Source organism: Streptomyces sp. NPDC127119 (assembly GCF_042677425.1).
Lineage (GTDB): Bacteria > Actinomycetota > Actinomycetes > Streptomycetales > Streptomycetaceae > Streptomyces.
In genome coordinates this window covers 1-43,505 of sequence record NZ_JBHXTO010000083.1, presented here as the reverse complement: position 1 = coordinate 43,505, position 43,505 = coordinate 1, and the positions used below count along the sequence as shown (strand labels likewise).

The window sequence follows — 43,505 nt, the reverse complement described above, 5'->3', positions numbered from 1 at the left end:
GGGGCGGGGGTGCCCGCCGGACGCTTGGCTGCGGGCCCGTCGTGGCTGACCGCGCCGTTCCCCGCGCCCCTAGGGGGTGGGGGTGCCGGCCGGAGACTCGACCGCGGGCCCGTCGTGGTTGGCCGCGCCGTTCCTCGCGCCCCTAGGGGGTGGGGGTGCGCCCCGGCTTTTGGGTTTGGGGGCGCGGGGAACGGCGCGGGCAACCCCCACCGGGGCCGCACCTGCCGCGGGCCTGCAGCCCCGCCCCTCAGGGGCGCGGGGAACTGCGCGGACGGTCCCCACCGGGCCGCACGTGAAGCCCGGTTCAGGAACGGGCCGTGCCCGTGCCCTTCTCCGCGTCCAGTGCGTACACGCACCGGTCCTTGCTGCACGCGTACACCACCCCGTCCTTGACGACCGGAGACCCCGTGATCTCCCCACCGGTCGCGAGCTTCCAGCGCAGCCGGCCGTCGTCGGCCTTCAGGGTGTACAGGAGGTGGTCCGTGGAGCCGAAGTGGATCCGGCCGTCGGCCACGGCCGGCGCCCCCACCAGGTCGCCGCCCGCCTGGAAGCGCCACTTGGGCGTCCCGGTGACCGCGTCCAGCGTGTAGAGCCCCTTGCCGCTGCCCACATGGACATGCCCCGCCGAGACGAGCACGGGGTCGATGGAGGACCGCGCCTCCGTCGCGATGCGCCAGCGGTCACGGCCGTCGGTGGCGTCGAGCGCGTACACCGTGCCGAGGTAGTCGGCGAGGTACACCCCGCCCCCCGTGACGGCCGGCCCCGGCGCGAACGTGGGCGCGCTCAGGAACACCGCCGGCGCCTCGAAGTGCCAGCGCACATGCCCGCCGGCGATGTCGATGGCGAGGACGCGCGTCCCGGCGGACACGTACACGTATCCGTCGTCGGCATGGGTGATGCGGACGGGCACACCCCCGCAGGAGGCCGCGTCGCCGATCGGGTACGACCAGCGCTCCTCCCCCGTACGGGCCTCAAGGGCGCGCAGCCGGGCGTCCTTCCAGACGTAGACCGTGCCGTCGTGCACGGCGGGACCGGCCTCCGGCGACTCGAAGTCGGTCTGGGCGCCGGTGATCTCCCAGAGCTTCTGCCCGTTGGCGGCCTCCCAGGCCTGTACGCCGCCGCCGCGGGTGCCGGTGACGACGGTGCCGCGGTCGGCCTTGAGGGAGTACACCCAGGCGTCGGTCGGCAGCCGCCACAGGTCGGTGCCCTCGCGGGCGTCCAGGGCGAAGAGCGTGGGCCCGTCGGAGGCGTGCACGCGGCCGTCGGCGACCGCCATCGACCAGGCGACGTCCCGCGTCTTGAAGCGGCGCCGGCCGGTGGCCACGTCCAGCGCGTGCACCTCGAAGGAGGTGACGTAGACCAGGTCTCCGGCGACGGCGGGCGTCCCCCACACGTCGTTCGACATACGGAAGCGCCACGGCCGCCAGGAGGTGCCGCCGTCGGGCCCGGCGGGCGCGGGGACGGCCGCGACGGGCTCGGCGCCGTTCACGCCGGGGCGCGAGCGGGACCAGGCGGCCGCGAGTCCGGCCTCCGGAGGGGGCGCCTTGACCGCCGCCGCTCGGGCGTCGGCGACGCGCGGGCCGGGCCCGATCGGCACCTGCGCACCGGCGAGACGTACGGGCCCGGCGTCGGGCGCGCCACCCGGTCGGCCGACGCCCGCACCGACGGGCATGCGCGGCGGTCCGGACGACGGCATGGGCGGGATCGGCGGGTCGTGGGGCGGCGGGGGCGGCACCACGGCCACTCCGCGTCCGCCGCTGCGGCCGGACGGGGGTTTCGGGGCGGACCGGCCGCCGCGCCGCGTCTCGATCAGGCTCACGGCCCGCTCGGGCAGCCACGCGGACGCGGTACCGCTGTCGTCGGAGCCGGAGCCGAAGAGGTGGGGTGCCAGCTGGGCCTGGAGGTCGGCCGGGTTGGGGCGGGCCGTCGCGTCCATCTGCATGCAGGACTCGATCAGCGGGCGCAGCTCGTCGGGGAGGCCTTCGAGGTCAGGGCCCTCCCTGAGCAGCATGAAGACGGTTTCGACGGGGTTCGCGCCGTGGAAGGGCGCGTGGCCGGTGGCGGCGAAGACGAGCATCGAGCCGAGGGAGAAGACGTCGCTCGCGCCGGTCACGCTGCGGGAGTCCTTCGCCTGCTCGGGTGACATGTACGCGGGCGTACCGACGGCGACGTTCGTCATCGTCAAACGCGTGTTCGAAACGCCGGAGGCGATACCGAAGTCGATGACGCGCGGCCCGTCCTCGACGACGAGGACGTTCGACGGCTTCAGGTCGCGGTGGACGAGACCGGCGCCGTGGATGGACTGCAGCGCCTCGGCGACGCCCGCGGCGAGCCAGCGGACCGCCTGGGCCGGCATGGGCCCGCACTCGGTCACTATCTCTTCGAGGGAGGGCGCGGGCACGTACGCGGTGGCGAGCCAGGGCACGGCCGCGCGCGCGTCGGCGTCGACGACGGCCGCCGTGTAGAAGCCGGAGACCGCACGGGCCGCCTCGACCTCCCGCGAGAAGCGGACGCGGAACAGCTGGTCCTCGGCGAGCTCGGTCCTGACCGTCTTGATCGCCACGCGCCGGCCCGAGGCCGAGCGCGCGAGATAGACCAGCCCCATGCCGCCGGCGCCCAGCCGTCCCAGCACCTCGAACGGCCCGATCCGCCGCGGATCGTGCTGTGTCAGCTGATCCACCACTTGCCTGCCACCTCCCCGTACGCGGCCGCGCTTCCAGCCACCGCTCCAGCCGCAGCTTCAGCCACTGCGCAGCGTCTCACCACCGAGCCGCTCCGGCGGCACGCACCCCGATTCTTCCTGTCCTGCGCTCCGGTTGCGAACCCGGGACCCATTCGGGATGTCTCCCACCATTCCCGGGCAAAAGACCCGCCTCCGCCTTGCTTTTCAACGCGGGCCGGGGCTTTTCGGTGCCTTTCAGAGCTTCCCGCACGGGTTTCAGCCGTGGAGCATCGCCCATTTCAGCGGCGCAGAAACCTGAAATTCCGCGCTGGAGCACGACTCGTACCCCATCGTGGACGCCTCGTCACCCGTCCCGGCGCTGCAGCAACGCGAACGACGCCCCCTGATTGTCACTGACGACGGCCACCCTCCCGTACGAGGTGTCGAACGGCGGTGCCTGCACCCGGCCGCCGAGCCTCGCCACCGCGCCCACGGCGGCCTCGCAGTCCTGGACCGCGAAATGCACGAGGAAATGGGGCGGCATCTCGGCGGGATAGACGTCGGAGATGTGGGCGCGGCCGAATTCCCGGGTGACGCCCGGCCCGAAGAGGGCCTCGCGGAAGAGACCGGGGTAGAAGGCGTCGGCGGTGGCGGTGTCCCGTGAGTACAGCTCGACCCAGCTGAAGGTGCCCGTCCCGCGGCTGCTGCCGAATCCGGGGTGCGTACCGGCCTCCCAGAGCCCGAAGACCGCGCCCTCGGGGTCGGCGGCGAGCGCCCCGACCCCGTACGGGCCCACCGGCACGGGGGTCGTGATGATCTGGCCGCCTCCCTTGCGGATGCGGTCGGCCATGTCCTGGGCGTCCGGGGTGGCGAAGTAGACGGCCCAGACGGTGGGCATCCGCCCGTCCCGCTTCGGCACGAGGGCGGCGACGGGCTCCCCGCGGAGCCGCGCCCGCACGGCCCCGGAGTACGGACTGTCGGCCCACCGAGCGGCCACGCCCTCGGCCCCGGCCCCGGTCCCGCCCCCGGCCCTGGCCCCGGCTCCGGCTCCGGCTCCCGCCCCAGTCCCGGTCCCAGCTCCTGCCCCGGAGGGGGCGGCGCCCTCCGGGGGACCGCCGGCCGCCGAAGGACCGGAAGACTCCGAAGAACCGGCAGTCTCCGACGGACCGACGGGCACCGTGGGGCCTGTGGGCCCCGCGGAGCCAGCGGGACCCGCGAGGCCCGCGGAATCGGCGGGGCCTGCGAGACCCGCAGGGCCAGCCGGGCCCACGGGGCCCGCAGAGCCAGCGGGACCTGCGAGACCCGCGGAGTCGGCCGGGCCTGCGGGGCCCGCGGGGCCGGCCGGGCCATCCGGGCCTGTGAGGCCCGCGGGGCCTGCGGGGCCTGCGAGGTCCGCGGGGCCAGCCGGGCCTGCGAGGTCCGCGAGGTCCGCAGGGTCCGCGGAGTCGAAGGTCCAGCCGAAGAGTCCGCCGTAGAAACGCTTGCCCGCCTCGACGTCCGGCAGCTGGGCGTCGATCCAGCAGGGGACGCCCTCGGCGAACGCGGCAGAGTCAGATCCAGCCATGCGGCCAAGCTAACGGCGTTCCACTCATCCCGCAGAGCGGGCGCCTCCACCGCCCCGCAGGTCCGTGCACCCCATTTGCAGTCGGCCGAATCGCGCTCCGATCACCCCTCGGTAAGCTGACGTCATGACAGGACAAGTGCGTACCGTCGACGGCCGTGTGGCCGGTCGGCGCGGGCAGGCGACGCGGCAGAAGCTGCTCGACTGCCTCAGCGAGATGCTCAGCTCCTCGCCCTACCGCGACGTCAAAGTCATCGACGTCGCACGGAAAGCGGGCACTTCACCGGCGACCTTCTACCAATACTTTCCGGACGTCGAAGGCGCCGTCCTGGAGATCGCCGAGCAAATGGCGGCCGAGGGAGCCGGGTTGACCGAGCTCCTCGAAGGACGCTCCTGGGTCGGCAAGGCGGGCTGGCAGACCGCGCAGGAACTCGTGGACGGATTCCTTGAGTTCTGGCGCAAAAACGATGCCATCCTGCGGGTCGTCGACCTGGGTGCCGCCGAGGGCGACAAACGCTTCTACAAGATCCGTATGAAGATCCTCAACTCCGTGAATAACTCCCTCACGGACACGGTCAAGGAGCTCCAGGCCAAGGGCAAGGTCGACAAGGACGTCAACCCCGCGGCCATGGCGGGCTCCCTCGTGGCGATGCTCGCGGCGGTGGCCTCGCACCAGAAGGGCTTCCAGACGTGGGGCGTCAAGCAGGCTGAGCTGAAGCCGAACCTGGCCCAGCTGGTGCATCTGGGTGTGACGGGCAAGAAGCCGACCAAGTAGGCCGACCAGGCATTCCACCCGCTTCCAGCTCGCCGCTTCCAGGCACACGTCCTGTCACACAGGCGGCAGTTCACCCCGGCGGATTCCCCCGGTGGACTGCCGCCTGTCGCGCACCCGGGCCCGGGTCCAGGCCCAGGTCAGGGCACGCACCGGTCACCTCCGTACGATCCGGAACAGCCGGATCTCCCGATCCACCCGCGCCTGGTACGTCGCGTACGGCGGCCAGAACTCCAGCAGCGCCCGCCACACCGCGTCCCGTTCCGCACCGGCCAGCAGGCGGGCGGTCACCGGAACGTCCCGGCCCTTCCAGTTGATCTCCGCGTCCGGGTGGGCGAGCAGATTGGCGGTCCAGGCGGGATGGTCCGTACGCCCGAAGTTGGACCCGATGAGAATCCAGCTCCCGACCGCGCCTTCGACGGCACCTTCGACAGCACCCTCGTCCGCGCCCTTTCCGGTACGCCCCTCCGGCATGCAGGCGAGCGGCGTACGCCTGGGCAGCCCGCTCCTCGCACCCCGCGCCGTGAGGATGACACCGGGCAGCATCTGCGCGCTGAGCAGCACCTTTCCGCGCGTGAGCCGGTGCACCGCACGGTCCAGCGCCGGCACGACGTGCGGTGCGACCTTCGCGAAACCGCGGGTCGAGGACACCTTCTGCACCAGCCGCACCCCGGCGGGCCGCCGGGACGAAGACGTGGCCATCAGACCGCCACCTCCCCGCCGCCGAAGAGCCGCGCCTCCTGCGCCGCGTACGCGCGCAGCCGGTGCACCGGCCCGAAGAGCAACTCGTCGCCGGCCGCCCGCTTGAAGTACAGGTGCGCCTCGTGCTCCCAGGTGAACCCGATCCCGCCGTGCAGCTGAACGGCCTCGGCGGCGCAGACGCGCAGCGCCTCCAGAGCCTGCGCGAGCGCCAGCCCGCCGACCCGTTCCTGGCCCTCGACGGTCGCCCAGGCCGCGTAGTAGGCGGCGGACCGCGCGCCCTGGACCTGGACGTACAGATCGGCCAGCCGGTGCTTCACCGCCTGGAACGACCCGATCGCCCGCCCGAACTGCTCACGCTGCTTGACGTACTCGACGGTCCGTTCCAGTACGCGGTCGGCGCCGCCGACGGCCTCCGCGGCGAGGACGGCGGCGGCCGAGTCCCCCACGCGCGCGAGGACACCGCCGACGTCCGCATCCTCCCCGTCCCCCAGCAACTCGGCCTCGACATGCCGCAACTGGATGCGGCTCTGCGAACGGGTCTCGTCGAGGGAGGTCTGCCGTACGCGGGTCGCCCCCTCCCGTACAAGCTCCCGCACCAGGAAGAAGAGGGTGCGCGAGCGGGCGAAGCCGCCGGTGTGCGCGGCGACGACCAGCAGATCCGCGCTGTGCCCGTCGAGCACCTGGTCGGCCTCCCCGTACAGCCGCCACCCGTCGTCGGTCCGCCGCGCCTGTACGCCGCCGGCCCGTCCGCCGCCCGCCCAGTCGCCGCGGTTGCCGCCGGTCAGGCCGAGGGCGGTGGTCAGCGCCGCCCCCGGTACGACGAGGGCCGCGGTGAGTTCGCCGGAGGCGATCCGGGGCAGCAGCGCGGCGCGCTGGCCCGCGCTGCCGAGGCCGAGCACGAGGGGCGCGCCGAGCACGGCGGTGGCGAGGAGGGGTGACGGGGCGAGAGCGCGCCCCATCTCCTCTGCCGCCAGGGCGAGTTCGGTCGTCGTGCATCCCACTCCCCCGTACGCCTCGGGGAGTGCGAGGCCGGGCAGGCCGAGTTGCTGGGCGAGGGTCTCCCAGAGGCCGGGGTCGTAGCCGTCGGCGGTCCGTACGGCGGCCCTGACCTCCTCCGGGCCACAGCGTTTGAGGAGCAGCTCACGGAGCGTGCGGCGGATCTCGTCCTGTTCCGCGGTGAAGGTGGCGTCCATCGGCGGGCTCCTCCCCGGGCCGGGTGTCCGGCGTCCGGTTCCCTGATCTGACGGGCCGTCATGTTAGAGCGGCGGCAGGCAGATGCCCAGGGTCACGACACCACCGCACCTCCCCCGGACCACGTATCTGATGTACCGTCAGATTCCATGACCCCGTCCGGGAACCGCAAGGTGGCAGTCGTCGGTGTGGCCCTCTCCGACTGCGGGCGCGTAGACGAAGCGACGCCGTACGCGCTGCACGCCCAGGCCGCGCGCAGGGCCCTGGCCGACTCCGGCCTCGACCGGTCGGTGATCGACGGCCTGGCCTCGGCGGGCCTCGGCACACTGGCGCCGGTCGAGGTGGCGGAGTACCTGGGCCTGCGCCCGACCTGGGTGGACTCCACCTCCGTCGGCGGATCGACGTGGGAGGTCATGGCGGCGCACGCGGCCGACGCGATCGCCGCGGGGCACGCCAACGCGGTCCTGCTGGTGTACGGGTCCACCGCCCGCGCGGACATCAGGGCGGGCCGGCGCACCGGCAACCTCTCGTTCGGCGCCCGCGGGCCGCTGCAGTTCGAGGTGCCGTACGGGCACACGCTCATCGCCAAGTACGCGATGGCCGCGCGGAGCCACATGCACGAATACGGCACCACGCTGGAGCAGTTGGCGTCGGTGGCGGTACAGGCGCGGCAGAACGCGGCGCTCAATCCCGACGCGATGTTCCGCGACCCGATCACGGTCGACGACGTCCTGTCGGGCCCGATGATCGCGGACCCCTTCACCAAACTGCACTGCTGTCTGCGGTCGGACGGCGGGGCGGCGGTCCTGCTGGCGGCCGAGGAGTACGTACGCGACTGCCGTACCGCGCCCGTCTGGGTCCTCGGCACCGGTGAGCACGTCTCGCACACGACGATGTCCGAGTGGCCGGACTTCACGGTGTCGCCGGCGGCGGTGAGCGGACGGATCGCGTTCGAACGGGCGGGAGTTCGGCCCGGTGACATAGACGTGGCGCAGATCTACGACGCGTTCACGTACATGACGCTCGTGACCCTGGAGGATCTCGGCTTCTGCGCGAAAGGGGAGGGGGGTGCGTTCGTGGAGAAGGACCGGCTGAGGGTCGCGGGCGGAACCCTTCCGGTCAACACGGACGGGGGCGGCCTGTCCGGCCAGCACCCCGGGATGCGGGGATTGTTCCTCCTGGTGGAGGCGGTCCGACAACTCCGCGGCGAGTGCGGGCCTCGACAGGTCCGCCGGAGTGACGGCGCCCTCCCCGAGCTGGGGGTGGCGTCGGGGACGGGGGGATGGTTCTGCTCGGCGGGGACGGTGGTGCTGGGACGGTAGGGGGCCGCTCCGCGGGGGTTGCCGGGGTTGCCGGGTGCGGGTCGGTGGGGGTTGCCCGCGCCGTTCCTCGCGCCCCCGAGGGGGTGGGTGACTCCGGCCGATCGCTGACCGCGGGCCGGTGGGGGCCGATCGCGCAGTTCCCCGCGCCCCTGGGGGTGGGTGGGGGTGCCGGCCGGGTCTTTGACCGCAGGCCCGCCGTGGCTGATCGCGCCGTTCCCCGCGCCCCTGGGGGGCGGGTGGCTCCGGCCGGCTGCTGCCCGCGGGCCGGTGGGGGTCACCCGCGCCGTTCCTCGCGCCCCTAAGTGAGTGGGGTGTTGGCCACGCTCTCGTCCGCGGGTCCCTCGTGGCTGGGCGCGCCGTTCCTCGCGCCCCTAGGTGAGTGGGGTGTTGGCCACGCTCTCGTCCGCGGGTCCCTCGTGGCTGGGCGCGCCGTTCCTCGCGCTCCTAGGTGCGTGGGGGTGCGCCGTGGCTTTTGTCTTTGTGTCTTTGGGGGCGCGGGGAACTGCGCGAACGACCCCCACCGGCCCGCACAACGCCACGACCCCGCAGCCCCGGCCCCTCAGGGGCGCGAGGAACGGCGCGGGCAACCCCCACCGGCCCGCGGCCGAGAGCCGGCCGGAGCCACCCCGCCCCTCAGGGGCGCGGGGAACTGCGCGATCAGCCACGGCGGGCCTGCGGTCAAAGACCCGGCCAGCACCCCCATCCACCCCCAGGGGCGCGGGGAACTGCGCAACCAGCCCCCATCGGCCCGTGCGCAACAATCCGGCCGAAACCACCCCACCCCGCCCCAAACACCCCGCACCCCCAAAGACGTACGGCAGTAGAAAAGTTGACTGCGTGGAGATTGACACGCGTGGGGATACAGGGGCCAACCGTGCAAGGGACGGTAGTGTGTTCGAGGGTTGAACGACCCCCCGCAGACAACGCGGTGGCGACTCCGACACACGAGCAGTCCGTCCGAGCAGCCCGCACGTGACCTCTGAAAGTGGAGCTGATGAACGTGTCGACCGGCGGCAGACGGTTCCGCAGTCGCGCCACCATAGCCACCCTCACCCTCGCGATCTCCCTGATATCCGGACCGAGTTACGCAACCCCGGGCGAACCAGACCCCCAGGGCGACCAGTCCATCGAGAACATCCGCACCGAACTGGACAGCCTCTACCGCACGGCGGAAGTCGCCACCGAGGCGTACAACGCCGCGGACGAGAAGGCGAAGAAGCAGGAGAAGCGGCTCAAGTCGCTCCGCAAGGGCCTGGCCCGCGCCGAGACCCGGGTCGACGATCTGCACGATCTCGGCGGCGCGGCAGCCCGGACGCAGTACCGCGGCGGCGACCTCGCCGCCACCGGCATCCAGTTGCTGCTCGGCGACCATCCCGAACAGGCCCTGAACGAGGCGTCCCAGGCCCGTCAGGCCCTGCGGGGCCTGGTCAACGTCTCCGAGTCCCAGAAGACCGCCCGCGCGGAACTGAGCCGGCAGACCGACACCGCCGCGAAGGAACTGCGGAAGCTGAAGAGCAGCCGTGCGGACAAGGCCGAGGCGAAGACGAAGATCGAGGGGAAGATCGCCGAGGCCGAGCAGATCGAGTCGGGCCTCGAAAAGGAACAGACCCGCAAACTGGCCGCGTTGGAGAGGCAGCGGAACAAGGAGGCCGAGTCCCAGTGGACCGGCTCCGGCTCGGGCGGCGGCGGCACCTCGACCGGAAACGGGTCGGGTGGCGGGTCCGGCGGCGGAGGCGGGGGCGGCAACGGAGGCGGCTCGATCGGCGGCGGAACGACGGCCACCGGAGCAGCAGCCAAGGCCGTCAACTTCGCGATGGCCCAGATCGGCAAGCCGTACGGGTGGGGCGCCACAGGCCCGTCGGCGTACGACTGCTCGGGACTCACCTCCGTGGCATGGGCGCGCGCCGGCCACCCCATACCCCGTACGTCACAGGCACAGTGGGCGGGGCTGACCCGCGTCAGCCTGGCGTCCGCGCGGCCCGGCGACCTGATCATCTACTTCAACGACGCCACGCACGTGGGCATGTACATCGGAGGCGGGAAGATCGTCCACGCCCCGCGCCCAGGACGCACGATCACGATCGCCCCGGCCGCCTCCATGGCCATTCTCGGCGTCGTACGACCGGGAGTATGAGCGGATGTCCCACTCGCTGACACCCCGTGACACGGGAAACCTGCCCGCGCTCGCCGCACGGCCGCTGATCCGCCTCGACGCCTACGTGGCCGAGGACGGATCGACCGTGGTCAACGGCCATCTGCTCCAGATGGGCGGCAAGCGCAAACCCAACGAGGCGATCCTCGACGCCATCGCCATGTTCGCCCGCACCCTGGGGGCCCCGGTGGCGGCCACCGTCATCGACCGCTCCGTGATGCAGGTGGCACGCCTGCGGGTGCACCCCGACGGGTCGAGCCGGACGATCGCCGACGAGGACGATCTGCCGCCCGGCCTCGAACGCACCGCGGCGGAAGAGGAGGCGTTCCCTCCGCTGGCCCGTGTCGAGCGCATCATTCAGCACGCGCAGCGGGAGGAACTGCATGCCGCGTTCGTGCTCGCCAGCGCGTTGCGGGAGCACCTCACGCTGCGCAGGGGGCCGGAGGACGATCTCTCGCTGGAGGCGCGGGCGATAGAGGCGTACCTCGCGTATCTGCGCGCCGACTACACGCTGTCCATCACGCTCGCGCTGACCGTCGCGCGCATCCGGTGCCGCGTCGACCTGAACCGGGCCGCCCCCGATGTGGCCCGGGCCACGGCGGCGTGGCAGCGGCTGATGGACGAGGGGCAAGTGGTGACGCGGGGACAGGAGTTGCTCCACATGTGGGGGCGGTTGTCCGCGGAGGGGCTGTTGCTGGAGCCGGCGCATCAGGCGATGGCGCACACGGTCCGGACCCGGCTGGAGCAGGGCAGCCGGGCGGTTCCGCCGGCCCCGTCCACGGCCCCGGCCCTACCACCGGGCCAAGCGCCCGGCACCTCGGAGGCCCCCGAGGACAAGCCCCTCAAACCCACCCGCAGAGGCCTACGCCGCTTCACCCGCAAGGCAAACAGAACGCCGACGCCGTAGCCGTAGCCGTAGCCGTAGCCGTAAGGGAACGCGCCGGCGGCAACCGCGCGATTCACCGCCTGCGGCCCGGCATGCCCGGCTCTCGACCGCGGGCCCGTCGTGGCTGGTCGCGCAGTTCCTCGCGCCCCTGAGGGGCGGGGTGGCTCCGGCCGGAGGCTTGACTGCGGGCCGGTGGGGGTTGCTCGCGCCGTTCCTCGCGCCCCTGAGGGGCTGGGGGCCCGGGGAACGGCGCGGCCAGCCAGTGCCGGGGCGCAGCCGGTTAACTGCGTGACCGTCCACCGCCTCAGGGGCGCGGGGAACTGCGCGATCAGCCCCCACCGGCCCGCACCCACCACCCCGGCCGAAACCACCCCGCCCCTCAGGGGCGCGGGGAACGGCGCACTCACTCACCCCCGCTCCGCGGCACCCCCGGCCCGTACACAAGACTCAGCACCCCCGTCCGAAACGTCTCCGCCGAGATCAGCGTCAGCGGCACCGGAGAATCTCCCTCCTCGAACAACCGCATCCCCTTCCGCACCGCGATCGGATGCACCAGCAGATGCAGCTCGTCCAGCAACCCCGCCCCCAGCAGTTGCCGCACGACCGACACGGACCCGCTGAGCGCGATGTCCCCGCCCTCCTCGTTCTTGAGCGCGGTCACGACCTCGACGAGGTCCCCCTCCAACTGCTCGGAGTTGCGCCACTCGAACTCCAGCCGCGTCCTCGACGCAACGATCTTCCGTACGTCACCGAGCTGCTTGGCGAACCCCGCGTCCTCGCCCCCGGCCGCCTCGCGCTCAGGCCACGCCCCGGCGAAGCTGTCGTAGGTCTTGCGGCCGAACAGCATCGTGTCCGCCGTACCGAAGGTCGCCCCGACAGCCGCGCCCATCTCGTCGTTGAAGTAGGGGAAGTGCCACTGGTCCGGCGCCTCGACGACGCCGTCGAGCGAGATGAACAGTCCGGCGCTGATCTTCCTCATGATGTTCCTCCAGGGTCCGAAAGAGCCGGTCGGCACCCATCCGCGAACCGGTCACCACTTGGACTGCGAGAGCCGGAAAAACTCATCGGTACCCAGCCCATCGACTCAGCCCATCACGCCCCGGCGGCCAGGACCAGCGGGGAGAGGGAGACAGGAACGATCGACACCGGGACGATCGACGCAGGGGCGACCGGGACAGAGGCGACCGGGACCGGAACGACGACCGAGACCGGTGCGGCAGCCCCGACCCCCCGTCCACCCTCACCCTCGCCGTCGCCCCCACCCGCCGCGAAGACGAACACCCGCAGCATCAGGAAGCGCCCCACCCCCGCGAGCCCGGAAGCCCCGAGGTAGACGGCCTGCTCGGTGAGGACCCCGGGCGACGACTGCACCAGGTGCAGGACGAGAACGGCCAGCGAGGTCACCGCGTACGCGGCCGTCGCCGAACCCGCCGACTGCCAGTGCCGCCGCCACCCGGCCCGCTTCCCGGTCCCGAAGGTGAACAGCGCGTGCAACTCGGTGCACAGAACGGTCGACGCGACCGTGATCACCGCGTTCGCCAGAGCCCACGGCATCGCACCCGCCAGCAGCGCCACCGCACCGCTGGAGAGCACCCCGACACCCCCACCGCACACCACGAACCGCACGAAGGAGACGAACGCCCCGGGAGCGGCCACGCCCACCGTCTCCGGCTCCGCCGCGAGCTGCGCCTTCATGGGGGTTTTCCTTCCGGGGGAAGGGGCTGCGGCCCCTTCGATCAACTGGCTTCGACCGAGTTCAACAATGCCGTCGCCCGGCCGCCCCATCGAGACAGTCCGCACCCGGATCCATGGTGGTGCCAGCACCACCCCCGGCCTGCGCCGTACCCCCCGTCCCGCCCTCCCGGAATACGCGGACGGCCGCATCACGCTGAAGGATCTGAAGGCACCACCGAAGGCAGCACCGAAGGCACCGCTGACGGAACCGCGGAACGACACCCCAGGCGCCCCAGACGACCCTCCGGAGGAATCCCATGGCCCTGACCCGTGAAGAACGCGAGAAGTTCCTCGCCGAACCGCACATCGCCGCGCTCGCCGTGGACGCGGGGGCGGGCCGCGCCCCGCTCACCGTGCCGATCTGGTACCAGTACGAGCCCGGCGGCGACGTCTGGATCCTGACCGGGCTGACCTCCCGCAAGAACGAGCTGATCAGCGCCGCGGGCAGGTTCTCCCTGATGGTCGACCGGGTCGAACCCACCATCCGGTACGTGTCCCTCGAAGGGCCGGTCGTCGCATCGACCCCCGCCACCCGCGAACAGCTCCACGAGGTCTCGGCCCGCTACCTCCCGGCGGACAAGGTCGACGGGTACGTCGACTTCTCCTGGAAGGAGCACGGCGAGATGGTGGTCATCCGGATGCGCCCCGACCGGTGGCTGTCGTCGGACCTCGGTTCGGTCTGAGGCCGTCCGCCGCGTGACAATCGGGGCATGAGTGCCGACAGCGCCGACGCCCCCACCCCGCCCACGACCGACTCCCCCGCTCCCTCAGCCGACTCCGATCTCTCCGGTGCCCCCGCTCCCTCCGAGTTCGTACGGCTGCTGAGGGCTCAGCGGGTCTGGGACACCGAGCTGCCGGACTTCGCCCCGGTCGCGGCCCCCGCCGCTCCGCTGCCGCTCTTCGAGCAGTGGTTCGCGGAGGCCGTGGCCGCCGGGCAGGTCGAGCCGCACACGATGTCGCTGGCCACGGCGGACGCCGGGGGCCTGCCCGACGTACGGACCGTGATGCTGCACGGCGCCGACCGGGAGGGCTGGCACTTCGCCTCGCACGCGGGCAGCCGGAAGGGGCGGCACCTGGCGGCCCGCCCGTACGCGGCGCTCGGCTTCTACTGGCCCGCGCAGGGCCGGCAGATCCGGGTACGGGGCCCGGTGACCGTCGCCCCGCCCGAGGTCGCGCAGGCCGACCTGCACGCCCGCTCGGCCGGCGCGCTCGCCTCCGCCCTGGTGGGCAGGCAGAGCGAAGTGCTGGACTCGTACGAGGAGTTGGAGCGCGCCTCGGACACGGCCTGGGACCGCGCCCGGCGCGAACCGGACGCCCCGGCGCCGTCGTGGACGGTGTACGTCCTGGCCCCGGACGAGGTGGAGTTCTTCCAGGGCGACGCGCGCCGCCGCCACGTACGCCTGACCTATCGCCGCCGCGAGGACGGCACATGGGGCAGGGACCTGCTGTGGCCCTGACGGTCGCCGCGGACCGGGCGGGCCAGGCAGGGTGGGCGGGCCTCGCAGGGCGCTACGGCAGTACGGGGTCCAGATCCGTGGCGGGGTCCGTGGCCAGCCGGCCGTGCAGGTGGACGTCCCGGAAGGCGTCCAGGCGCCCCGACTCGAACATCGCCCCGCGCAGGGTGCCCTCGGCCGGGTACCCGCACCGCTCGGCGATCCGGCACGACGCCTCGTGACCGAGCGCGTGCCCCAACTCCAGCCGGTGCAGCCCCAGTTCCTCGAAGGCCCAGCGTGAGGCCAGGGTGAGTGCGCGCGTGGCCACCTGTCGGCCGCGCGCGTCGGGGAGCACCCAGTAGCCGACGCGGGCGACCCGTACGACGTGGTCGATGTCGTTGATCCCGATGTGCCCGAGCGGTACGCCGCCGGTCGCGTCGGTGACACAGAAGGAGGCGCCCACCCCCTCCTGGGCCGCCTTGGCCCGCGCCGCCATCGACTCCAGCGCGTCGGCGCGGTCCTCCAACGGTCTGAGCGGCGTGTTCCACCGCTGGAACTCGGGGTCGAGATATCCCCGCAGCCACGCCTGGACATCCCCCTCGGTGTCCGCGTCCCAGGGACGGAGCCGCAGTCCGTAACCGCGGATCTCGGGATGAGGGAGGGAGCCGGAGGACTCGTACAAGTCGGTCATCGAGCCATTCAACAACGGCCCCCGAACCGGAACGGGACGAGGGTCACCCCGTAAGCCCCGAGAGCCCCGAACGCTCAGGAAGGCCAGGAGGCTCAAGAGGCTCAAGAAGAGGAGCGGGGCCGGAACACCGGAACCGCGACACCTTCCTGCGCTCCCCCCTCCCCCTCCTCCACTCTCTCCCCCTCGCCCTCCCCCTCCACGCGGAAGGCCACCTCCAACGCCATCCCCACCCGCAGATCCCCCTCCGCGCACTCCACCACCTCGGTCATCATCCGCGGCCCCTCTTCGAGGTCGACGACGGCGGCGACGTACGGGGTGCGGGACCCGAAGGGCGGCAGGTCGTTGCGGTGGACGACGGACCAGGTGTAGAGCGTGGCGTGGCCGGTCGCCCGTTCCCAGGTCACGGCCTCGCTCCAGCAGTGCGGGCAGCACTCGCGCGGGTAGTGGTGCGCGCGCCCGCACGCGCCGCAGCGGCGCAGCAGCAGACGCCCGTCGGCGGCGGCGTCCCAGTAGGGCCGGGTGAAGACGTCGATCTCCGGCAGGTCGAAGCGGGGCGATACGCCCGAGCGCGCCGGTACGCCGGAGCCGGCCGCCATCAGAAGAGTCCCAGCGCGCTGTCCAGGGACCACGTCTGCCAGGACATGCCGAACAGGGCCACCAGGGAGATGAGGGCCATCATCGTGTTCTGCCCCTGCTCGGCCCAGTCGTGGATCATCAGGACGAGGTAGAGGAGATTGAGCAACAGGCCGCCGACCAGGGCGATCGGGGTCAGGAAGCCCACGACGAGGCCGAGGCCGAGGGCGAGTTCCGCGTACACGACGACGTACGCCATCGTGCGCGGCCGGGGTGCGACCACCACGTCGAAGCCGCTGCGCACCGAGTCCCACCGGTGCTTCGCGGCGACGTCGGCCGCCCACGCGATGCCGGTGCCCCGCTCGAACCAGCCCTTCTTGTCCTTGTGCCGCCAGCTCTCCAGCCACCACAGCCCGAGCCCGACCCGGAGCACGGCGACCCATTCCGCACCGGTGAGCCAGATGGTGTCCATGGCACCGCATCCCCTCCGCAGCCGCAGATCTGACGGTACGTCAGTTCAGCGCACCGGGCGCGGCTGCGCAAGAGGCCTACGACCACCCGTCCCGGCGCGGCCACCTCCCCTGCCACACAGCCGCATGTGGCCTACGACACAAACCCCACACACCCCTCCTACAGCCGTGATCAATTCGCAACCGATTCCGGGCTTGACCGAGACCCATCAAATGCCGACATGCATACGCTCGGCACATGGCCGACTCTCCCGACCCGACACCGCAGACACCCGAGACGTCCGAAGCGTCCGAGACGTCCGAGGCACCCGAAGCGTCCGAGGCGCCCGCGCCGACACCGCCGGCTTCGTCGACGCCGTCCGCTTCGCCGACACCGCCGACGGCGGCCACGCCTCAGCAGGACCGGCCCGTGTACGTCATCGGGGGCGGACCGGGCGGCCTCGCGGCGGCGCACGCGCTGCGCGCACTGGGCGTACGGGCCGTCGTGCTGGAGAAGTCCGACCGGGTCGGGGCCTCCTGGCGGCGGCACTACGACCGGCTGCGGCTGCACACCACGCGGCGGCTCTCCGGGCTGCCCGGCCTGCCGATGCCGCGTTCGTTCGGGCGGTGGGTGGCGCGCGACAACGTGGTGCGCTACCTGGAGAAGTACGCCGAGCACCACGAGCTGGAGATCATCACCGGCGTCGAGGTCTCCCGCGTGGAGCCCACGGCCGACGGCACCGGCTGGCTGCTGCACGCCACCGGTGGACGTGAGCTGACCGGCAGCGCGGTCGTCGTCGCGACCGGCTACAACCACACGCCGTACGTGCCCGACTGGCCGGGCCGCGACGGGTACACGGGCGAGTTCCTGCACGCGGGCGAGTACCGCAACCCCGCGCCGTTCGCCGGGCAGGACGTCCTCGTGGTCGGCGTGGGCAACACCGGCGCCGAGATCGCCGTGGACCTCGTCGAGGGCGGGGCGTCACGCGTACGCCTCGCCGTGCGGACCGCGCCGCACATCGTGCGCCGGTCGACGGCCGGGTGGGCGGCCCAGTACACCGGGGTGCTCTGCCGGCGGCTGCCCGTCGCGGTGGTGGACCGGCTGGCCGGGCCGATGGCCAAGCTCAGCGTTCCGGACCTCGCCTCCAAGGGGCTGCCGCGGCCCGACACCGGCCTGTACTCGCGGGTGAACGAGGGGTCCATCCCCGTGCAGGACGTCGGCCTCATCGACGCGGTCCGCAAGGGCCGGGTCGAGGTCGTGACGGCGGTCGAGGGCTTCGAGGACGGCAAGGTCGTCCTCGCGAACGGCGACCGCGTCGGCCCGGACGCCGTGATCGCCGCGACCGGTTACCGGCGCGCGCTGGAGAACGTCGTCGGCCACCTCGACGTACTCGACGGCCGAGGCCGCCCGGTCGTCCACGGCGCCCGCACACCGAAGAACGCCCCCGGCCTGTACTTCACCGGCTTCACGAACCCCATCAGCGGCATGTTCCGCGAACTGGCCATCGACGCCGAGAAGATAGCGAAGGCGATAGCACGAGACACGAGCCACAGAAACCCGTCACGCATCACCCGCTGACGTCTGTGCCCGGCGACCGCTGCCGCCGCTGCCGCCGGGGGAGCCGGGTTCGCCCGGCGGGCGCTGCCGCCCGGGGCGCCGGGACGCCGGTCGAAGGCATCCGCCTCGGGTCGCACCCCAAGCCCCACGCTCGCCCGACGGGCGCTGCCGCCGGGGGACGCCCGAGGTCATTCGGCCTGCGGCGCGCGCTGACGTCCACGTGCGGTGGCCGCTGCCGCCGGGGGCACAACCGAGGGCATCCGTCAGCGGCGCGCACTGACACCCCCCTCGGTGTCCGCTGTCGCCGAGGGGGCGCGGCCGAAGGCGCCCGTCACGCGCCGAACGCCGATGTCCGCGTTCGGTGGGCGCTGCCGCCAGGGGCACGACCGAGGACATCCGGGCCTCGGCGCGAACTGACCTCCGACCTCCGCCTTCGGTAGCCGCTGCCGCCGCGGGCGTGGTCGGCGGCAACCGTCTCGCGGCGCGCCGAGGTCCGCCCCCGGTGGCTGCTACCCCGCGAGCACGGCCGCGGGAATGCATCCCGCATCGCCAGCTGAGGTGAACCCCGTGGCCGTCGAGGTCACGGCCCGAGGCATGCGCCCTGCGGCGCGCGCCGACCTCCATCCTCGGGGTCCGCTCCCGCCGGGGGCGCGGCGAAGGGAATCCGTCACGCGGCGCGCGCTGACGTCCGCTGCTGGGCGCCGCTTCCTCCCACGGTCACGGCCGAAGGCATCCGGCCCGCGTCGCACACCGAAGTCCGCCCCGCGGGCGCGGCCGGAGCAGTGCATCCCACATCGCCGCGCCTGCGCCTTCTCGTGAGCGCCACGGCAGGCGGGCGCCCCGACCTCCGAGCGCCACGGTCGCCACCGGCGGCGACGACCACCTTGGGCCCTGACCGCCGGAGGTGACGGCCGCCCAGAACCCGGCGCAACGGCCACCGAAGACCCCCACCCACCACCAAGGCATGGCCCGCCGCCACGGCCCACGACCACCCACCCCCACCCCTACCCCCCCGTAAAGTGCGCGAGCGATCCGATGAGTCGTTCCGCGATGTTCGGTGGCCAGGGGAACGACGGGGCGACCGCCCGCTGGTGGGCCAGGCCGTGCAGGCCGAGCCAGAGCACGACCACGTCGGCCGCCACGTCGGTGCTGGCCGAGGAGCCGGCGGTGACGCACTCCTGGAGGGCTTCGCCGAGTCGCCGCAGGCTCGCGTCGCCGAGCGTGCCGAGGTCCTCCGCCGTCACGGAACTCGCGTCCGGATCGGGCATCCAGAACCCGCCGAACATCGTGCGGTAGCGCCCCGGGTGGGCCTCGGCGAACTCCAGATAGCCCTCGCACAGGGCCGTGAGCCGCGCGCGGGGCGAGTCGTCGGCGGCGTCCACGGCCGCGCGCAGCTGATCGTCCAGTTCGGCGAACGCGTTGCGCACCACGGCCAGCATGATCGCGGGCTGATCGGAGAAGTGCCGGTAGATCGAAGGGGCGGCGATACCGACCCTGCGGGCCACGGACCGCAGGGTGATGGCGCTCTCGTCGCCGGTCTCGTCGAGCAGCGCGACCGCCGCCGTCACGATCTCCTGGCGCAGCCGGTCCCCTTCCCCCCTGCGGTTGCGGACGCGGACGGGCGTCGCTGCGGTGTCGCCTGTGCCGTCTCCCGTACCTGTTCCCATAGCTGTTCCCATACCCGTCACCTTACAGCGCGAAGCTTATGAGCGTTTCCTCTTGCCATCCGTGAGCTAACAGGTCTAGCCTTACGACCGTAAGCACACGGCAACAACTTCAAGGGGTACGCCATGACCAGCAACGCCGCCCGCACCTCCGACCCCTCCACCACCCCCGTCGTCTCCGCGACCGAGGTCGTCCTGCCCGGCCTGGTCGAGCCGGACGGCCTGGAACTCCGGAACCGCGAGCTTCCGGCGCCCGCCAAGGGCCAGGTCGTCCTGCGGATGGACGCGACGGGCGTGTCGTTCGCCGAGCAGCAGATGCGGCGCGGCAAGTACTACGACCAGCCGGCGTTCCCCTTCGTCCCCGGCTACGACGTGGTCGGCACGGTGACGGCGGCAGGCCCGGACGTGGACACCGCGCTCGTCGGCCGCCGGTTCGCCGCGGTCACCAAGACCGGCGCGTGGGCCAGCCACCTCCTGATCGACGCCGTGGACCTGATGCCCGTACCGGACGAGGTGGACGCGGCCGACGCCGAGACCGTCGTCGTCAACGGCATCACCGCCTGGCAGATGCTGCACCGCATCGCCAAGGTCCGTACCGGCGGGACGATCGTGGTCCTGGGCGCCAACGGCGGCGTCGGCTCCACGCTCGTACAACTGGCCCGCCACGCCGGGATCACCGTCATCGGCACGGCGTCGGCCCGCCACCACGCGACCGTACGGGAACTGGGCGCGACCCCGGTCGACTACCGCGACCCCGACATGTACGCCCGGATCCGCGAACTCGCCCCGGCCGGCGTGGACGCGGTGTTCGACCACGTCGGCGGCGCCGGGGTGGAGCAGTCGTGGCAGCTGCTGCGCCGGGGCGGCACGCTGGTCTCGTACGGCACCGCCGCCACCAAGGACGACGAGGGCAACTCGCAGGTGCCGGTGCTGATGCTGTTCGCGCGCCTCGCCGCGTGGAACTCCCTGCCCAACGGCAGGAGCGCACACTTCTACAACTTCTGGGCCGGCAAGCGCCGTTGCCGGGCCTCCTGGCAGCAGCGGATGACCGAGGACCTGACCCAGGTGCTGCGCCTGGTCGCCGACGACGTCCTCACCCCGCAGATCGCCGCGCGGATCCCGCTGCCGGACGCCGCCGCGGCGCTGACCCTCGCCGAGTCCCGCACGGTCGCCGGAAAGATCGTCATCGTCCCCGCCTCCGTCCCGGCACCCGCACCCGCACCCGCACCCGCCCAGGAGGCGTGACGCGTCGAGCGCCGCGGCTACGCCACTCGCACGCACCGTCGGCGATGCGGCGCGGTTCGGTAACAGTGCCCCCGTGAACGCCCCGAGAGCGCCCCGAAAGCACCTGCGCCGATTCCCCGCCGACACTCCAACGCCCCCGCCCCGCCGCCCCGCAGCCCGCAGCCCGCAGCCCGCAGCCCGCAGCCCGCAGCCCGCAAGCGCACCCCGGAGGTATCCGCCATGTCCGTCACCACCGCCGCCACCACGCCGGTCACCGACACCAACCACCCGACCGCAGCGCGCCTCCCCGGCGACGGCACCGGCCCCGGCCCCGGCGACGTCGACAACCGTGCGACCTACATCAGCTTCGGGCTCGCCTACCTCTTGGGCCACGGCTCCGCCGCGGTCTCCAAGGGTGCGACGCCGCTGCTCGACCTGCCCGGCTGGCTGCCCATGGCCCTCCTCGGTGCCGGGCTGGCCGTCGGTACCGTGACGGCCACGGCCGCCGCCCTGCGCGCCCAGCGTGCCGCCGCCGAGCCGGACGACGTCCTCTCCGGCAAGCTCCTCGGCGCCGCCTGGGTCACCGCCTTCGCCGCCCTCTTCCTCGCCATCACGGGTCTGACGGCCACCCTCGACCTGCCCGACGTGCAGTCCCTGCTCTGGCCCACCGGCTCCGGCTTCGTCGTCGGGCTGCTCTACATCGCCGAAGGCGCCCAGCGCCGCAACCTCCTCCACTACGGCCTCGGCACCTGGCTCGCCCTGACCTCCGCCGCGGCCCTGCTCCTCGGCAGCCCCGGCCTCTACTGGGTCCTCACCCTCGCGGGCGGCGGCGCCTACGCCCTCGCGGCGATCCTCGAACGCCGCCGCCTGGCCGCCCCCACAGCCCCGCGAACCCCATAGGCCGCACCCACCGAAGCCCTCCCCCCTCCGCCTCGCCATCACGACCACCACCAAAGCAACAACGAGAGGAACACCATGCCCAGCAACAGCCCCTCCTCCCTCCCCGTCCAGCCCTCCGCGCGCCGGCGCCGACCGCGGACGCACGCACGCACCGCCGTCACGCTCACGGCCGCCCTCGCCGCCATAGGCGTCCTCGCGAGCACCGCCCCCGCCCAGGCAGCCCCCGCCCCCGCCCCCGCCCGGACGGCAGCCGCGCACCACGCCGACGGGCTGAAGTGCCAGGGCAGGGGCACGGATTCCGACGCCCTCATCCGCTACCGGACCGACATCGTGATCAAGGCCCCGCTGAGCACCGTCTTCAAGCTGCAGACCGACATCGAGCGGTGGCCGTCGTGGCAGGCGCCGGTCCTCTCCGCGAAGCGGCTCGACCACGGCCCGCTCCGCGCGGGCTCGCAGTTCCGGTGGACGACCCCGGCGCCCGCCACGCCCACCACCCCCGAGACCACCCTGAACATCACCTCCACCGTCCGCGGCCTCGACCGGAACTCCTGCATCCGGTGGACAGGCCCTGCGGTCGGCGAGGGGCTGAGTATCGACGAGGGCGTCCACGTCTGGAACTTCACCAAGGTCAAGGGCGGGGTACGCGTACAGACCGAGGAGACGTGGACGGGTGCCCAGGTCGAGGCGGACGTCCCTCTGGCGACCTCGATGCTCGGCGCGGGACTGGAACAGTGGCTCCGCGAGCTGAAGACCACCGCGGAAGCCCACGCCGCCGGACCGTGCGCCTGACCGACGGCTCCCACCCGGCGGACGGTCACCACCCACCCGGCGTACAGACCCCGCTGACCCGCCACACGGTTCCCCGCCCCCCCCCGGCGGGGAATACGCCACGCGCCGGAGCCCACACCCTCGGGCGGCCCGGGGAACCCACGCCCTCCGCCCCTGGGAACCCACACCGTCGGGCCCTCGGACCCCACACTCCCGGACCCCACACCTGTGGCCGCCACAAGTTCTTTGCTTCCCGACCCATTCCTGACGCAGCGTCAGTTCAGTAATCTGGCCTTATCTGACACTGCGTCAGTTGTTGGCAGCGACACAGGAGCGGCGGACCGATGCTTGGATCAACCCACGGCACCCTCACCACCGACTCCCGCCGGGCCCGGGTCATCGCCTGCGGCGAGCAACCGGCCCCTGCCGTGCACGGCAGGCCGGCCGCCACCGACGACCTCGACGTCAGCGGCAGGCCGCTGTACGCCGACGTACCCGATCTGGACCGCTTCTTCCGCCCCGAGTCGGTGGCCGTCGTCGGCGCCTCGGACGCCGAAGGGCGACCGAACACCGGCATCACGCGCCAACTGCTGGCCTGGGCCGAGCGGGTGGGCGCACGCCTCCACCCGGTGCACCCCACCCGAGAGACCGTGTTCGGTCTGACCTGCGTGCCGTCGGTCGCGGATCTACCCGAACAGGTCGACCTGGCCGTGCTGCTGGTCTCCGACCCGCTTCCCGTGATCGAGCAACTCGCGGAGACCAAGGTGCGGTTCGCGGTCGCCTTCGCGTCCGGATTCGCCGAGACGGGAACCGTGGGCGCCGCGGCACAGACCCAACTGGCCGAAGCCGTGCGGCGTTCCGGAATCCGCTCCGGTCTGCGGCTGCTCGGCCCGAACACCAACCTCAACGCCTTCGAGAAGTTCCGCGACGACCTCGACGGGCCGGCGATCGCCCTGATCACCCAGTCCGGCCACCAGGGCCGCCCGGTCTTCACCCTGCAGGAACTGGGCATCCGCGTCTCCCACTGGGCGCCCACCGGCAACGAGGCCGACCTGGAGAGCGCCGACTTCATCTCCTACTTCTCCGAGCAGCCCGAGGTGGGCGCCATCGCCTGCTACGTCGAGGGCCTCAAGGACGGCCGCTCCTTCCTCCTCGCCGCCGACCGGGCCGCCCGGCGCGGGGTCCCCGTCGTCGCGGTCAAGGTCGGCCGCACGGAGACGGGCGCGCGTACGGCCGCCTCCCACACCGGCAAACTGACGGGCGCGGACGCGGTGGTGGACGCCGCGATGCGCCAGTACGGGGTCGTACGCGTCGACGGTCTCGACGAACTCCAGGACACGGCAGCCCTGTTGGCCCGCGCCAGGCCGCCGTCCGCCGACGGGGTGGCGGTCTACTCCATATCCGGCGGTACGGGCGCCCACTTCTCGGACCTGGCGACGGAGGGGGGCCTGCGACTGCCCGCGCTCTCCGCCGCCAAGCAGGCGGAACTGCACCAGTGGATACCGGAGTACCTGGACGTCACGAACCCGATCGACAACGGCGGCCACCCGGTCGGCGACTGGCGGGGCCGCAAGATCATCGACGCGATTCTCGCCGATCCGGCCGTCGGGGTGCTGATCTGTCCGATCACGGGCCCCTTCCCGCCCATGAGCGACAGGCTCGCGCAGGACCTGGTGGACGCGGCGGAACAGACGGACAAACTGGTGTGCGTGGTGTGGGGTTCACCGGTCGGCACGGAGTCCGCGTACCGCGACACCCTCCTCGGTTCCTCCCGGGTCGCGACCTTCCGCACCTTCGCGAACTGCATCACGGCGGTACGCGCCCACCTGGAGCACGCCCGCTTCACCGCCTCCTACCGCTCCCCCTTCGACGAGGCCCCGCGCACCCCGTCCCCCTCCTGCCGCAAGGCCCAGGCGCTGATGCGGCCGGGCAGCAGACTGAGCGAACACGCGGCGAAACAACTGCTGCGGGCGTACGGGATCCGGGTGCCGCGCGAGCAGTTGGTGACCAGCGCGGCGGCCTCCGTACGGGCGGCCGGGCTGGTCGGGTACCCGGTCGTCATGAAGGCGTCCGGTGCGCGGCTCGCCCACAAGACGGAACTCGGCCTGGTGAAGACAGGACTCACGTCCGCCAGCCAAGTACGGGACGCGTACCGCGAGTTGACCGACATCGCCCGGTACGAGGACGTGTCGCTCGACGGGGTCCTGGTGTGCCAGATGGTGGAACAGGGGGTCGAGATGGTCGTCGGTGTGACCCACGACGACCTCTTCGGTCCGACGGTGACGGTCGGGCTGGGCGGCGTACTCGTGGAGGTCCTCCAGGACACCGCGGTACGGGTGCCGCCGTTCGGCGAGGACCAGGCGCGGTCGATGCTCGACGAGTTGCGGGGGCGGGCGCTGCTCGACGGCGTCCGCGGGCGGCCTCCGGCGGACCTCGACGCGCTGGTGGAGGTGGTGCTGCGGGTCCAGCGCATGGCCCTGGAACTGGACACCGACCTGTCCGAACTGGACATCAACCCCCTGATGGTCCTCCCCCGAGGCCAGGGAGCGGTAGCCCTGGACGCCTTGGCAATCTGCCGCTGACCCACTGCGTGGGGCTGGGGGCGGGGGGGGTGCGTCTCCGCCCGCGGGCCGGTGGGGGCTGGCCGCGCAGTTCCCCGCGCCCCTAAAGGCCGCCCCCAGGGGCGCGAGAAACGGCGCAGCCGCCCCCCACCGAACCCGCACCCAACACACCAACGTCAACCCCCACCCCCTCAGACCCCCAGGCACCGCCGCACCCATCGCACCGCCCCCACCCCCACCCCCTAAGGGGCGCGAGGAACTGCGCGGCCAACCCCCACCGAACCCGCACCCAACACACCGCCGCCACCCCCACCCCCTAAGGGGCGCGGGGAACTGCGCGACAAGCCCCCACCGGCCCGCACCCGACAAACCCACCCCCTAACCCCCTCCCCCCCCCGGAGCCCCCGTGATCACCCACACCCTCGACACCACCACCCACGTCTCCTGGATCACCCTCAACCGACCGGAGGTCATGAACGCCATCACCCCCGACCAGCGGGAAGAACTCATCCGCCTCCTGGACACCGCGTCCGCAGACGCGAACACCCGCGCGGTCGTCCTCACAGCCACCGGCCGAGGTTTCTGCACAGGCGCAGACCTCCGAGGAGGCCCACCCCCCGAGGACCGCCTCCCAGGAGACGTGTCCCGCGTCATAAAGAACGGCGCCCAGCGCCTCATCACCGCAGTCCTGGACTGCGAGAAACCGGTGATCGCCGCGGTGAACGGCACCGCGGCCGGCCTCGGCGCCCACCTCGCGTACGCCTGCGACCTGATCCTCGCCGCGGAATCGGCCAGATTCATCGAGGTGTTCGCCCGCCGGGGCCTCGTCCCCGACGGCGGCGGCGCCTACCTCCTCCCCCGCCTGATCGGCCCGCAACGCGCGAAGGAACTGATGTTCTTCGGCGACGCCCTCACCGCCACGGACGCCCACCGCCTCGGTCTGGTCAACCGGGTCGTCCCGGACGGCGAGTTGGAGAAGACGGCCCGCGCGTGGGCCGACCGCCTGGCCACCGGCCCCACCCGCTCCCTGGCCCTCACCAAGCAACTGGTGAACGCCTCCCTGGACTCGGACCGTGCCACCGCGTTCACCGCCGAGGCCGCCGCGCAGGAGATCAACATGACGACGTCGGACGCCCTGGAAGGCGTGACGGCGTTCGTGGAGCGCCGCACCCCGGACTTCACGGGCCGCTGAACACCGCCGAACGCCGGCGCACCCCTTCCCATCTGACGCCCCGTCACCTTCAATGGGCGGTGTGATGGGACACGCAGGAATGGCCGCGGCAGCCGTCCGTTATCTGAGGTCGGCCGGGGAGCCGAAGACCGCGGGACCGGTCGACCCGCTCCCGCGCCCGGACCTGCGCGCGGTCGGCGACGACGAACGCGCGCCGATCGACCCGGCCGAGTTCCGCCGCGTACTCGGAAACTTCGCCACGGGCGTCACCGTCATCACAGCCCCGGCCCCGGCCCCGACCACGGATCCGGCCACGGCCACCGACCCGGAGGCCGCCCCCACAGCACCCGCCGGTTTCGCCTGCCAGTCGTTCGCCGCGCTCTCCCTCGACCCGCCCCTGATCGCGTTCATGGTCGCGCGTACGTCCACGACCTGGCCGCGTATCGCCCGCGCGGGCGTCTTCTGCGTGAACGTGCTCGGCGCGCACCAGGGCGACCTGTGCCGTGGTTTCGCGGTGAGCGGCTCGGACAAGTTCGCCGGTGTCGCCCACGAACCGTCGCCGGTCTCCGGCTCGCCCCGCCTGGCCGGCGCCACCGCGTGGATCGACTGTGCCGTCCACGCGGTCCACACGGGCGGCGACCACCTGATCGTGGTGGGCCGGGTGAACGCCCTGGGCACCCCCGACCCCGACGCCGACGGCAACGGCGCCGCCCCTCTCCTCTTCCACCGCGGCCGCTTCGGCGACTTCACGGCCTGACGCCGTCCCGGCGGACCGGCCCTAGGACCGGTCCGGGGCGAGAACCATCTCCCCCGGCACCACCCTGCGCCGAATCACCAGCGCCATCAGCGCGGCCACCGCGCACAGCGCCCCGGAGGCGTACCACATCACGTTGTACGAGCCGAAGGCGTCGCGGGCCACACCGCCGAGGAAGGCGACCAGTGCCGCCCCGACCTGGTGGGAGGCCAGGACCCAGCCGAAGACGATGGCGCTGTCGTCGCCGAACCGGTCGCGGCACAGGGCGATGGTGGGCGGGACGGTGGCGACCCAGTCGAGCCCGTAGAAGACGATGAAGAAGACCATCGGCGGGTGCACCGAGGGGCCCAGCAGCAGAGGGAGGAAGAGGAGCGAGACGCCGCGCAGGGCGTAGTAGACCGCCAGCAGCCGGCGCGGGTCGAAGCGGTCCGTGAACCAGCCGGAGGCGATCGTGCCGACGACGTCGAAGACACCGATGACGGCGAGCAGCGAGGCAGCCGCCGTGATGGGCATGCCGTGGTCGTGGGCGGCGGGCACGAAGTGGGTCTGGATCAGGCCGTTCGTCGAGGCACCGCAGATCGCGAAGGTTCCCGCGAGCAGCCAGAAGTGTCCCGTGCGTGCGGCGGCGACGAGGACCTTCACGGCTCGGCGCGCGGCCCCCGGCACGGGCGGCGGCTTCTCGACGAACTCCGTCGCCCCGTACGGCTTGAGGCCCACGTCCGCCGGATGGTCGCGCAGCAGCAGCCAGACGAACGGTACGACCGCGAGCGCCGCCAGGGCCACGGTCACGGCGGCCGGGCGCCAGCTGTGCTCCGAGACGATCCACGACAGTACGGGCAGGAAGATCAGCTGGCCGGAGGCCGAGGCCGCGGTGAGGACGCCGGTGACGAGGCCGCGCCGCTCGGTGAACCAGCGGTTGGTGACGGTGGCGGCGAAGGCGAGGGCCATCGAGCCGGAACCCAGGCCCACGAGCAGCCCCCAGCACAGCAGCAGCTGCCAGGCCGCGGTCATCCACACGGTGGCGCCGGAGCCGACCGCGATGACGACGAGCGCGAGCGCGACGACCCGCCGGATGCCGAACCGGTCCATCAGCGCCGCGGCGAACGGCGCCGTCAGCCCGTACAGCGCGAGGTTGACGGAGACCGCGAGGCCGATCGTGCCGCGCGACCAGTCGAACTCGTCGTGCAGCGGGTCGATCAGCAGACCCGGCAGGGAGCGGAAGGCCGCCGCGCCGATGATCGTCACGAAGGTGACGGCGGCGACGAACCACGCCCGGTGCACACGCGTACGCCGCCGCGCGGCTCCGCCGGTTCCGGGGTCCTGCGCGGGTGCCGCCTCGCTCGCGGCGTCGGTTGTCTGGGTCACGTCACCGAGCTTCCGTCCTCGGCCCTCCCCGAACGAGTGGCCCGAAGGACAGCATTCGCTAGGATCGGGCCATGGGTACGCACACGCCGGACACCCCGCCCCCTCGGCACCGCGTCGTCGTCCTCGCCCTGGACGGCCTCCTCCCCTTCGAGCTGGGCATCCCGCAGCGCATCTTCGGACGCGCCAAGGACACCCAGGGCCGCAGGCTGTACGAGATCGTCACCTGCTCCGTCCGGCCGCCGGGCCCGGTCGAGACGGACGCCGACTTCTCCGTCCTGGTCGAGAACGGCCCGGAGGCCCTCGCCACCGCCGACACCGTGGTCGTCCCGGCCTCGTACGAGCTTGGCCCGGTCCACGACGAGGGCGTGCTCACCGACGAGCTGGCCACGGCCCTCGCCCTGATCCGGCCGGGCACCCGGCTCGTCTCGATCTGCACGGGCGGGTACGTCCTGGCCGCCGCCGGGCTGCTCGACGGGCGCCCGGCGACCACGCACTGGGCGTCCGCCGAACACTTCCAGCGCCTCTTCCCGAAGGTGCGGGTCGACGCGGACGTGCTGTTCATCGACGACGGGGACGTGCTGACCTCCGCCGGGGTCGCGGCGGGCATCGACCTGTGCATCCACATCGTGCGCCGCGACCACGGGACCGCCGTCGCCAACGAGGTGGCCCGGCGCACGGTGGTGCCTCCGCACCGGGACGGCGGGCAGGCGCAGTACATCGAACGGCCTGTTCCGGAGCCGCAGTTGGCCACCACGATCGGGGCGCGGGCGTGGGCGCTGAGCCGGTTGCACGAGCCGATCCAGTTGCGGGACATGGCCGCGCAGGAGGCGATGTCGGTGCGGACGTTCACGCGGCGGTTCCGGGAGGAGGCGGGGGTCAGTCCCGGTCAGTGGCTCACGCAGCAGCGGGTCGAACGGGCCCGCCATCTCCTGGAGTCCACGGACCTGTCGATGGACCAGGTCGCGGCGGACTCCGGCTTCGGCACGGCCCAGTCGATGCGCCAACATCTCCAATCGGCCCTAGGAGTCACCCCCACGTCCTACCGCCGAACATTCCGCTAGCCCCCGCATGTCCTCAGGGGCTCCGCCCCCGAACCCCCGCTGCGCAGTTCCCCGCGCCCCCAGGTACCCAGGGGCGCGGGGAACTGCGAATCTTTTGCCTTTAGGGGCGCGGGGAACTGCGCAATCCTTAGGGCCCGCCCCCACCGCACCCGCACCCGCACCCGCAAGCGGCAAGCGAACCCGCACGTTCCTAGAACGTCAAGACAGCCCGGGCCGCAAGCCCGACCCGCGCATCGGCGACCGCCTTCTCGAACTCGTCCACCCCATACGTCTCCGTCACCAGCTCATCCAGCAACAACCGCCCCTCCCGATACATCTCCGCGTACAGCGCAACATCCCGCTGCGGCCGAGAAGACCCGTACCGGCACCCGAGGATCGACTTGTCCAGGTACATCGACGAGACGAGGAAGGACGCCTCGGCGCCGGCGGGCGGCACGCCCAGCAGTACCGCCTGTCCCTGCCGGTCGAGCAGATCGACGGCCTGCCGTACCAGTTCCACCCGCCCCACGCACTCGAAGACGTGATCCGCCCCCGTCGGCAGCACGTCCCGCACCCCCTCCACGGACGTGAAGAAGTGTCCGGCCCCGAACCGCCGGGCCACCCCCTCCTTCGCCGGATTCGAATCCACCGCGATCACGGTCAGCGCGCCGGCGATCCGCGCGCCCTGGATCACGTTGAGCCCGATCCCCCCGGTCCCGATGACGACCACACTGTCCCCGTGCTCGACCCGCGCCCGGTTCAGCACGGCCCCGACCCCGGTGAGCACCCCGCACCCGATCAGCGCGGCCGACGCCATCGGGATGTCCTTCGGGATCCGTACGGCCTGCACGGCCTTCACCAACGTCCGTTCGGCGAAGGCGGAGTTGGACGCGAACTGGTACAGCGGCCGGCCGTCCCGCAGAAACGGCCGCTGCGGCATCCCGATGGCCTTGCGGCACATGGTGGGCCGCCCCCGGTCGCACGCGGCGCACGCACCGCAGTTCGCGAGCGTGGACAGGGAGACGTGGTCGCCGGGCTGCACATGGGTGACGCCCGCGCCCACCTCCGCCACGACACCCGCGCCCTCGTGCCCGAGCACGACGGGTACGGGGAAGGGGATGGTGCCGTCGATCACGGAGAGGTCGCTGTGGCACAGCCCCGCCGCCGAGACCGCGACCAGCACCTCGCCCGGCCCGGGATCCCGTATCTCCAGGTCGTCCACCACCTGGGCCTGCTCACCGTCGAAGATCACGCCCTTCATGGCCTCAGCCCTTCGCTTCCCTGGGAAGGCCGAGCACACGCTCGGCGATGATCGTGCGCTGGATCTCGTCCGAGCCGCCGTAGATGGTGTCGGCGCGGCTGAAGAGGAACAGGTGCTGCAGCGCGTCCAGTTCGTAGGGCGCTTCGGCCGACCAGTCCCCGGGACCGACCGCCGCCCCGGCCCCCCGCACGCGCATCGCCAGTTCGCCGAGCCGCTGATGCCACCGGCCCCACATCAGTTTGGCCACACTGGGAGCGCCCCGGTCCGCCGAACTCCCCAGCGTCCGAAGGGCGTTCCACCGCATGGTGCGCAACTCGGCCCACTGGCGCACGAGCAGGTCGCGGACGACCGGGTCGTCGGCGGCCCCCGAGGCGACGGCCGCCTCGACCACCTGCGCCAGCTCCTGGGCGAAACCGACCTGCTGGGCCAGCGTGGAGACTCCGCGCTCGAAGCCGAGCAGGCTCATCGCGACCTGCCAGCCGTTGCCCTCGCCGCCGACGAGATGTTCGGCGCGTGCGTGCGCCCCGTCGAAGAAGACCTCGTTGAACTCGCTGGTCCCGGTCATCTGCCGGATAGGCCGTACGTCGATGCGCCCGGGCTGGTCCATGGGTACGAGCAGAAAGCTCAGCCCGCGATGCCGCCGGGACCCCGCCTCCGTACGCGCCAGCACGAAGCACCAGTCCGCCTCGTGCGCCAGCGAGGTCCAGATCTTCTGCCCGCTGATCCGGTACCCGTCCGCCTCCCGCACGGCCTGCGTACGGATGCCCGCGAGGTCGGACCCGGCGCCGGGTTCGCTGTACCCCTGGCACCACAGTTCGTCACCGGAGGCGATGGGCGGCAGGAACCGGTTCTTCTGCTCCTCACTGCCATGCGCGATGAGCGTGGGAGCCAGCAGTTTCTCCCCGATGTGCCCGCCGCGCGCAGGCGCCCGGACGCGCGCGTACTCCTCGGCCCACACCACCTGCCGTTCCAGTCCGACCGCACGATTGCCGTACCCCTCGACCCCCCACCCGATCCCGATCCACCCCCCACCCCCAAGAACCCGCTCCCAGCCCCTACGGTCCCCGACACCCCCCACATGCTCAGCAAGCCACCCCCGCACCTCATCCCGAAAGGCTTCGTCCTCCGCACTGACCCCAAACTCCATGAGCCCCTCCACCACCCGTCGACCGACCCACCCAGGGGCGCGGGCAACGGCGCGACCAGCCACAGCCGACCCGCACCCGCTTCTCCTCGGGGGCGCGGGGAACTGCGCGAAAGCCACAGCGAACCCGCACCCATCGCTTTCAGGGGCGCGAGGAACGGCGCGACCAGCCACAACGCACCCGCACCCACCCGCCCACGACCGCCCCCTACGTCGCCCCCCTCGCGGCCCGAGCAGCCCGCTCCATCTCCTCCACCCGCACCAGCAACGGCATGGGATCCACCCCCACGCTCCCCGGCAGAAAGTCCGCAATCCGCTCAGGCGTCCACCCGCCCTCCGCATATCCGGCACGGAGTTCCCGCGGCTGCGCCCACACCGCGATCTTCGGCCCCGCCACGGTGTACACCTGCCCGGTGATCCCTTCCTCCCGGGCCCGCCCGGACAGCAGGTACACCACGAGCGCGGCCACATCCTCCGGCTCACCGATCTCCGTCAGCTCCATCGGCACGTTCGCGGACATCCGCGTACGGGCGACCGGCGCGACCGCGTTCGCCGTCACCCCGTACTTGTGGAGCCCGAGCGCCGCGCTGCGGACGAGCGAGATGATCCCGCCCTTGGCCGCGCTGTAGTTGGCCTGGGAGACGGACCCCTGGTGGTTGCCGCTGGTGAACCCGATCAGCGTCCCGGCCCCCTGCTTGCGCATGACGGCGGACGCCGCGCGGAACACGGTGAACGTACCTTTCAGATGCGTGGCGATCACCGGGTCCCACTCGTCCTCGGACATGTTGAAGAGCATGCGTTCGCGCAGGATCCCGGCGACGCAGACGACTCCGTCGAGCCGCCCGTACGCCTCCAGGGCCGTGTCGACGATCCGCTGTCCGCCCGCCATGGTGGAGATGTCGTCGGCCACGGCGACCGCCTCCCCGCCGGCCGCCCCGATCTCCTTGACGACGGCGTCGGCGACCGAACTGCTCGGCTCCGAGCCTTCGATGGAGACGCCGTAGTCGTTGACGACGACCCGTGCGCCCTCGGCCGCTGCCGCCAGCGCCACCGCGCGTCCGATGCCCCGGCCCGCCCCGGTCACGGCGACGACCCTGCCTTCCAGGAAGTTCCCCACGCCCCGGCCCCTTCCCGCAGTTTCTGACGGTCCGTTAGATTTGCCTCGGCTCAGATTCTACGACCCGTCAGATACCTGGAGACAAGCCCCGGGGAGTACTCATGTCACTGCCGGCCGAGTTCCACGAGATCGCCAAACGCGTCAACAACTGGGGGCGTTGGGGCGCCGACGACGAGATCGGCACCCTGAACCTGATCACCGACGAGGTCGTGCGCGGGGCCGCCGCGAGCGTCCGGACCGGCCGTCGCGTACCGCTCGCGCTCCCCCTGCGCCAGGACGGCGTGCAGACGGGGATGATCCCGGGCCGGGTCGATCCGCTGCACACGATGGTGCAGATCAACCAGGAACTGTTCGGCCCCGGCACGATCGCGTGCAGCGACGACGCCGTGACGATGGGCCTCCAGGCGGCCACGCACTGGGACGCGCTCAGCCATGTCTCGCACTCGGGCAGGCTCTACAACGGCCGCCCCGCCGACACGATCACCGCCCACGGGGGCGCCGAGTTCAACGGCATCGACAAGCCCCGGCACATCGTCTCGCGCGGCGTCCTGCTGGACGTGGCCCGGGCGCTCGGCGTGGAGCGCCTGGACAGCGGGCACGCGGTGACCCCGGAGGACCTGGAGGCGGCCGAGGAGCTGAGCGGCACGAAGGTCGGCGCGGGCGACATCGTCCTCGTACGCACCGGTCAGATCCAGCTCCTCCTCGCGGGCGACAGGCAGGGGTACGCCTTCCCCTCCCCCGGTCTGTCCGTGCGCACCCCGGAGTGGTTCCACGCCCGCGATGTCGCGGCGGTCGCGAACGACACCCTCACCTTTGAGATATTTCCTCCCGAGATAGAGGGCTTGTGGCTGCCCGTCCACGGCCTCCACCTGGTCGAGATGGGCATGCTTCAGGGCCAGAACTGGAATCTCGAAAAGTTGTCCACAGCCTGTGGAGAAATCGGCAGCTCTACGTTCCTGCTGTCGGCGATGCCCGAACCCTTCGCCGGCGCCACGGGAACCCCCGTCGCACCGGTCGCGATCCTCTGACGCACCCAGGACCCAAGAGTCCACGAATCCAGAACCTGGAACCCGGACCGCAGAACCAGGAATCCCGAACCCCGAGCCCCGCCGCCGGACCACCGGGGCCGGCTGGCGGCGCGTCTCCCCCACGTACGACCACACCCGGGCGAAAGGAGCCCCCACCCCACCCCGGGCGCGGCACCGCGCGCCGCCATCCGGCTCTCCGGCGCGCCTGCCCCTGGCCCCGCAGGAGCCGACGCCCAGTCGCGATCCGCGCTCGCCGAGGGCTCCCGTCACCGAAGACCTCGACGTCCCCTCACGGCGAATCGCTGAACACAAGCGTGATGAAACGGACACGGTCCGTCAACACCCGTTCGGCGATTCATGCCATTGGCGCCCTTTGTGACGCTCACGGGCGGAAGCACGGCCCGGCGCATTCGGCATCACCGGACGCCGGGACCCCGGACCGCGTGCCACCCGTGCGCCAGCGGGCGCACCCGTGCCCGAGCGCCCGCTCCCGCGTGACGGGCCCCGGGCGGGGGCCGGTGCCTACACGGCCTCGTACGCCATGTCCCCGTAGACCACGGGAGATGCCACCGAAGACACGACCGGCGCCGCGTCGCATCCCGTGACGAGAGTGGTCGCCGACGAACATCGGTCCACCTCGCACCAGATGCGTTTCCCGGCGCCCTCGGCGCTCCAGCCCCACCGGTCGGCGAGACCGTCGACGAGTGCGAGGCCACGGCCGTTGGTGTCGTCGCCGTCCGCGCAGCGCGGGCGCGGGGCCCGGGTGCTGGCGTCGACGACCTCCAGGCGGACGGTCGCGACGACCTCCCCGACGGCCCGCTCACCGGCTGTCGGCGCACTCGCCGCGTCCGGCACGAACAGCCGCAGGACGGCGGGGCGGCCGGTGTGCACCACGGCGTTGGTGACCAGCTCCGAGACGAGCAGGATCAGCGTCTCGGCCAGCGGCTCATCGGCCTCTATCCCGGAACCCGCGAGCCGCGAACGGGCCCACCTCCGGGCTCGCCCCACCTCCGCGGGGTCGGGCCGGATCTCCAGCTGCACTTGAAGCACCTGCACCGCTCACACCATCCGAACCGGCGGACACATCGCCTCGCGCCTCGCAAGGGCCACGATCGTGGTCAGAAAAGGGCTCACGGAACGTGATTCCCTCAGGAGACAGCATGGTTGACGTACAGTCACCCCAACAAGCGCTTCGGGCATATTCCAGCGCGAAGGAGTACGCGTGCGGCATACTGTGCGACGCTCGCCACGGGGAGTCGAACAGGCAGGAACGGTCCTGCTTCCTGCCCCGCGAGCGGCACACATCGCCGGATCCGGGGCCGCCCCAGGGGCAACACCGTGATGGCCCGGCATCAGAACCACTCGCATCCCACACAAGGTACCGGAGCAGGCCGCCGACTCCAGGCCGTGACGAGTCACGCGTAGGACACAACCCGATATCAACGCTCGGCCATTCCGGTATGCCACGTTCCGCGACTTCCGTCCCCTTCGGTCGTTCCCACCCCCTCACGGGAGTGCCACGATCGGCGGCATTCGGCACCGGCCGGCTCCCGCGGCTCACGTCCCGGGCCGTGCCGCCGACGCCAGCAGATCCTCCGCGAGCGCCTCCTCGGCCGCCGCGGCGCCCTCCCCGCGGCGGGCCCGCGACCAGGCCCGTTTGAGATGGAGGTGTACATCGGACTCCCAGGTGAATCCCATTCCGCCGTGCACCTGGAGGCAGTCGCGGGCCCCTCGCTCGGCCGCCTCGTCGGCCAGCAGCCGGGCCGCCGCGATGTCGAGCGGATCGGCGGTGACGGCCGCCGCGTACACCGCCGCACGGGCCACTTCCACCCGTACCAGCATCTCCGAGCACAGGTGTTTCACCGCCTGGAAGGCCCCGATCGGCTGCCCGAACTGCTCACGGGTCCGGGCGTGTTGCACGGCCAGCGCACAGGTCCACGCGGCGGAGCCGAGCTGTTCGGCGGCGGTCAGCAGGGCGGCGACCGGGTCGGGGGGCGCGGCCCGGGGCACGCGGTGCAGGGGCGTCAGCGGATCGACGGACCGCAGGGCGACGGCTCCGGTCACCTCGCCCCGTACGACGTCCGCCTCGTCCAGCCATTCGACGAGGTCGCCGTCGACGGCGGCGACGACACACGTGCCGGTGGCCGCGCCCGGTACCTCACCGGCCGCGAGGTGGGTGGCCACGAGCGGTCCGGGCAGCAGCGCCCGGCCGGCCTCCTCGAAGGCGAGCACCGCCTCGGGCAGTCCGAGCCCGACCCCGCCCCGCTCCTCCGGCAACCGCAGCGCGAAGAACCCGGCCTCGCCCAACTCACGCCAGAGCGCCCGATCGAGCCCACCGACGGCTCCCCGCTCCCCGGAGCCGGCGTGCTCCCCTCTCCCCGGGTCCACGGCGGCCCGCAACCGCTCCCGCCCGAACCGCCGCACCAGCAACTCGCGTACACCGGCCCGTAACGCCCGTTGATCATCGGTGAGTTGGAAGTCCACCGGTCACCGTCCCTTCGGGAGGCCCAGAATGCGCTCGGCCACGATGTTCCGCTGGATCTGCGAGGTCCCGGCGGCGATGGTGTACGAGAGCGACGACAGCCGGTCGACCGTCCACTCCCGGCCCAGATCGAGCCCCTCGGGACCCAGCACCTCGGCCGCCGCGTCGTACAGCTCCTGCCGCGCCTGCGAGTACCGCAGCTTGAAGACCGAGCCGCCCACGCCCGGCACTCCGCCACCGCGCTCCGACTCGCTCACGTTCCACTGCGTCAGCCGCCACAGGGCCCGGAACTCGGCATTGAGCCTGCCGAGCCTGCGCCGCAGCGGCACGTCGTCCCACCGGCCGTTCTTCCGGGCCTCGCGCGCCACCTCGCCGAGCACCCGCCGGCAGGCCACCACCTCGCCCACGAAGGCGGTGCCGCGCTCGAAGGACAGCGTCACCATGGTCACGCGCCAGCCGTCGTTCTCCTCACCGACCCGGTTGGCGACGGGCACCCGCACCTCGTCGAGGAAGACCTCCGCGAACTCCGCGGACCCGGCGAGCGTACGAAGCGGCCGTACGGTGATGCCCGGCGCGTCCATCGGCATCGCCAGCCAGGTGATCCCGCGATGCTTCGGCGCCGCCGCGTCGGTCCGCACCAACAGCTCGCACCAGTCGGCGACTTCGGCGTGCGAGGTCCAGATCTTGGAGCCGCTGACCACGTAGTCGTCACCGTCCCGCCACGCGCGCGTGCGCAGCGACGCGAGGTCGGACCCGGCGTCCGGCTCGCTGAACCCCTGGCACCACACCTCCTCGCCGCGCAGCACGGGCGGCAGCCACCGCGCCCGCTGCCGGGCGCTTCCCTCGGCGGCGATGGTCGGCCCGGCATGCAGCAGCCCGACGAAGTTGGCCCCTACGTAGGGAGCACCCGCCTTCTCGGTCTCCTCCAGAAAGATCAGATGCCGGGTCGGTGTGGCGCCACGGCCCCCCGCGTCGACCGGCCAGTGCAACCCCGCGTACCCGGCGTCGTACAACAGCCGCTGCCACCCGAGGTCGTACGCGCGCCGCCCCGGCCAGTCGTCGGCCGAGGGCTTGGGAGGCAGCCCGGGAAGTACCTCACCCAGCCACTCCCGCAACCGCGCCCGGAACTCCTCGTCCTCGTCCGCGTACGAAAGATCCATTACCTGTCGCGGTCCAGGTCGAGGCCCAGCATGCGGATGGCGTTGCCGCGCATCAGCTTGTAGACGGTCTCGTCGTCGAGGCCCTTCACATGGTCGAGGGCGACTTCCTTGGTGTGCGGGAAGGTCGAGTCGACATGCGGATAGTCGGTCTCGAACGTGGCGTTGTCGCGTCCCACCACGTCCAGCGAGGCGACCCCGTGCTTGTCGCGGAAGAAGCAGCAGAAGATCTGCCGGTAGTAGTAGGTGGAGGGCGGCTCGGGAATCAGATCCCGCACCCCGCCCCAGGCCCGATGCTCCTCCCACACGTCATCGGCCCGCTCCAGCGCGTACGGAATCCACCCCATCTGCCCCTCGCTGTAGGCGAGTTTGAGCCCAGGGAACTTCACGAGCACGCCGCTGAACAGGAAATCCATCATCGAGGCCATGGCGTTGTTGAAGCTCAGGGACGCCTGAACGGCGGGAGGGGCATCCGGCGATGCGGCGGGCATCTGGCTGCTGCTGCCGATGTGCATGTTGACGACCGTGCCGGTCTCCTGGCAGACGGCGAAGAACGGGTCCCAGTACCCGGAGTGGATGGACGGCAGCCCCAGATGGGTCGGGATCTCCGAGAACGTCACCGCCCGCACGCCCCGAGCCGCGTTGCGCCGGATCTCGGCGACGGCAAGGTCGATGTCCCAGAGCGGAATGATGCACAGCGGAATCAGCCTCCCCCCGCTGTCCCCGCACCACTCCTCGACCATGAAGTCGTTGTAGGCGCGCACGCAGGCCAGCGCGACCTCCTTGTCGTGCGCCTCGGCGAAGGTCTGCCCGCAGAACCGCGGGAAGGTGGGGAAGCACAGGCTCCCCTCCACATGATTGGCGTCCATGTCCTTGAGCCGCTCGACCGGGTCCCAGCACCCGGGCCGCATCTCCTCACGGGTGATGCCCTCAAGCGTCATCTCGTCCCGGTCGAACCCGACGGCCGCGATGTTGCGCTTGTACGGGAACTTCAGGTCCTCGTAGATCCACCAGTCGGTAGGCGGCCCGTCCGGATCCATGGTGATCCGGTACTTGCCGGCCACGTACGCCAGTTCGCCGATACCCGCCGTCAGGGGCTTGGGCCCGCGATCCCGGTATTTCCTCGGCAGCCAGGTCTCGAAGAGGTGGGCGGGCTCGATCACATGGTCGTCGACGCTGATGATCCGAGGCAGTTCGGTCATGAGTCCAGCCCTCTCCGGCGGCAAATCTGATGACCCGTCAGAAGGCAGGCTAGCCCCGCACCCCTGGACCGACAAGGCGCAGACGCCTACGCTCTCCACGCGACCTGACTACCCGTCAGTTACCTTGGCCATCAGCGGTGAGGAGCACGGGCATGCCCACGGACACCGCGCACACACTCGACACCTCCCGCACCTTCTGGGAACTCGTCGAACGCCGCGCCGCACTCACCCCCGACCGCCCGGTCCTCCTCCAGGACGACCGCACCCTGACCTTCGAGGAGCTGCGCGCCGGCGCCGAACGCACGGCGGCGGGCCTGCACGCCATGGGCGTACGCCCCGGAACCGTGGTCGCCTGGCAGCTGCCCACCCGTATCGAGACCGTCGTCCTCGCGATGGCCCTGACACGGCTCGGCGCGGTCCAGTCGCCGATCATCCCCTTCTACCGCGACCGGGAGGTGTCCTTCGCGCTCCACGCCTCGCAGGCGGAGTTCTTCGCGGTCCCCGGCACCTGGCGCGACTTCGACCACACCGCCATGGCCGAACGCATCGCCGCACGCGGCACCTTCGAGGCGTACGCCACCCTCCCCACCGGCGACCCCGCGTCACTCCCCGCCCCGCCCACCACGGGGACGGACGTGCGCTGGATCTACTGGACGTCCGGCACGACCTCGGACCCCAAGGGCGTCCTGCACACGGACCGTTCCCTCATAGCCGGCGGCAGCTGCCTCGCCCACGCCCTGCACCTCTCGGAGGCCGACACGGGCTCGATCGCGTTCCCCTTCGCCCACATAGGCGGCCCCGACTACCTGGTCATGCTGCTGCTGTACGGGTTCCCGGCGGTCCTCTTCGAGAAGTTCGCGCTGCCGGACGCACTGGAGGGCTACCGCAGGCACGGGGTGACGGTGGCGGGCGGTTCGACGGCGTTCTACTCCATGTTCCTGGCGGAACAACGCAGACAGCCGGACACCAGACTCATCCCGACCCTGCGTCTCCTGGCCGGCGGCGGCGCCCCCAAGCCCCCCGAGATCCACCACGCGGTCGTACGCGAGATGGGCGTGAAACTCACCCACGGCTACGGCATGACAGAGGTCCCGATGATCACCATGGGCTCCCCGGACGACACCGAGGAGAACCTGGCGACGACGGAGGGCAAACCCCCACCGGGCATGGAGATCCGCATCAGGAACGACGAGGTACGCCTGCGCGGCGAAGCGGTGTGCGCGGGCTACCTGAACCCGGACCAGACAAAGGAGGCCTTCGACGAGGACGGCTTCCTGATCACGGGGGACCTCGGCCACCTCACCCCCACCGGCCACCTGGTCCTGACGGGCCGCCTGAAGGACGTGATCATCCGCAAGGGCGAAAACATCAGCGCCAAAGAACTGGAGGACCTACTGCACAACCATCCGGCAATCGCGGACGCAGCAGTCATAGGCCTCCCCGACACAGAACGAGGAGAAAGGGTCTGCGCGGTGATCGAGCAGACCACCGGAACCACACCCCTCACCCTCCCCGAGGTGACGGCCCATCTGCGCGCGGAAGGACTGTCCCCCCACAAGCTGCCGGAGCAACTGGAGGTGGTGGACGCCCTTCCGCGCAACGAGACGCTGCGCAAAGTGCTGAAGTACCGGCTCCGGGAGCGTTACTCGGGCACCGTGAAGTAGCGGGCGAAGGCACTCACGATGTCGGGCTCGGTGACCACTCCGTCGGCGTCCGAGTCGAGAGCGCCGGCCGCGGTGGCAGCGGTGTCCCCAGGCACACCCAGGGCCTTGAGGATCCGCGCGGTCTCGTCGACGGTCACGGAGCCGTCCCCGTCGCCGTCCGCGACGGCGAGCGCCGCGTCCAGGAAGGGGCGGGCGATCTCGGCGAAGCGGTCGGGGTTGTCACGCAGCCGCTTCACGGCCCCGTTCACGAACTCCTCGCGGGTGATCCGCTGGTCGCCGTCCCGGTCCGCTATGCCGGCCATGCCCTGCCAGAAGGCCTCCGCGCCGATGTACAGGGCCTGGCCCTTGTCGCACCGGGCCGTCGTGGCGAACTCGGCGAGCAGCGCCTTCGTCGCCGCGTTGAAGTCCTCGCGGTCGATGTAGCCGTTGCCGTCCTGATCGAAGCCGGCGAACCGGGCGGCGATCTTCCGCTCGTACTCGGTACTGACCATGTCTTTCGGGCCGCCTTACCTCACGTGGGTACGTCTGGCAGGAGCGTACGACGACCGGCCCCCTCGGGGAGCCGGAAAACGACGCTTGCGCCAAGACCGGGGGAAATCCGCGACAACACCGTCACGAACACACCCAACGACCTTCCCCCTCCGTGACGGGAATCACGCCGAAAGTGAACTCGCCTCATCGTCCACGGCGGCGTCGACATCGGCGTACGCGTCGAAGAGCCTGCGCACACCGAGAGCACCCAGCACCCGGTTGACGTGCGACCCGTCCTCGGCCCCCTGCGCGGGGAGGATCACCCGCAGACGCCCCTGACAGGACCGGATCAGCCGCCGCGAGGCGATGAGCACACTCACGCCGCTGGAATCGCAGAACAGCACCCCGGACAGGTCCAGCACGACGTCATGCCGCCCGTCGGCCACGGCCTCGTGCACCCGCTGCCGCAGCACGGGCGAGGTCACCAGATCCATCTCACCCGAAACCCGCACGACGGCCCAGCCGCGCTGCTCGCCTTCGGTCACCCTGAGCGTCACGCGTCTGTCCCTCGCTCGACAATGTCGGACCCGGAAACGGAAGCCACAACTTCACTTCCCTGCTGCGTGGCTGCCCCACCCCCGCGCCGCGAAACACGGAATTCCGAATCGAAACGCACCCCACACGCCCCCTTCCGATCAACCGCACTCCAATCCGGCCACCCCCAACCACAACAATTCACCCACCACCCAACCCAAAGTAAGTACAGCAACACACAACGCAACAATCCCCCTACCACCCCACCCCCTCCCCGGGGCGCGCATTGCCACAAAGGGGCGTGCGTCACCACGGGTGCCGACTACATTCGTGAGGAGACCGGAGAGGAGAATCCGGTGGACACGGGCACAGGCGCACAGCACGAACAGGGGCGAGGGGGCCGCATGGCCAGAAGGGACACGCCACCCCGCTGGGACCGCAAGATGCAACAGCGGCTCGCGCGGGGGGAGGCAGCCGCGCTCGGCGAGCTCTATGACCGCTTCGCTTCACTCGTGCACGGTCTCGCCCACCGCGTACTCGGCGACGAACACGCGGCCGACGGCATCACCCGCGAGGTCTTCGCCCACGTCTGGGAGAACCCCGAGTCCTACGACCCCAGGCAGGGCCCCCTGCGCTCCTGGGTCGCCACCCTGACGCACCGCCTCGCCGTACAGCGCCTGCGCACCACGGAGACCGCCGCGCTCGCCCAGGACGGCACGGACGACACCGACGAACTGGAACGCAAGGTCCGCCGCGCCTCCGTGGCGGCCCGCGCCGACTACATCGTCACGTCCATGCCGACCCCGCTGCGCACCGCCCTGGAACTCGCCTACTTCCAGCGCCGCGACTACCACCAGACCGCCGCGGACCTGGGCGTCACCGCGGACGAGGCCCGCCGCCGCCTGCGCCTGGGCCTCCAACTCCTCTCCACGGCCCACGACACACCGGGAACACCCCCCGACCAAGGGGGCGCAAGGTGAACAGCGCAAACCCTTTCGACGAGTACGAAGAAGAACCGAACCCCCAGAACCCCCCACGCATACCGATCCCACGCGCCTCCATAGAGGACACGGGCCTCCCCCTCCCCACCCCTCCCCTCCTCCTCGAACACCGGGTGCTGAAGGCGCTGCTGGGCGCCTGGGCGCTGGCGGCCTGCTCGCCCGAGGAGACGGCGGCGGTGGAGGACCATCTCGGCGGCTGCGGCGCCTGCGCGGACGAGGCCCTGCGCCTGCGTGAAGCCGTGGGCCTCCTGCACCCGCCGGAGACCCTCGACCTGGACCCGGCCCTGCGCACCCGCGTCCTGCAGGCCTGCCTGACCCGCCGCCCGCCCCGGATCCCGGTCCCCTCCTGGGCCACCCCGTACGACGCGGAGACCGCCCGCCTGGACGCCCTGCTCCAGGACATCGGCGACGCCGAGTGGCACGCCCCGGTGCGACTGCGCTGGTTCGACGGCAAGGAACCCATCAGCCGACGCACCACCGTCGCCGGAGTGATCGCCCACCTCCTGACCGTGGACGGCCTGGTCGCCGTCACACTCGGCCTGGAAGACCCCCTGGAAACCCGGACGGACACCCCCGCCCCCACCCCCTCGGCCCGCACCGAGGCCTTCTGGGGCGCAGCCCACTTCCCGCCCACCCGTTCCGTACGCGGTCCCTGGCGCGAGCAGTCCCACAACCTCGTCCGCACGGTCGCCTTCGCGGGCGGAGGCTCCGGCCGCCTCCCCGTCCCGTACGGCGACTTCGAACTCCCGCTCCGGGACTCCATGCTGGACCGGGCCTTCGAGACCTGGGTCCACGCCGGAGACATCGCCGAAGCCGTCGACTACCCCTACGAGCCGCCCTCGCCCCGCCATCTCCACGCGATGATCGACCTGGGCGCCCGCATGCTCCCCTCGGCCCTGGCCGCCCGCCGCCAGGCAGGCCTGGCGGCCCCCGCGGAAACCCCCCACCTGGTCCCGGCCGGCACCCCCGGCCGCAGCCTCCGCCTGGAGATCGAGGGCCTCGGCGGCGGCGAATGGCTCATCCCGCTCGACTCCCCCGGCACCCTGGCCTCCCCCGACCGCGAAGTGGCCCACGTGGCCCTGGACGGCGTGGAGTTCTGCCAACTGGCAGCGGGCCACGTCTCCCCGGAAGAGGCAGCAGCAGGCCAGGCAGGCGACCGAGAGGCCATCAGAGACGTCCTGTTCGCAGCAGCGTCACTGAGCCGCATGTAACAGCAGCCCCCCGGACGCGCACCTGCAAGAGACCGGAGGGGGCCGGGGCGACGTGTCCGCCCGCAGCGGCCGGCGCGTCCGCAAAGGGCCCTACAAATCC

38 protein-coding genes are annotated in these 43,505 nt (G+C 72.0%); 18 read left to right on the top strand and 20 right to left on the bottom strand.

Translation table 11 applies throughout. The annotated features are described in order from the left end of the window. Positions 1 to 304: 304 nt before the first annotated feature. Complete coding sequence (locus tag ACFVH5_RS28855) at positions 305 to 2,683, bottom strand: PQQ-binding-like beta-propeller repeat protein (RefSeq protein ID WP_385836647.1); 2,379 nt, start codon at positions 2,681 to 2,683, stop codon at positions 305 to 307. Between the two features lie 343 nt (positions 2,684 to 3,026). Continuing rightward, positions 3,027 to 3,659 carry a VOC family protein gene (locus ACFVH5_RS28850; protein WP_385836646.1) on the bottom strand — a complete coding sequence of 211 codons (633 nt, stop codon included), beginning with the start codon at positions 3,657 to 3,659 and terminating at the stop codon, positions 3,027 to 3,029. Between the two features lie 691 nt (positions 3,660 to 4,350). Here ACFVH5_RS28850 and ACFVH5_RS28845 point away from each other — a divergent pair. Further along, positions 4,351 to 4,998 (top strand): TetR family transcriptional regulator, encoded by a 648-nt coding sequence (locus tag ACFVH5_RS28845; protein ID WP_384806343.1) that lies wholly within the window; start codon positions 4,351 to 4,353, stop codon positions 4,996 to 4,998. 153 nt (positions 4,999 to 5,151) lie between these two features. On the opposite strand, the gene ACFVH5_RS28840 is transcribed toward ACFVH5_RS28845, so the two are convergent. Both ACFVH5_RS28840 and ACFVH5_RS28835 read right to left on the bottom strand, forming a co-directional pair. Then, positions 5,152 to 5,697, bottom strand: a complete 546-nt coding sequence (locus ACFVH5_RS28840) for a nitroreductase family deazaflavin-dependent oxidoreductase (RefSeq protein ID WP_385836645.1) — start codon at positions 5,695 to 5,697, stop codon at positions 5,152 to 5,154. After that, positions 5,697 to 6,890: an acyl-CoA dehydrogenase family protein gene (locus ACFVH5_RS28835; RefSeq protein ID WP_385836644.1), complete on the bottom strand. Its 1,194-nt coding sequence runs from the start codon at positions 6,888 to 6,890 to the stop codon at positions 5,697 to 5,699. The genes ACFVH5_RS28840 and ACFVH5_RS28835 overlap by 1 nt, the downstream gene beginning before the upstream one ends. A 147-nt stretch (positions 6,891 to 7,037) precedes the next feature. Between ACFVH5_RS28835 and ACFVH5_RS28830 the strand changes: the two genes are divergently transcribed. The 3 genes from ACFVH5_RS28830 (at position 7,038) to ACFVH5_RS28820 (ending at position 11,269) form a co-directional block, all read left to right on the top strand. Beyond that, the gene (locus tag ACFVH5_RS28830; protein ID WP_385836643.1) at positions 7,038 to 8,210 is read left to right on the top strand and encodes an acetyl-CoA acetyltransferase; all 1,173 of its coding nucleotides are present in this window, start codon (positions 7,038 to 7,040) and stop codon (positions 8,208 to 8,210) included. Positions 8,211 to 9,204: 994 nt separating this feature from the next. Further along, positions 9,205 to 10,344: an NlpC/P60 family protein gene (locus ACFVH5_RS28825; RefSeq protein ID WP_385836642.1), complete on the top strand. Its 1,140-nt coding sequence runs from the start codon at positions 9,205 to 9,207 to the stop codon at positions 10,342 to 10,344. 4 nt (positions 10,345 to 10,348) lie between these two features. Further along, on the top strand, positions 10,349 to 11,269 hold the full coding sequence (locus ACFVH5_RS28820; protein WP_385836641.1) for a hypothetical protein: 921 nt from the start codon (positions 10,349 to 10,351) through the stop codon (positions 11,267 to 11,269). 382 nt (positions 11,270 to 11,651) lie between these two features. Here the strand turns inward: ACFVH5_RS28820 and ACFVH5_RS28815 are convergent, their stop codons facing one another. Further along, positions 11,652 to 12,227: a dihydrofolate reductase family protein gene (locus ACFVH5_RS28815; protein ID WP_385836640.1), complete on the bottom strand. Its 576-nt coding sequence runs from the start codon at positions 12,225 to 12,227 to the stop codon at positions 11,652 to 11,654. 113 nt (positions 12,228 to 12,340) lie between these two features. Then, the gene (locus tag ACFVH5_RS28810; RefSeq protein WP_385836639.1) at positions 12,341 to 12,943 is read right to left on the bottom strand and encodes a hypothetical protein; all 603 of its coding nucleotides are present in this window, start codon (positions 12,941 to 12,943) and stop codon (positions 12,341 to 12,343) included. 296 nt (positions 12,944 to 13,239) lie between these two features. Here ACFVH5_RS28810 and ACFVH5_RS28805 point away from each other — a divergent pair, with 296 nt between their 5' ends. Together ACFVH5_RS28805 and ACFVH5_RS28800 are read left to right on the top strand one after the other, a co-directional pair. Continuing rightward, complete coding sequence (locus ACFVH5_RS28805) at positions 13,240 to 13,665, top strand: pyridoxamine 5'-phosphate oxidase family protein (protein ID WP_385836638.1); 426 nt, start codon at positions 13,240 to 13,242, stop codon at positions 13,663 to 13,665. A gap of 27 nt (positions 13,666 to 13,692) precedes the next feature. After that, complete coding sequence (locus ACFVH5_RS28800) at positions 13,693 to 14,439, top strand: pyridoxal 5'-phosphate synthase (protein ID WP_385836637.1); 747 nt, start codon at positions 13,693 to 13,695, stop codon at positions 14,437 to 14,439. Between the two features lie 52 nt (positions 14,440 to 14,491). Here the strand turns inward: ACFVH5_RS28800 and ACFVH5_RS28795 are convergent, their stop codons facing one another. The 3 genes from ACFVH5_RS28795 to ACFVH5_RS28785 form a co-directional block, all read right to left on the bottom strand. Further along, positions 14,492 to 15,106: a GNAT family N-acetyltransferase gene (locus tag ACFVH5_RS28795; RefSeq protein WP_385836636.1), complete on the bottom strand. Its 615-nt coding sequence runs from the start codon at positions 15,104 to 15,106 to the stop codon at positions 14,492 to 14,494. A gap of 101 nt (positions 15,107 to 15,207) precedes the next feature. Next, positions 15,208 to 15,702 carry a Zn-ribbon domain-containing OB-fold protein gene (locus tag ACFVH5_RS28790; protein WP_385836634.1) on the bottom strand — a complete coding sequence of 165 codons (495 nt, stop codon included), beginning with the start codon at positions 15,700 to 15,702 and terminating at the stop codon, positions 15,208 to 15,210. After that, positions 15,702 to 16,151, bottom strand: a complete 450-nt coding sequence (locus ACFVH5_RS28785; protein ID WP_384806365.1) for a DoxX family protein — start codon at positions 16,149 to 16,151, stop codon at positions 15,702 to 15,704. The genes ACFVH5_RS28790 and ACFVH5_RS28785 overlap by 1 nt, the downstream gene beginning before the upstream one ends. A gap of 407 nt (positions 16,152 to 16,558) precedes the next feature. Between ACFVH5_RS28785 and ACFVH5_RS28780 the strand changes: the two genes are divergently transcribed. Beyond that, the gene (locus tag ACFVH5_RS28780; protein ID WP_385836649.1) at positions 16,559 to 17,707 is read left to right on the top strand and encodes a flavin-containing monooxygenase; all 1,149 of its coding nucleotides are present in this window, start codon (positions 16,559 to 16,561) and stop codon (positions 17,705 to 17,707) included. 983 nt (positions 17,708 to 18,690) lie between these two features. Here the strand turns inward: ACFVH5_RS28780 and ACFVH5_RS28775 are convergent. After that, positions 18,691 to 19,365, bottom strand: a complete 675-nt coding sequence (locus tag ACFVH5_RS28775) for a TetR/AcrR family transcriptional regulator (RefSeq protein WP_385836633.1) — start codon at positions 19,363 to 19,365, stop codon at positions 18,691 to 18,693. A 111-nt stretch (positions 19,366 to 19,476) separates the two neighbouring features. Between ACFVH5_RS28775 and ACFVH5_RS28770 the strand changes: the two genes are divergently transcribed. From ACFVH5_RS28770 to ACFVH5_RS28745, 6 genes are all read left to right on the top strand, one after another. After that, a complete protein-coding gene (locus tag ACFVH5_RS28770; RefSeq protein WP_385836632.1) occupies positions 19,477 to 20,595 on the top strand; it encodes a medium chain dehydrogenase/reductase family protein in 1,119 nt (372 codons plus the stop codon). 219 nt (positions 20,596 to 20,814) lie between these two features. Then, a complete protein-coding gene (locus ACFVH5_RS28765; RefSeq protein WP_385836631.1) occupies positions 20,815 to 21,474 on the top strand; it encodes an ABC transporter permease in 660 nt (219 codons plus the stop codon). A gap of 75 nt (positions 21,475 to 21,549) precedes the next feature. Then, positions 21,550 to 22,263, top strand: a complete 714-nt coding sequence (locus tag ACFVH5_RS28760; protein ID WP_385836630.1) for an SRPBCC family protein — start codon at positions 21,550 to 21,552, stop codon at positions 22,261 to 22,263. A gap of 323 nt (positions 22,264 to 22,586) precedes the next feature. Continuing rightward, on the top strand, positions 22,587 to 24,824 hold the full coding sequence (locus ACFVH5_RS28755; RefSeq protein ID WP_385836629.1) for an acetate--CoA ligase family protein: 2,238 nt from the start codon (positions 22,587 to 22,589) through the stop codon (positions 24,822 to 24,824). A gap of 385 nt (positions 24,825 to 25,209) precedes the next feature. Further along, positions 25,210 to 25,995, top strand: a complete 786-nt coding sequence (locus ACFVH5_RS28750) for an enoyl-CoA hydratase/isomerase family protein (protein WP_385836628.1) — start codon at positions 25,210 to 25,212, stop codon at positions 25,993 to 25,995. Between the two features lie 64 nt (positions 25,996 to 26,059). Continuing rightward, a complete protein-coding gene (locus ACFVH5_RS28745) occupies positions 26,060 to 26,731 on the top strand; it encodes a flavin reductase family protein (RefSeq protein ID WP_385836627.1) in 672 nt (223 codons plus the stop codon). A 21-nt stretch (positions 26,732 to 26,752) separates the two neighbouring features. Here ACFVH5_RS28745 and ACFVH5_RS28740 read toward each other — a convergent pair whose 3' ends face one another. After that, positions 26,753 to 28,093: an MFS transporter gene (locus ACFVH5_RS28740; RefSeq protein ID WP_385836626.1), complete on the bottom strand. Its 1,341-nt coding sequence runs from the start codon at positions 28,091 to 28,093 to the stop codon at positions 26,753 to 26,755. A 71-nt stretch (positions 28,094 to 28,164) separates the two neighbouring features. Here ACFVH5_RS28740 and ACFVH5_RS28735 point away from each other — a divergent pair, with 71 nt between their 5' ends. Next, positions 28,165 to 29,154, top strand: a complete 990-nt coding sequence (locus ACFVH5_RS28735; protein WP_385836625.1) for a GlxA family transcriptional regulator — start codon at positions 28,165 to 28,167, stop codon at positions 29,152 to 29,154. A gap of 190 nt (positions 29,155 to 29,344) precedes the next feature. Here the strand turns inward: ACFVH5_RS28735 and ACFVH5_RS28730 are convergent, their stop codons facing one another. The 3 genes from ACFVH5_RS28730 to ACFVH5_RS28720 all read right to left on the bottom strand — a co-directional run bounded on the left by ACFVH5_RS28730 (position 29,345) and on the right by ACFVH5_RS28720 (position 32,655). Then, a complete protein-coding gene (locus ACFVH5_RS28730; protein WP_385836624.1) occupies positions 29,345 to 30,394 on the bottom strand; it encodes a Zn-dependent alcohol dehydrogenase in 1,050 nt (349 codons plus the stop codon). Between the two features lie 4 nt (positions 30,395 to 30,398). Beyond that, complete coding sequence (locus tag ACFVH5_RS28725; protein ID WP_385836623.1) at positions 30,399 to 31,541, bottom strand: acyl-CoA dehydrogenase family protein; 1,143 nt, start codon at positions 31,539 to 31,541, stop codon at positions 30,399 to 30,401. Between the two features lie 205 nt (positions 31,542 to 31,746). Next, positions 31,747 to 32,655: an SDR family NAD(P)-dependent oxidoreductase gene (locus ACFVH5_RS28720; protein WP_385836622.1), complete on the bottom strand. Its 909-nt coding sequence runs from the start codon at positions 32,653 to 32,655 to the stop codon at positions 31,747 to 31,749. A 101-nt stretch (positions 32,656 to 32,756) separates the two neighbouring features. Here ACFVH5_RS28720 and ACFVH5_RS28715 point away from each other — a divergent pair, with 101 nt between their 5' ends. Further along, positions 32,757 to 33,683, top strand: a complete 927-nt coding sequence (locus ACFVH5_RS28715; RefSeq protein WP_385836621.1) for a cyclase family protein — start codon at positions 32,757 to 32,759, stop codon at positions 33,681 to 33,683. Positions 33,684 to 34,205: 522 nt separating this feature from the next. Here ACFVH5_RS28715 and ACFVH5_RS28710 read toward each other — a convergent pair. The 4 genes from ACFVH5_RS28710 to ACFVH5_RS28695 form a co-directional block, all read right to left on the bottom strand. Further along, positions 34,206 to 34,724 carry an ATP-binding protein gene (locus ACFVH5_RS28710; RefSeq protein ID WP_385836648.1) on the bottom strand — a complete coding sequence of 173 codons (519 nt, stop codon included), beginning with the start codon at positions 34,722 to 34,724 and terminating at the stop codon, positions 34,206 to 34,208. Positions 34,725 to 35,240: 516 nt separating this feature from the next. Then, the gene (locus ACFVH5_RS28705; RefSeq protein ID WP_385836620.1) at positions 35,241 to 36,167 is read right to left on the bottom strand and encodes an acyl-CoA dehydrogenase family protein; all 927 of its coding nucleotides are present in this window, start codon (positions 36,165 to 36,167) and stop codon (positions 35,241 to 35,243) included. A 3-nt stretch (positions 36,168 to 36,170) separates the two neighbouring features. Next, positions 36,171 to 37,325 carry an acyl-CoA dehydrogenase family protein gene (locus ACFVH5_RS28700; protein ID WP_385836619.1) on the bottom strand — a complete coding sequence of 385 codons (1,155 nt, stop codon included), beginning with the start codon at positions 37,323 to 37,325 and terminating at the stop codon, positions 36,171 to 36,173. After that, positions 37,325 to 38,524, bottom strand: a complete 1,200-nt coding sequence (locus ACFVH5_RS28695; protein WP_385836618.1) for an amidohydrolase family protein — start codon at positions 38,522 to 38,524, stop codon at positions 37,325 to 37,327. Before ACFVH5_RS28695 ends, ACFVH5_RS28700 begins: the two co-directional genes overlap by 1 nt. A 152-nt stretch (positions 38,525 to 38,676) precedes the next feature. On the opposite strand from ACFVH5_RS28695, the gene ACFVH5_RS28690 reads away from it, so the two are divergent. After that, positions 38,677 to 40,188 (top strand): class I adenylate-forming enzyme family protein, encoded by a 1,512-nt coding sequence (locus ACFVH5_RS28690; RefSeq protein WP_385836617.1) that lies wholly within the window; start codon positions 38,677 to 38,679, stop codon positions 40,186 to 40,188. Here ACFVH5_RS28690 and ACFVH5_RS28685 read toward each other — a convergent pair. Together ACFVH5_RS28685 and ACFVH5_RS28680 are read right to left on the bottom strand one after the other, a co-directional pair. Beyond that, positions 40,167 to 40,679 carry an EF-hand domain-containing protein gene (locus tag ACFVH5_RS28685; RefSeq protein ID WP_384806401.1) on the bottom strand — a complete coding sequence of 171 codons (513 nt, stop codon included), beginning with the start codon at positions 40,677 to 40,679 and terminating at the stop codon, positions 40,167 to 40,169. The two genes, ACFVH5_RS28690 and ACFVH5_RS28685, sit on opposite strands and share 22 nt — an antisense overlap. Positions 40,680 to 40,841: 162 nt before the next feature. Further along, the gene (locus ACFVH5_RS28680; RefSeq protein ID WP_385836616.1) at positions 40,842 to 41,216 is read right to left on the bottom strand and encodes an STAS domain-containing protein; all 375 of its coding nucleotides are present in this window, start codon (positions 41,214 to 41,216) and stop codon (positions 40,842 to 40,844) included. A 381-nt stretch (positions 41,217 to 41,597) separates the two neighbouring features. On the opposite strand from ACFVH5_RS28680, the gene ACFVH5_RS28675 reads away from it, so the two are divergent. Together ACFVH5_RS28675 and ACFVH5_RS28670 are read left to right on the top strand one after the other, a co-directional pair. Further along, positions 41,598 to 42,173, top strand: coding sequence for a sigma-70 family RNA polymerase sigma factor (locus tag ACFVH5_RS28675; RefSeq protein ID WP_385836615.1), 576 nt, complete (start codon positions 41,598 to 41,600; stop codon positions 42,171 to 42,173). After that, positions 42,170 to 43,405: a zf-HC2 domain-containing protein gene (locus ACFVH5_RS28670; protein WP_385836614.1), complete on the top strand. Its 1,236-nt coding sequence runs from the start codon at positions 42,170 to 42,172 to the stop codon at positions 43,403 to 43,405. The genes ACFVH5_RS28675 and ACFVH5_RS28670 overlap by 4 nt, the downstream gene beginning before the upstream one ends. The last annotated feature ends 100 nt before the right edge of the window (positions 43,406 to 43,505 follow it).

Bases quoted from the DNA above. Each gene is read 5' to 3' on its own strand.
- ACFVH5_RS28700 (WP_385836619.1), bottom strand. From the start codon at position 37,325: ATGGATCTTTCGTACGCGGACGAGGACGAGGAGTTCCGGGCGCGGTTG.
- ACFVH5_RS28725 (WP_385836623.1), bottom strand. From the start codon at position 31,541: ATGGAGTTTGGGGTCAGTGCGGAGGACGAAGCCTTTCGGGATGAGGTG.
- ACFVH5_RS28730 (WP_385836624.1), bottom strand. From the start codon at position 30,394: ATGAAGGGCGTGATCTTCGACGGTGAGCAGGCCCAGGTGGTGGACGAC.
- ACFVH5_RS28835 (WP_385836644.1), bottom strand. From the start codon at position 6,890: ATGGACGCCACCTTCACCGCGGAACAGGACGAGATCCGCCGCACGCTC.
- ACFVH5_RS28760 (WP_385836630.1), top strand. From the start codon at position 21,550: ATGCCCAGCAACAGCCCCTCCTCCCTCCCCGTCCAGCCCTCCGCGCGC.
- ACFVH5_RS28685 (WP_384806401.1), bottom strand. From the start codon at position 40,679: ATGGTCAGTACCGAGTACGAGCGGAAGATCGCCGCCCGGTTCGCCGGC.
- ACFVH5_RS28790 (WP_385836634.1), bottom strand. From the start codon at position 15,702: ATGGCGGCCGGCTCCGGCGTACCGGCGCGCTCGGGCGTATCGCCCCGC.
- ACFVH5_RS28825 (WP_385836642.1), top strand. From the start codon at position 9,205: ATGAACGTGTCGACCGGCGGCAGACGGTTCCGCAGTCGCGCCACCATA.
- ACFVH5_RS28735 (WP_385836625.1), top strand. From the start codon at position 28,165: ATGGGTACGCACACGCCGGACACCCCGCCCCCTCGGCACCGCGTCGTC.
- ACFVH5_RS28805 (WP_385836638.1), top strand. From the start codon at position 13,240: ATGGCCCTGACCCGTGAAGAACGCGAGAAGTTCCTCGCCGAACCGCAC.
- ACFVH5_RS28810 (WP_385836639.1), bottom strand. From the start codon at position 12,943: ATGAAGGCGCAGCTCGCGGCGGAGCCGGAGACGGTGGGCGTGGCCGCT.
- ACFVH5_RS28695 (WP_385836618.1), bottom strand. From the start codon at position 38,524: ATGACCGAACTGCCTCGGATCATCAGCGTCGACGACCATGTGATCGAG.
- ACFVH5_RS28845 (WP_384806343.1), top strand. From the start codon at position 4,351: ATGACAGGACAAGTGCGTACCGTCGACGGCCGTGTGGCCGGTCGGCGC.
- ACFVH5_RS28765 (WP_385836631.1), top strand. From the start codon at position 20,815: ATGTCCGTCACCACCGCCGCCACCACGCCGGTCACCGACACCAACCAC.
- ACFVH5_RS28840 (WP_385836645.1), bottom strand. From the start codon at position 5,697: ATGGCCACGTCTTCGTCCCGGCGGCCCGCCGGGGTGCGGCTGGTGCAG.
- ACFVH5_RS28755 (WP_385836629.1), top strand. From the start codon at position 22,587: ATGCTTGGATCAACCCACGGCACCCTCACCACCGACTCCCGCCGGGCC.
- ACFVH5_RS28800 (WP_385836637.1), top strand. From the start codon at position 13,693: ATGAGTGCCGACAGCGCCGACGCCCCCACCCCGCCCACGACCGACTCC.
- ACFVH5_RS28830 (WP_385836643.1), top strand. From the start codon at position 7,038: ATGACCCCGTCCGGGAACCGCAAGGTGGCAGTCGTCGGTGTGGCCCTC.
- ACFVH5_RS28775 (WP_385836633.1), bottom strand. From the start codon at position 19,365: ATGGGAACAGCTATGGGAACAGGTACGGGAGACGGCACAGGCGACACC.
- ACFVH5_RS28690 (WP_385836617.1), top strand. From the start codon at position 38,677: ATGCCCACGGACACCGCGCACACACTCGACACCTCCCGCACCTTCTGG.
- ACFVH5_RS28820 (WP_385836641.1), top strand. From the start codon at position 10,349: ATGTCCCACTCGCTGACACCCCGTGACACGGGAAACCTGCCCGCGCTC.
- ACFVH5_RS28715 (WP_385836621.1), top strand. From the start codon at position 32,757: ATGTCACTGCCGGCCGAGTTCCACGAGATCGCCAAACGCGTCAACAAC.
- ACFVH5_RS28745 (WP_385836627.1), top strand. From the start codon at position 26,060: ATGGGACACGCAGGAATGGCCGCGGCAGCCGTCCGTTATCTGAGGTCG.
- ACFVH5_RS28815 (WP_385836640.1), bottom strand. From the start codon at position 12,227: ATGAGGAAGATCAGCGCCGGACTGTTCATCTCGCTCGACGGCGTCGTC.
- ACFVH5_RS28770 (WP_385836632.1), top strand. From the start codon at position 19,477: ATGACCAGCAACGCCGCCCGCACCTCCGACCCCTCCACCACCCCCGTC.
- ACFVH5_RS28785 (WP_384806365.1), bottom strand. From the start codon at position 16,151: ATGGACACCATCTGGCTCACCGGTGCGGAATGGGTCGCCGTGCTCCGG.
- ACFVH5_RS28795 (WP_385836636.1), bottom strand. From the start codon at position 15,106: ATGACCGACTTGTACGAGTCCTCCGGCTCCCTCCCTCATCCCGAGATC.
- ACFVH5_RS28675 (WP_385836615.1), top strand. From the start codon at position 41,598: ATGGCCAGAAGGGACACGCCACCCCGCTGGGACCGCAAGATGCAACAG.